Source organism: Micromonospora sp. NPDC051196 (assembly GCF_040682415.1).
In the GTDB taxonomy this organism is placed as follows: domain Bacteria; phylum Actinomycetota; class Actinomycetes; order Mycobacteriales; family Micromonosporaceae; genus Micromonospora.
In genome coordinates this window covers 4654-52475 of record NZ_JBFBAY010000002.1, presented here as the reverse complement: position 1 = coordinate 52475, position 47822 = coordinate 4654, and the positions used below count along the sequence as shown (strand labels likewise).

Here is a 47822-nt window from a genome sequence, read left to right as displayed (position 1 = left end):
CCCGCAGTCGCGAACGGAGAAGACCCTGTGAACGGTCCGTTCGACTTCGCCCTCGCCCTCGGCGACGACGCGCTGATCGCGGCGCAGCGGCTCGCCGAGTGGACCACCCGGGCGCCGGAGATGGAGGAGGACATCGCGCTGGCCAACATCGCCCTGGACCAGCTCGGTGCGGCCCGGCTGCTGCTGTCGTACGCGGGCGAGCTGGAGGGCGCGGGCCGGGACGAGGACGCGTTGGCGTACCTGCGCGACGACCGGGAGTTCCGCAACTGCCTGCTGGTCGAGCTGCCCAACGGCGACTTCGCGGTGACCATGGCGAAGTTGCTCGTGCTGGCGGCCTACCAGCTTCCGCTCTACACCGCGCTGGCCGGCTGTGCCGACGAGCGGCTGGCCGCGATCGGGGGCAAGGCGCGCAAGGAGTCCGCGTACCACCTGGACCACGCCGCGCTCTGGGTGCGGCGGGTGGGCGACGGCACCGAGGAGTCGCACCGGCGGATGCAGGCCGGTCTCGACCAGATCTGGCCGTACGTTCCGGAGTTGTTCGCCGGGCAGCCGCAGGCACCGGTCGACCCGGCCACCTTGCGGGCCGACTTCGACGCCACGGTCTCGACGGTGCTCGCCGAGGCGACGCTCACCGTGCCGCAGCCCGGTTGGGCGCCGGCCGGGGGACGCGACGGCCTGCACACCGAGCACCTGTCGTACCTGCTCGCCGAGATGCAGGTGCTGCATCGCGCCCACCCGGGTGCCCGCTGGTGAGTGGTCGGGACACGACGTGCCGGTGGCAGCGGTGAACTCCGCCCACGAGGCCGTGGCGGCGGTGGTGGACCCGGAGATCCGGGTGATCACCATCGCCGACCTCGGCATCCTGCGTGCGGTCGAGGTGGATCCGGAGACCGGCCGGGTGGTGGTGACCATCACCCCCACGTACACCGGTTGCCCGGCGATGGACGTCATCCGCGCCGACATCCGCCGGGCGCTGGCCGTGGCCGGTCACCCCGATGCCGAGGTACGCACGGTGCACAGTCCCGCCTGGAGCACCGACTGGATCACCGACGCCGGCCGGGCCAAGCTGGCCGCCGCCGGCATCGCCCCACCGGTCCCGGCCCGACGCGACGGGGTCGTCCCGTTGACCCTGGCCGTCCGCTGCCCGCGTTGCGGGTCGCCGGAGACCGAGCAGCTCAGCCAATTCGGCTCCACCGCCTGCAAGGCACTCTGGCGCTGCCGCGCCTGCTCCGAACCGTTCGACCATGTGAAGGCACTGTGACTGTCACCATCACGCGCCCGGTCCGCCGCCGGCCGGTGTTCCATCCGCTGCCCGTCGTCGCCGTGGACCGGCTCACCGCCGACGCCGTCGCGGTCACCTTCGCGGTGCCCGAGGAGCTGCGCGCGACCTTCGCGTTCCGCGCCGGCCAGCATCTGACGGTACGCCGACCGCCCGCCGATGCCGCTGCGGTGCCGGACGGCGAGGACGTGCGCCGCTCGTACTCCATCTGCTCCACGCCGGAGGAGTTGGCCCGGCACGGGCGGCTGCGCATCGGTGTGCGGGAGATTCCCGGCGGGGCCTTCTCGTCGTATGCCTGCGGGGCTCTGCGGCGAGGCGACACGATCGAGGTGCTGCCCCCGCTGGGGCACTTCACCACGGCGTTCGCGCCGGACCGGGTGCGTCGCTACGGCGCGGTGGTCGCCGGCTCCGGCATCACCCCGGTGCTGTCGCTGATCGCCACGGCGCTCGCCGTCGAGCCGGCCAGCACCTTCACCCTGGTGTACGGCAACCGTACGGCGAACAGCGTGATGTTCGCCGAGGAGTTGGCCGACCTGAAGGATCGCTACCCGACGCGGCTGCACCTGGTGCACGTGCTCTCCCGCGAGCAGGGCGAGTCGCCGCTGCTGTCCGGACGCATCGACGCCGATCGGCTGGGTCGCCTGCTGGACACCATCGTCCCCGGTGACGTGATCGAGGAGTGGTTCCTCTGCGGCCCGTACGGTCTGGTGATGGACGCCAAGGAGGTGCTGGCCGCGCGGGGTGTGCCGGAGTCGGCGGTGCACACCGAACTGTTCCACGTCGACGCTGCTCCCGAGCCGGTCCGCCGGCCCGACGAGTCCTCCGGCGGCACGGACGTGACGATCATGCTCGACGGCCGCTCGTCGAGTTTCACCATGCGCCGGGACGAGCGGGTGCTGGACGCCGCGCTGAAGGTCCGCGGCGAGCTGCCGTACGCCTGCAAGGGCGGGGTCTGCTCGACCTGTCGGGCGAAGGTGGTCTCCGGAGAGGTGGAGATGGCCCGCAACTACGCGCTGGAGCCCGACGAGGTGGCCGCCGGTTACGTGTTGACCTGCCAGTCCAGCCCGCGCACCGACACCCTCACCATCGACTACGACGCCTAGACCACGAGCCGCCCGGACCAGCCGGGCAGGACCGCGCGCCGACCAGCGCGGTGATCAACTCTGTTTCGCCGGAACGGCGGTTGCCCACCGTGGCGCACCCGCCGTTCCGGCGATATGGCGCGCAGGATCGACGAGGGGAGTGCGTCACAGGTGGGGAGCGCCCTCCGGCCGTGCCGGGCTGCTCGGCGTAGGCTCGGGAGCGTGACGGAGAGCCGGGAGATCGACGACATCCTGCAGCGTGGCGCGGACGGCGGGCGGATCACGCCCGAAGAGGCCCTGCTGCTCTACACCGATGCGCCCTTCCACGCCCTCGGCGAGGCGGCGGACGCGGTGCGTCGGCGGCGCTACCCGGACAACGTCGTGACGTACCTGATCGACCGCAACATCAACTACACCAATGTCTGCGTGACGGCGTGCAAGTTCTGCGCCTTCTACCGGGCGCCGAAGCACAAGGAAGGGTGGACCCACCCGACCGAGGAGATCCTGCGGCGCTGCGGTGAGGCGGTCGAGCTGGGCGCCACGCAGGTCATGCTTCAGGGCGGTCATCACCCGGACTACGGCGTGGAGTACTACGAGGAGCTGTTCTCCTCGGTCAAGAAGGCGTATCCGCAGCTCGCCATCCACTCGATCGGTCCGAGCGAGATCCTGCACATGGCCAAGGTGTCCGGGGTGAGCCTGGACGAGGCCATCGCCCGGATCAAGGCCGCCGGGCTGGACTCGATCGCCGGGGCCGGCGCCGAGATGCTGCCCGCGCGACCCCGCAAGGCCATCGCGCCGCTGAAGGAGTCGGGCGAGCGCTGGCTGGAGGTCATGGAGCTGGCCCATCGCCAGGGGGTCGAGTCGACCGCGACGATGATGATGGGCACCGGTGAGACCGCCGCCGAGCGGATCGAGCACCTGCGGATGATCCGCGACGTGCAGGACCGTACCCAGGGCTTCCGGGCCTTCATCCCGTGGACGTACCAGCCGGAGAACAACCACCTCAAGGGCCGCACCCAGGCGACGACCCTGGAGTACCTGCGCCTGGTGGCGGTGGCCCGGCTGTTCTTTGAGACCGTCCCGCACCTGCAGGCGTCCTGGCTGACCACCGGCAAGGACGTCGGCCAGCTCGCACTGCACATGGGGGTCGACGACCTCGGCTCGATCATGCTGGAGGAGAACGTCATCTCCTCGGCCGGCGCGCGGCACCGGTCGAACCTGCATGAGCTGATCGGCATGATCCGTTCCGCCGACCGGATTCCGGCCCAGCGGGACACCCTCTACAACCGGCTGGCCGTGCACCGTACGCCCGCCGAGGATCCGACCGACGAGCGGGTGGTGTCCCACTTCTCCTCGATCGCGTTGCCAGGTGGTGGAGCCGGTCGTTCGCTGCCCTTGGTCGAGGCGAACTGACCCTTCGCAATTGACGGCTGGTGATGGTGTCGTGGCGGTGAGTCGTGTGGTGTGCGGCCTGCCTCATCGGCCGAATGGGCCACCGGGATCAGCTGTCCGGCTGGGTGTGCGAGGCCGTAATGGATCGGCTGCTGAGACGGCCGGACGGCGGCGGTCATCGATTCGGCCGATCCTTAAATAAAGATTAGCTGACCAGTTCCTCGGTGGTGGTGTTGCGGGGTGGCGCGGTTGATCGATGACCGATAACGTCCCCGCCCGTACATTTCTCACACCCCACGGGGGAGACCAGTTAATGATCTTCCGTACCCGCCGCGCCGTGAGCCTTGTCGCTGCCGCGCTGCTCGCCTCGGCCGGTGTCACCGCCCTCGGCGCGCCGGCCCACGCCGCCGGCACCGAGACTGATCTGGCGATCACCGCTGCCGGCACCCGGATGACCGACGGCGTCGAAGGCAAGGTCGCCTGGGTCAAGATTGCGAACCAGGGCGAGGGCACCCCGCGTAAGGTGCTCGTCAAGGTCGACGTCTCCAAGATGGACGACGAAAAGATGCTGTTGGTGCCGCTCACCTTTGGTGGGTGCGAAGCCAGCGGCGAGTTGAAGCTCGAACTGTTCACCTGTGATCTGGACAAGGACGAGATTCCCGGACCGGGTGAGACCACCGAGGTGCCGATCGTCCTGTTCAAGATGGAGCCGGAGGTCGCCGGGCCGCTCACCGCGCCGGTGACGATCAGCATCGAGTCCACCGACGACACCGACGACAGCAACAACAGCATCGAGGTCGATGTCGAGCTGACCCCGGAGAGCGGCGTCGACCTCGGTGTGATCGTGCCGGACGTGAAGACCCGTCTCGACCTCGACACCGGCGAGGAGAAGGGTCCGCTGCGCCCGGGCGACAGCACCGGGGTCTACAGCGAGGTCATCAACCAGGGCGACCAGGTCGCCAAGGGCCTCAAGCTGACCTACAAGTTGCCCGAGGGCGTGACGTTCGGGCGGATCGACGGCTGCGAGGTCGACTCCGACGGACGCACCGCGACCTGTGAGGACAAGGACTTCCTGCTCGAGCCCGACACGATCCTGTGGCTCGCGCTGCCGATCACTGTGGACGAGGACCTTGAGGCACCGATCACCCTGAAGGGCGGCTCGCTGGAGGCCACCGCGTTCGGTGCCCTGCCGGTCGACGCGCCGGCCATCCACAAGGGTGCGGCCAAGCCGGCCTTCGCGAAGGCCCAGGTGCGTAAGGTCGAGGAGTCGGACTTCGCCGACCTCGACCCGTCCGACAACACCGACGACTTCGCGGTGATTCTTCCCGCCCCGGCCGGTGGCGGCGGTGGCGGCGGCCTGCCGGTCACCGGTGTGCAGGCCGGTCTGATCGGTGGCGTGGGTGCGGCCGTGGTGGTCGCCGGTGCCGTGCTGTTCCTGCTGGCCCGCCGTCGCCGGGTGGTCCTGGTGACCCCGGGTGACGAGAAGGCCAACGCCTGAGGTTCGTCCTCTATCGGCCCGCAGGGGCCGTTCACATAACGCAAGGCAGTTGGGGCGAGATGGGCGACCATCTCGCCCCAACTGTGTGCGGAGCGTGTCGCCGGGTGGCGAAGATCGCCGACGGCAGGCGACCCTGCCCGCGATCCGGTACGGGTCGGGCTGGCAGAGTGGAGGGGTGAGCATCCCGCAGGGCCGGCGCGCCAGCCTGGACAAGCAGCCGCACGAGGTCGCCGCGATGTTCGACGGGGTCGCGGCCCGCTACGACCTGACCAACACCGTCCTCTCCTTCGGCCAGGACCGGTTCTGGCGGCGGGCCACCCGCGCCGCGCTCGACCTGCGCCCAGGGGAGCGGGTGCTCGACGTGGGCGCGGGCACCGGGGTCTCCACCGAGGAGCTTTCCCACTCCGGGGCGTACGCGGTCGGCGCCGACCTGTCCCTCGGCATGCTGTACGCGGGCAAGCGCACGCGTCCGCAGGTGCCGTTGCTGGCCGGGGACGCCCTGCGGCTGCCCTTCGCCGACGCCAGCTTCGACGCGGTGACGATCTCCTTCGCGTTGCGCAACGTCAACGACACCGACGCCGCGCTGCGCGAGCTGGCCCGGGTGACCCGGCCGGGCGGCCGGCTGGTGGTGTGCGAGTTCAGCACTCCGGTGAACCCCGCCTTCCGCACCGTCTACCTGTCGTACCTGATGCGTTCGCTGCCGGCGGTGGCGCGCACGGTCTCCAGCAACCCCGACGCGTACGTCTACCTCGCCGAGTCGATCCGGGCGTGGCCGGACCAGCCGGCCCTGGCGGCGCGGGTGGGCGCGGCCGGCTGGGGTCGGGTGGCGTGGCGCAACCTGACCGGCGGGGTGGTGGCCCTGCACCGGGCGGTGCGACAGTGAGTTACACGATTTAGGTGAATGCGGCGTCTTAGTCCGCTTTGCGCCGTATGCTGACCGGCATGACGGATCCGAACGATGCCGCCATCGGTGATGCCGCCGAGCTGGTCGACCAGCTCAGGGAGCTGGCCGGCGCGGATCCCGCCGACGTGCGCCAGGTGGTGTCCGAAGTGCTCGCGGCCCTCGACCGGGCCGCCGGCGGTGCGCTGCGCGAGCACCTGCCCGAGGCGATCCGCGCCGGCCTGGACGGCGCCGATCCAGCCCGACTCTGAGTGCCGTCGCTCGGCGGCGATTGGGCTCCGACGACCGGTTGCCCGCCTCGCGGATGCGATCAATTCGCCCACCAGACCCGTGGCATTCCCTACCCGCACCTGTTTCCAGCAGGTTAGGTAGCCCTAACAAACCGAGCGTACGGCCACAGTCATAGACTCGTCCCGGCTGGCTTGTGAAGCATTTCACGAGCACGCGGGGAGGAGGCGCTAATGACCGCGGTGGAGAACGACGCCGACGTGATCGTCGTGGGCGCCGGTCCCGGTGGTTCGGCGACCGCGTACCACCTGGCTCGGCACGGCGTACGCGTGCTGCTGCTGGAGAAGACCGAGTTTCCTCGGGAGAAGGTGTGCGGTGACGGGCTGACCCCGCGCGCGGTACGCCAGCTGATCCGAATGGGCGTGGACACCTCGACCGAGGCCGGCTGGTTGCACAACCGGGGTCTGCGGGTGATCGGTGGTGGCGTCCGGCTGGAGCTGGACTGGCCGGATCTGGCCAGCTTCCCGAACTACGGCCTGGTGCGGACCCGCCTCGACTTCGACGACCTGCTCGCCCAGCGGGCGGTGTCCGCCGGCGCCGACCTGCGCACCAGCGTCAACGTCATCGGTCCGGTGCTCGACGGCAACGGCCGGGTGATCGGCGTCGAGGCCGAGACCGGCCCGGACAAGGCCCCCGCCACCTTCCACGCGCCGCTGGTGGTCGCCGCCGACGGCGTCTCGGGTCGGTTCCCCCTCGCGCTGGGACTGGCCAAGCGCGAGGACCGTCCGATCGGTGTGGCGGTGCGCCGCTACTACCGCTCCGAGGTCCGGCACGACGACGACTACCTGGAGTCGTGGCTGGAGCTGCGGGCCAAGGGCACCGGCGCGCTGCTGCCCGGGTACGGCTGGATCTTCGGCCTGGGTGACGGTCGGGTCAACGTCGGGCTCGGCATCCTGAACTCCTCGTCGGCTTTCGGTAAGACCAACTACCGGCGGCTGCTCACCGACTGGTTGGCCAACACCCCGCCGGAGTGGGGGATGACCGACGAGGCGAACGCCGAAGGGCCGACCCTCGGCGCGGCGCTGCCGATGGGCTTCAACCGGGTGCCGCACTACACCCGTGGGGTCATGCTGGTCGGCGACTCCGGCGGCATGGTCAACCCGTTCAACGGCGAGGGCATCGCCTACGCGATGGAGTCCGGCGAACTGGCCGCCGAGGTCGCGGCGCAGGCGTTGGCCCGGCCGGCCGGCATCGAGCGGGAGCGGGCGCTGATGGCCTACCCGCAGGAGCTCAGGACGCGGTTCGGCGGCTACTACCGGCTGGGCGGGATCTTCGTGAAGCTGATCGGTCGGCCCGAGATCATGCGCGTTGCGACGAAGCACGGCATGCCGCACCCGACGCTGATGCGCTTCGTGCTCAAGCTGTTGGCCAACCTCACCGACCCCCGTGGCGGTGACGCGATGGACCGGGTGATCAATGCGATGACCCGGGCCGCGCCAGCGGTCTAGGACGCAAGGCCACCCCGCCGAAGGTCGTCGGGTGGGATGTGAATAGTGTGAATTTCGCCAACGAACGAGGGCAGGGAAGGACGAGCAGGAGAAGAATATGTCGCTCTCGCCTTACGTACCCATCATCGGGCTGTTCGCCCTTGCCGCGGCCTTCGCGCTGTTCTCGATAGCCGCCACCCGGTTTACCGGTCCCCGCCGCTACAACAAGGCCAAGCTCGAAGCCTACGAGTGTGGGATTGAGCCTAGCCCTCAGCCGATCGGTGGAAGCCGGTTCCCGGTCAAGTTCTATTTGACGGCGATGCTGTTCATCGTCTTCGACGTGGAAATGATCTTCCTTTACCCGTGGGCCGTCTCGTTCGACGCCCTACCGGTGTTCGGGCTCGTGGCCATGTTCGTGTTCATCGGTGCGGTCTTCGTCGCGTACGCCTACGAGTGGCGGCGCGGCGGCCTGGACTGGGACTGAGGGAGGAACCCAGATGGGTATCGAGGAAAAACTTCCCGCCGGTGTCCTGCTCACCTCGGTGGAGAAGCTGGTCAACTGGTCGCGCAAGTCCTCGGTCTGGGGCGCCACGTTCGGCCTGGCCTGCTGCGCGATCGAGATGATGGCCGCCGGTGGGCCGCACTACGACATGGGCCGCTGGGGCATGGAGGTCTTCCGGGCCTCGCCCCGGCAGGCCGACCTGATGATCGTCGCGGGCCGGGTCAGCCAGAAGATGGCCCCGGTGCTGCGCCAGATCTACGACCAGATGGCCGAGCCCCGCTGGGTGCTCTCCATGGGCGTCTGCGCCAGCAGCGGCGGCATGTTCAACAACTACGCCATCGTGCAGGGCGTCGACCACGTCGTACCGGTCGACATGTATCTTCCCGGCTGCCCGCCCCGGCCGGAGATGCTCATCGACGCGATCCTCAAGCTGCGCGAGAAGATTGGCCACGAGCCGCTCGGGGCGAACGGTCGCAAGATGCTGGCGGCCCGCGAGGCACGCGGTGACGTGCCGGTGGTGCCGTACGGCTCGATGCCGTCGTCGTACCGCAGCGACAAGGCCCGGCGGGCCGAGTGGACGAAGGCCGTCCGCGAGGGCCGCGAGGAGCAGCTGCGGATCGAGAACTGGATGAAGGCCCAGAACCACCTCCAGCCGTACCGGGGGATCAAGTGACTGACTCCAAGCCGAGCACCGGCGGCGTACCGGTTCCGGTGACGCCGGCCGGAGCGACCAGCGGCGCACCCGCCGAGTTCCCGCCGGCCTCCCCGGCCGGCCGGGGCATGTTTGGCAACCAGGGCACCGGTGACGTCTCCGGTTTCGGTGGTCTGGTCCGGCAGCAGCACACCATCGAGGACTCGCCCCGGCCGTACGGTGGCTACTTCGACGAGGTGCGCGACGCGCTGGAGGAGGCGTACCCGGCCTTCGGCGAGGCGATCGAGCACGTGGTGGTCGACCGCGACGAGCTGACCCTGCACATCCGGCCGGAGCGGATCGCCGAGGTCTGCCAGGTGATGCGGGACGACCCGGCGCTGCGCTTCGAGCTCTGCTCCTCGGTCTCCGGCGTGGACTACCTGGGCGCCGACGCCCGTCGACTGCACGTGGTCTACCAGTTGACCTCGATGACCTACCGGCGGCGGGTCCGGCTGGAGGCCGCCGTCTCCGCCGAGCAGCCGCACCTGCCGAGCGTCACCGCCGTCTACCCGACGGCCGACTGGCAGGAGCGGGAGACGTACGACATGTTCGGCGTCATCTTCGACGGCCACCCGGCGCTGACCCGCATCCTCATGCCGGACGACTGGGAGGGCCACCCGCAGCGTAAGGACTACCCCCTCGGCGGTGTGCCCGTGGAGTACAAGGGCGCCGAGATCCCGCCGCCCGACAAGCGGAGGTCTTACCAGTGAGCGCGAGGAGTGCAGCGAAGCGGAGCCCCGCAGTCGTGAACGAAAGGCTGGCACTGTGAGTGCGTCCAACTACGCCACCGAGCGCGAGACCACCGAGGGTCGCGTCTTCAACGTCACCGGCGGGGACTGGGACGACGTGGTGTCGGGGGTCGACCCGATCAACGAGGGTCGGATCGTCGTCAACATGGGCCCGCAGCACCCGTCCACGCACGGCGTGCTCCGGCTGGTCCTGGAGTTGGAGGGCGAGACGGTCCGGGAGGCCCGCTCGGTCGTCGGCTACCTGCACACCGGTATCGAGAAGAACCTGGAGTACCGCAACTGGGTCCAGGGTTCGACCTTCGTGACCCGGATGGACTACCTCTCGCCGATCTTCAACGAGACGGCGTACTCCCTCGCGGTGGAGAAGCTGCTCGGCATCACCGACGACGTGACCGAGCGGGCCAACACCATCCGGGTGCTCATGATGGAGCTGAACCGGATCTCCTCGCACCTGGTCTGGGTGGCCACCACGGCGATGGAGCTGGGCGCGATCAACATGATGCTCTACGGCTTCCGGGACCGCGAGTACATCCTGGAGATCTTCGAGCTGATCACCGGCCTGCGGATGAACCACGCGTACGTCCGGCCGGGCGGTGTCGCCCAGGACGTGCCGGACGAGGCGATCGTCAAGATCCGCGACTTCCTGAAGCTCCTGCCGAAGCGGCTCAAGGAGTACGAGGACCTGCTCTCCGGCCAGCCGATCTGGTTGGAGCGGACGCGTAACGTCGCGGTGCTCGACGTGACCGGTTGTGTGGCGCTCGGTGTCACCGGTCCGGTGCTGCGCTCGGCGGGTCTGGCCTGGGACCTGCGCAAGACGATGCCGTACTGCGGTTACGAGACGTACGAGTTCGACGTGCCGACCCACGCTGACGGCGACGTCTGGGGCCGCTACCTGGTCCGGATGGCCGAGATGCGGGAGTCGCTCAAGATCATCGAGCAGACGCTCGACCGGCTCAAGCCCGGCCCGGTGATGGTGGCCGACAAGAAGATCGCCTGGCCGGCGCAGCTGGCAATCGGCGTCGACGGCATGGGTAACTCGCTGGAGCACGTCGCCAAGATCATGGGGCAGTCGATGGAGTCCCTGATCCACCACTTCAAGCTGGTGACGGAGGGCTTCCGGGTGCCGCCGGGCCAGGTCTACGTGGCCGTCGAGTCGCCCCGTGGCGAGTTGGGCGTGCACGCGGTCTCCGACGGTGGCACGCGGCCGTACCGGGTGCACTACCGGGAGCCGAGCTTCGTCAACCTCCAGGCCCTGCCGGCGATGGCCGAGGGCGGCCTGATCGCCGATGTGATCGCCGGCGGCGCTTCGCTGGACCCCGTCATGGGAGGTTGTGACCGGTGAGCGCGAGGAGTGAGCTTGCGAGCCCCAGTCGCCCGTGCGAGGAGAGAGCGGAGCGAGCCCCGCAGTGGCGGGCAGAAGCTGGTGCAGTCGCGAACGGAAGGCAGCGCTGATGAGCACGGTCTTTACCGACGAGACCCGGGCCCGGGCGCGGGAGATCATCGCCCGCTACCCGGCCGACCGGTCGCGTTCGGCCCTGTTGCCCCTGCTGCACCTGGTGCAGTCCGAGGAGGGTTACGTCTCCCCGGCCGGCGTGGCGTTCTGCGCCGAGGTGCTCGGCCTGAACAAGGCCCAGGTCGGCGCGGTGGCCAGCTTCTACACCATGTACAAGCGCCGGCCCACCGGTGACTGGCTGGTGAGCGTCTGCACGAACACCATGTGCAACGTGCTCGGTGGCCAGGAGGTCTACGACACCCTCGCCGAGCACCTGGGCGTCGGGCACGACGAGACCACCGAGGACGGAAAGATCACGCTGGAGCACGCCGAGTGCCTGGCGGCCTGTGACTACGGCCCGGTGATGACCGTCAACTACGACTTCTTCGACGGTGTCGACCCGCAGACCGCGGTGGGTCTGGTCGACGAGCTGCGCGCCGGCGGTCGGCCCGCGCCGAGCCGGGGCGCCCGCCTCTGCACCCTCAAGGAGATGTCGATCCAGCTCGCCGGTTTCGCCGACGAGCGGGAGGGTGCGGTCGCCGACGGTGTGCCGGGCGAGCCCTCGCTGCGCGGCCTGCGACTGGCCCAGCAGCACGGCGTCTCGGCCCCGGGCTTCGACCCGAACACCCCGATCCGCAGCGGCCAGGCCGGTGCCAAGCCGGCGCCGTCCACCCCGCCGAAGGCGGCACCGACCGGCAGCACGGCACCCGACGTGCCGGCTCCGGACCGTAAGTCGCCGCAGGTGCGTACCGCCGAAACCCGCCAGCCGGACGCGAAGACCGCCGTGCCGGACGCCCCCGGCACCAAGGTCCCGACCGACGGTGCGGCGCCCGCGCCGCGTGACGCCCAGGCGGCGCAGGCGGCCGGAGCGGCGGCCAACAAGCCGGCCGGCGACGCCAAGCCCGCCGGCGACAACGCCGAGGCGCAGGAGCGCAACCTCAGTGAAGCGGAGTCCACCGGCGGTGGCACCGCGAACGACAAGGGGGCTCAGAAGTGACCACGCCTCGGCCCGAGACCCTGGCCAAGCTGACGCCGGTGCTGACCAAGCGCTGGCTGTCGCCCGACGCCTGGCGGATCGGCACCTACGAGAAGCTCGACGGCTACGCGGCCCTGCGTAAGGCGCTCAAGGCCCACCCAGACGACCTGATCCAGCTGGTCAAGGACTCCGGACTGCGGGGCCGGGGCGGCGCCGGCTTCCCGACCGGTCTCAAGTGGGGCTTCATCCCGCAGGGTGACGGCAAGCCGCACTACCTCGTGGTCAACGCCGACGAGGGCGAGCCGGGCACCTGCAAGGACCTGCCGCTGATGACCCACGATCCGCACTCGCTGGTCGAGGGCGTGATCATCGCGTCGTACGCGATCCGGGCCAACCGCGCCTACATCTACATCCGGGGCGAGGCGGTGCACGCCGCGCGCCGACTGCGCAACGCCGTCGAGGAGGCGAAGGCCAAGGGCTACCTGGGGAAGAACATCCTGGGCAGCGGCTTCGACCTGGAACTGGTGGTGCACTCCGGCGCTGGGGCGTACATCTGCGGCGAGGAGACGGCACTGCTCGACTCGCTGGAGGGCTTCCGCGGCCAGCCCCGACTGCGCCCGCCGTTCCCGGCCACCCACGGCCTGTACGCCAGCCCCACCGTGGTCAACAACGTCGGCACCATCGCCAGCGTGCCGTACATCGTGCTCGGTGGTGCGGACTGGTGGAAGTCCATGGGCACGGAGAAGTCCGCCGGGCCGATGATCTACTCGCTCTCCGGGCGGATCGCCAACCCCGGCCAGTACGAGTGCGGCCTCGGTGTCACGCTGCGCGAGCTGATCGAGCTGGCCGGCGGGATGCAGCCGGGGCACAACCTGCGGTTCTGGACCCCGGGCGGCTCGTCGACTCCGCTGCTCACCGCCGAGCACCTGGACGTGCCGCTGGACTTCGAGGGCGTCGCCGCGGCCGGATCGATCCTCGGCACCACGGCCACCCAGATCTTCTCCGACCAGGACTGCCCCGTCTACGCGACCTACCGGTGGCTGGAGTTCTACCACCACGAGTCGTGCGGCAAGTGCACCCCGTGCCGGGAGGGCAACTACTGGATGGTGCGGGTCTACCGGCGGATCCTGGCCGGTCAGGGCACCCACGACGACCTGGACACCCTGCTCGACACCTGCGACAACATCCTCGGTCGTTCGTTCTGTGGCCTGGGTGACGGCGCCACCAGTTCGGTGACCTCGTCCCTTAAGTACTTCAAGCAGGACTACCTCGACTACATCGAGGGCCGGACTGCGCCGAAGTTGTCCGACAAGCAGTTGGTGGGAGCCCACTGATGCGAGTGCGAGGAGTGAGCGGAGCGAGCCCCGCAGCCGCGAGCGAAAGGCGAGCACGGTGACGGACGTAGCGAAGTCGACCGAGACGGTCACCCTCACCATTGACGGTGTCGAGGTCACTGCCCCCAAGGGGGCGCTGCTGATCCGGGTGGCCGAGCAGATCGGCACCGAGATCCCCCGGTTCTGCGACCACCCGTTGCTCGCCCCGGCCGGTGCCTGCCGGCAGTGCCTGGTGGAGGTGGAGGGGCAGCGCAAGCCCGTCGCCTCCTGCACCCAGACGGTGGCCGAGGGCATGGTGGTCCGTACCCAGCTCACCTCTCCGGTCGCCAAGAAGGCGCAGGAGGGGATCATGGAGCTGCTGCTGGTGAACCACCCGCTCGACTGCCCGATGTGCGACAAGGGTGGCGAGTGCCCGCTGCAGAACCAGGCCATGTCGACCGGGCGCACCGACTCCCGGTTCCACGAGCACAAGCGGGAGTACCCGAAGCCGCTGCCGATCAGCACCCAGGTGCTGCTCGACCGCGAGCGGTGCGTGCTCTGCCAGCGCTGCACCCGGTTCTCCGAGGAGATCGCCGGCGACAAGTTCATCGACCTGATGAACCGCTCCTCCGCCGAGGAGATCAACATCTACCGGGACGAGGCGTACGGTGAGGAGGGCGACGAGGGGGACGTGCCGTTCAACTCGTACTTCTCCGGCAACACCGTGCAGATCTGTCCGGTCGGTGCGCTGACCGGCACCCAGTACCGGTTCCGCGCCCGCCCGTTCGACCTGGTCTCCACGCCGAGCGTCTGCGAGCACTGCTCGGCCGGTTGCGCACAGCGCACCGACTGGCGTCGCGGCAAGGTGCTGCGTCGGCTTGCCGGCGACGACCCGCAGGTCAACGAGGAGTGGAACTGCGACAAGGGTCGCTGGGGCTTCCAGTACGCCCGAGCCGCCGACCGGCTCACCACCCCGCTGGTACGCGACCAGCACACCGGTGAGCTGCGGGAGGCGTCCTGGAGCGAGGCGCTGCACGTCGCCGCCGAGGGCCTGCGCGCCGCCCGTGACGGCGGCCAGGGCTCGGCTGTGCTCACCGGCGGCCGGCTGACCGTCGAGGACGCCTACGCGTACGCGAAGTTCGCCCGGATCGCGCTGCACACCAACGACATCGACTTCCGGGCCCGGCCGGTCTCCCGTGAGGAGGCCGACTTCCTGGCCAGCACGGTCGCCGGCAGCACCGACGTCACCTACGCCGACGTCGAGAAGGCGCCGGCCGTGGTGCTGGTCGGCCTGGAGCCGGAGGAGGAGTGCCCGATCCTCTTCCTGCGGCTGCGCAAGGCGTACCTGAAGAACAAGCTCAAGGTGTACGCGATCGCCCCGTTCGCCACCCGCGGCCTGGAGAAGCTCGGTGCCAAGCTGGCCCGGGTGGTGCCGGGCGAGGAGGCCGGGGTGCTCGCCGAGCACGCGACGGTCACCGAGGCGCTCAGCACCGAGGGCGCGATCCTGATCGTCGGCGAGCGACTGGCCACTGTGCCGGGTGGGCTCTCCGCCGCCGCCGAGGTGGCCGCGCGTACCGGCGCGAAGCTGGCCTGGGTGCCCCGGCGCGCGGGTGACCGCGGCGCCGTCGACACCGGCTGCCTGCCCAACCTGTTGCCCGGTGGGCGCCTGGTGACCGAGCCGGCCGCCCGCGCCGAACTGGGTGAGGCGTGGGACATCCCCGCCGGGGTGATCCCGAGCCAGGCCGGTCGGGACACCGACGGCATCCTCGCCGCCGCCGCCGCGGGCCAGCTCGGTGCGCTGGTGGTGGCCGGCGTCGACCCGGCGGACCTCGCCGACCCGCGCCTGGCCGAGCAGGCCCTGGACGCGGTGCCGTTCCTGGTCAGCCTGGAGTTGCGGGCCAGCGCGGTGACCCGCCGGGCGGACGTCGTCCTGCCGGTGGCGCCGGTGGTCGAGAAGGCCGGCAGCTTCCTGGACTGGGAGGGCCGGCTGCGTCCGTTCGACGCAGTGCTGAACACCGCCGCGATGACCGACGGTCGGGTGCTCGACGCGCTCGCCGCCCAGCTGGACGTGCAGTTGGGCACCGGGGACGTGCTGAGCGTCCGCCGTGAGCTGGGCGGGCTGCCGCCGACCAAGATGACGCGGCCGGCGGTCCCGTCGGTCGCACCGGGGTCGGTTCCGCAGCCGGGTGCCGGCGAGGCGGTCCTGGCGACCTGGCACCAGCTGATCGACCTGGGCAGCCTCACCGACGGTGACGAGCACCTGGGGGGCACCGCCCGTCCGCCGGTGGTCCGGCTGGGCAAGGGCACCGCCGAGACGCTCGGTGTCGCCGACGGCGATCCGGTCACGGTGGGTACCGACCGGGGGGCGTTGACCCTGCCGGCGGCGATCACCGAGATGCCGGACGGGGTGGTCTGGTTGCCCACCAACTCGCCCGGTGCGACCGTGCGGCGCAGCCTGGGCGCGACGTCCGGCGCGGTGGTGCGGATCTCCGCTGCCGGCAAGACCGAGTCGGTCGCCGCCGACGCGGCCGGCCGTCCGGGCCCGCTCCTCAACTCCTCCGGGGGTGTCGCATGAACCCGCTCGCCCAGGCCCCTTCGCTCACCGACTTCGGCCACGACCCGTGGTGGCTGATCCTCGGCAAGATCGTCTTCGCATTCGTCGTCGCTCTGCTCGGCACGCTGCTCGGTGTCTGGTTCGAGCGGCGGGTGGTGGGACGGATGGCGGTCCGGCCCGGCCCTAACCAGCTGGGCCCCTTCGGTCTGCTCCAGACGCTCGCAGACGGCCTGAAGATGGCCTTCAAGGAGGACATCCTCCCGAAGTCCGCGGACAAGGTCATCTACTTCTTCGCCCCGGCCATCTCGATGATCTGCGCGGTCACCATGCTTGCGGTGATCCCGTTCGGCCCGATGGTGAGCATCTTCGGTCACCAGACGCCGTTGCAGGTCACCGACGTGTCGGTGTCGGTGCTGGTGGTGCTGGCTCTGTCGTCGATGGCGGTGTACGGCATCGTGCTCGCCGGCTGGGCCTCCGGTTCGACCTATCCGCTGCTCGGTGGTCTGCGCTCCACCGCCCAGCTGATCTCGTACGAGGTGTCGCTGGGGTTGTCCATCGTGGCGGTGTTCATGCTCGCCGGCACGATGTCGACCAGCGAGATCGTGGCCGCCCAGGGTCAGGGTGTCACGCTGAACCTGTTCGGCGCGGAGATTCCCGGCCCGGGCTGGTACGCGCTGCTGCTCTTCCCGAGCTTCGTGGTCTTCTTCATCTCCATCGTCGGCGAGACCAACCGCCCGCCCTTCGACATGCCTGAGGCTGAGTCGGAGCTGGTGGCGGGCTTCATGACCGAGTACAGCTCGCTGAAGTTCGCGCTGATCATGCTCAGCGAGTACGTCGCGATGGTGGCCATGTCGGCGTTCACCGTGACGCTCTTCCTCGGCGGCTGGTACGCGCCGTGGCCGATCAGCCTCTGGTCGGGGGCCAACTCCGGTTGGTGGCCGATGCTCTGGTTCTTCGCCAAGGTCATCCTGCTCGTCTTCGTCTTCGTCTGGCTGCGCGGCACGCTGCCCCGGTTGCGGTACGACCAGCTCATGCGCCTCGGCTGGAAGGTACTCATCCCGGTCAGCCTGGTCTGGGTCGTCTTCCTCGCCACCTGGCTCAAGGTGCAGGACTGGGAGCGCAACGACCGGCTGGTGGTGTTCGGGATCATCGGCGGTCTCGCGCTGATCGCCGCGCTGTTCTGGCCGGGCCGCAAGCCGGAGCAGAAGCCGACCCTCGCCGAGCAGGTCGAGAACCGGCCGCAGGGCAGCTTCCCGCTGCCTCCGCTGGACCTTCAGGTACCACCGAGCCCGCGTACCCGGCGCATGGTCGCCGAGCGGGAGCCGGCCAACGTCCCCGCCGGCCAGGACTCTGAGGAGGTGTGACGTGGGCGCGATCACCGGAACGTTCAAGGGCTTCGGGGTCACCTTCTCGCACATGTTCAAGAAGGTCGTCACCACCGACTACCCGTTCTCCCCGCCGACGCCGGCCCCCCGTTACCACGGGCGGCACATTCTCAACCGGCACCCGGACGGCCTGGAGAAGTGCATCGGCTGTGAGTTGTGCGCCTGGGCCTGCCCGGCGGACGCGATCTACGTCGAGGGTGGCGACAACACCGACGAGCAGCGGTTCTCGCCGGGTGAGCGGTACGCCAGCGTCTACCAGATCAACTACGCGCGGTGCATCTTCTGCGGACTGTGCATCGAGGCCTGCCCGACCCGTTCGCTGACGATGAGCAACGAGTACGAGCTGGCCCGGGACAACCGGCAGGATCTGATCTTCACCAAGGAGCAGCTGCTCGCGCCGCTGCTGCCCGGGATGGAGCAGCCGCCGCACCCGATGCGCCTGGGCGACAGCGAGAAGGACTACTACGTCGGCAGCCTGACCAACCCGGGTACCTCGGCCGGGGCCGAGCGTTCGCCGATGGGGCCGGGCCGCTACCAGGTGGACGAGCACCCGGGCGTCACGTTCCCCGGTGCCGAGCAGGCTGCCCAGCGGGCCGCGGCGGAAAAGGGAGAGACGGCATGACCACGTCGACGGTGCTCGCCGCCGCGGGGGCGGTCTCCGGCGGGGAGGCGGTGACCTTCTGGATCCTCGCCCCGCTCGCGCTGGCCGGCGCGATCGGCATGATCGCGGCCCGTAACGCGGTGCACTCGGCGCTCTGGCTGGTGCTGACCATGCTCAGCCTGGGTGTGTTCTACGTGCTCCAGGCGGGGCCGTTCATCGGCATGGTGCAGATCATCGTCTACACCGGCGCGATCATGATGCTCTTCCTGTTCGTACTGATGCTGGTCGGCCGGGATGCCTCCGACTCGCTGATCGAAGTGCTTCGTGGTCAGCGGATCGCCGCCATCGGGCTCGGTGTGGGCTTCGCCGGCTTGCTCGGCAGCGGCGTCTACCGGGCCACTCAGGGCACCGCGGCGGTCGGCCTGGAGGAGGCCAACGCGGGCGGCAACGTGGAGGGCATCGCCCGGCTGCTCTTCACCGACTACATCTTCGCGTTCGAGCTCACTGCGGCGCTGCTGATCACCGCCACCATCGGCGGCATGATCCTGGCGCACGTCGAGCGGCGCAAGGAGGACCGGCGCGACCAGGTGGCCACCATGAAGGCCCGCTTCGTGCCCGGCAACTACCCCGGCCCGAAGCCCGGCCCGGGTGTCTTCGCCACGTCCTCGTCAGTCGCCACCCCGGCCCGCCTGCCCGACGGCCGGTTGAGTGACCGGAGTACGCCGGACATCCTCCCGGTCCGCGAACTGACCGCCGAGGAGACCACGCTGAAGGGCACTGAGAAATGAGTGACTTCTTCTCGGTCGAGCCGAACTACTACCTGGTCCTCGCCGCGGTGCTGTTCACCATCGGCGCGGCCGGGGTGCTGGTCCGGCGCAACGCGATCGTGCTGTTCATGTGTGTCGAGCTGATGCTCAACGCGGCCAACCTGGCGTTGGTCACCTTCAGCCGGATGAACGGTGACCTCAACGGCCAGATCATGGCGTTCTTCGTGATGGTGGTGGCGGCGGCCGAGGTCGTGGTCGGGTTGGCCATCATCATGGCGATCTTCCGCACCCGGCGCTCCGCCAGCGTCGACGACGCCAACCTGCTGAAGTACTAGAGGGGCCCACCGGTGGACGAAATCTTGACGTACGCCCAGGCTGCTCCGGCCGAGACGGTCTCGTACGCGACGGCCGACGGCCTGCTGAGCAGCATCTGGCTGCTGGTGGCGATCCCGCTGCTCAGCGCGGCGGTGCTGCTGCTGCTCGGGCGGCGGGCCGACCGTTGGGGACACTGGCTCGGCGTCGCCTCCGTCGGCGCGGCGTTCGTGCTCGGGTTGACCTACTTCCTCGGCCTGCGCGGCCTGGAGAACAAGTCGGTCCAACTGAGCCTCTGGGACTTCATCGCGGTCGGTGGCCTGCACGTCGACTTCGGCCTGCTGTTCGACCCGCTGGCCGGGGTCTTCGTCCTGCTGATCACCGGCGTGGGCTTCCTGATCCACCTGTACGCGGTCGAGTACATGGCGCACGACGAGGGGCGTCGGCGGTTCTTCGCCTACTTCAACCTCTTCGTCGCGGCCATGCTGCTGCTGGTCCTCGGCAACAACTACGTGATGCTGTACTTCGGCTGGGAGGGCGTCGGTCTGGCGTCGTACCTGCTGATCTCCTTCTGGTACACCAAGCCGGCCGCAGCCACCGCCGGTAAGAAGGCGTTCCTGATGAACCGGGTCGGCGACGCCGGTCTGGCCATCGCCATCTTCATCATGTTCGCCACCCTGGGCACCACCCAGTACGACGAGGTCTTCAACGGCGTCGGCGCGCTGGCCGGCGGCACCGTACTGGTGCTCGGCCTGCTCCTGCTGCTCGGTGCGGCCGGTAAGTCCGGTCAGTTCCCGCTCCAGGCATGGTTGCCGGACGCGATGGAGGGCCCGACCCCGGTGTCGGCGCTCATCCACGCGGCGACGATGGTCACCGCAGGTGTCTACCTGATCGCCCGGTCCAACATCATCTTCTCGGCCAACACCACGCTGCAACTGGTGGTGGTGAGCGTCGGTGCGCTGACCCTGGTGATGGGCGCGATCATCGGCTGCGCCAAGGACGACATCAAGCGGGTGCTGGCCTGGTCGACGGTGAGCCAGATCGGCTACATGTTCCTCGGCGTCGGTCTGGGCGGCGCGGCGTACGCGCTGGCCATCGTGCACCTGCTGGCGCACGGCTTCTTCAAGGCCAACATGTTCCTCGGCGCTGGCTCGGTCATGCACGGCATGAAGGACCAAGTGGACATCCGCCGCTTCGGTGGGCTGTCCAAGTACATGAAGATCACCTGGCTGACCTTCGGTGCGGGATGGCTGGCCATCATCGGCATGTTCCCGTTCTCCGGGTACTTCTCCAAGGAGCCGATCATCGCCGCCGCCTTCGAGCGGGAGGGCTGGACGGCCTGGCTGTTCGGTGGGGCCGCGATGCTCGGTGCCGCGCTGACCGCCTTCTACATGACCCGGCTGTTCGTGCTGACGTTCCACGGGCCGAAGCGGTGGACCACGGACATCGAGCACCCGCACGAGTCCCCGCCGCTGATGACCATCCCGCTGATCCTGCTCGGCATCGGCTCGATCGCTGCCGGTTGGCTGCTGGCCACCTCGGTGCCGGACTGGCTGACCCCCACCGCCGGTCTCGGCGTGACCGAGGCGCACCACGACGCGGTGCTGCCGCACTGGGCGATCGTCGTGCTGTCGCTCGGGGTCACCGTGCTCGGCGCAGGGCTGGCCTGGTTCCTGTTCCGTGGCGGTACGGCGATCGAGCCGCAGCCGGCCGGGGTGCTGGTCACCGCTGCTCGGAAGAACCTCTACACCGACACGGTCAACGAGGCGGTCTTCGAGAAGCCGGGCATCTTCCTCACCCGGGCGCTGGTCTACCTCGACAACCGGGGCATCGACGGGCTGGTCAACGGTCTGGCTGCCGGGGTGGGTGGCGGTTCCAGTCGGCTCCGGCGGATGCAGACCGGCTTCGTCCGGTCGTACGCCACCTCGATCCTGACCGGCGCGCTGCTGGTGGTGGCCGCCTTCCTGGCCGTACAGGCGGGGTGGTTGGCGTGATCGACCTTCCGGGGTCGGGGAACCGCGCGGCTTTCCCGACACTCTCCCAGGCGGCCGTCGCCGGCGGACCGCGCATCGACGACGGAGGTAAGGCCGCATAATGTCCGACTTCCCGTTCCTCTCGGTGCTCACCGTGGCGCCGCTGGTCGGCGCAGTGGTGGTCGCCCTCCTGCCGCGCAGCCGGCCGACGCTGGCCAAGCAGGTCGCGTTCGGCTGGTCCCTGCTGGTGCTGGCGCTGTCGGTGGTCATGTGGCTGACCTGGCAGGTGAGCGGCGACCGCTTCCAGTTCCGCGAGTCGTACCCGTGGATCCCCAACTGGGGCGTCAACTTCACCTTCGCCGCCGACGGCATCGCGCTGGTGATGCTGATGCTGATCGCGGTGCTGGTGCCGCTGGTGATCCTGGCCTCCTGGCACGACGCGGAGTCGTCGAAGCGGTCCGTGCCGGCCTACTTCGCGCTGCTGCTCGTCCTCGAATGCACGATGATCGGCGTCTTCGCCGCCGCCGACGTCTTCCTGTTCTACGTGTTCTTCGAGGTCATGCTGGTGCCGATGTACTTCCTGATCGGCAGCTACGGCGGCCACCAGCGGCAGTACGCGGCGGTCAAGTTCTTCCTCTACTCGCTGGTCGGCGGTCTGTTCATGCTGGCCGCGGTGATCGGCCTGTGGGTGGTCGGCGGCAAGACCTTCGACTGGGTGGCGCTGTCTCAGGTCGACATCTCCACTGGCGCGGAGCGTTGGCTGTTCCTCGGGTTCTTCATCGCCTTCGCGATCAAGGCGCCGTTCTTCCCGTTCCACACCTGGCTGCCGGACGCCGGTGGCGCGGCACCGGCCGGTGCCGCCGCCCTGCTCGTCGGCGTGCTGGACAAGGTGGGCACCTTCGGCATCCTGCGGTACTGCCTGCCGCTGTTCCCGGAGGCGGCCCAGTGGTTCGCGCCCTGGGCGCTGGCCATCGCGGTGATCGGCATCATCTACGCCGCGCTGCTGGCGGTCGGGCAGAACGACCTCAAGCGGCTGGTGTCGTACACGTCGATCGCCCACTTCGGCTTCATCGGCGTCGGCATCTTCGCCTTCACCACCCAGGCCGGTACCGGTGCGGTGCTCTACATGGTCAACCACGGACTCGCCACCGGGCTGCTGTTCCTGGTGGTCGGCATGCTGGTGGCACGCCGGGGTTCGGCGCTGGTCAGCGACTTCGGTGGGGCCGGCAAGCTGGTGCCGGTGCTGGCCGGGGTGCTCTTCTTCGCCGGTCTCGCCTCGCTGGCACTGCCCGGCACCGCGCCGTTCGTCTCCGAGTTCCTGGTGCTGATCGGCACGTTCACGGTGAACAAGCCGGTCGCGGTGATCGCCACGCTGGGCATCATTCTGGCCGCTGCGTACGTGCTCTGGATGGTGCAGCGCACCACGCAGGGCACGCTCAACCCGGCGCTGACCGAGATCGACGGGATGAAGCGGGACCTGAACCTTCGCGAGAAGTTCGTGGTCGCGCCGCTGATCGCGCTGATCGTGCTGCTCGGCTTCTACCCCAAGCCGGTCACGGACGTGATCAACCCCGCCATCCAGGCGACGATGGAGGACGTCGGCCGGACCGACCCGGCTCCGTCGGTAGAGACCGTGCAGGAGGCTGGCCGGTGAGCGCGAGGAGTGAGCTTGCGAGCCCCGCAGTCGCGAACGAAAAGGTTGGTCCGGTGAGCGCGAGGAACGCAGCGCAGCGGAGTACCGCAGTCGCGAACGAGAGGTTTGGTCCGGTGAGCGCGAGGAGTGAGCTTGCGAGCCCCGCAGCCGCGAACGGAAGGTGGGCTCAGTGAACGAGTTTGAACTGCCGCCGATCGACTACGCGGCACTCGCGCCGATCCTGATCATGATGGGCGCGGCGGTGCTCGGGGTGCTGGTCGAGGCGTTCGTGCCGCGTCGCCTGCGGCACCCCATCCAGTTGCCGCTGGCGCTGCTGGCGGTGCTCGCCGCGCTGACCATGGTGGTGTTCAACGCCGACAAGCGGCTGATCACCATCGGGGTGATCGCCATCGACGGGCCGACGCTGTTCCTCCAGGGCGCGATCCTGGTCCTGTCGGCGCTGGCGTTGCTGCTGATCGGCGAGCGGGCGATCGAGCGGGGCGGCGCGTTCGTCGCCCAGGCCGCCATCACCGCCGATTCTCCGGACGACCGGCGGCAGGCGGAGCGCTCCGGTGGTGCCGGCGAGGTCTACCCGCTGGTCACCTTCGCGATCGGCGGCATGCTGATCTTCGTTTCGGCGAACGACCTGCTGACCATGTTCATCGCGCTCGAGGTCTTCTCGCTGCCGCTCTACCTGCTCTGTGCGCTGGCCCGCCGTCGGCGGATCCTGAGCCAGGAAGCGGCGATGAAGTACTTCCTGCTCGGCGCGTACGCCTCGGCCTTCTTCCTGTTCGGCCTGGCGATGCTCTACGGGTTCACCGCCGGTCTGGGTGACCGCCCGGCCGGGGTCGACTTCGCCACCATCCACGCGGCGGTGGCCAACTCGACGCAGAGCCCGGTGCTGCTCTTCGCCGGCATGGCGCTGGTGGCGATCGGTCTGCTGTTCAAGGCGGCTGCGGCACCGTTCCACGTCTGGACTCCCGACGTCTACCAGGGCGCCCCGACGCCGGTGACCGGCTTCATGGCGGCCTGCACGAAGGTGGCCGCGTTCGGTGCCCTGCTGCGGGTGTTCCACGTCGCCTTCGAGGGGGCGCGCTGGGACTTCACCCCGGTACTCGGTGTGGTGGCGGTGCTCACCATGCTGGTCGGTGCGGTGTTCGCGGTGACCCAGACCGACATCAAGCGACTGCTGGCGTACTCGTCCATCGCCAACGCCGGTTACCTGCTGGTCGGCGTACTGGCCCCGGGCAAGGACGGGCTTTCCGGCACCATGTTCTACCTCGTCGCGTACGGCTTCGCGGTGCTGGCCGCGTTCGCGGTGGTGACCCTGGTGCGTGACGCCGACGGCGAGGCCACCCACCTGTCCCGGTGGGCCGGGCTGGGCCGGCGTTCGCCGCTGTACGCGTCGGTGTTCACCTTCATCCTGCTCGCCTTCGCCGGTATCCCGCTGACCAGCGGCTTCACCAGCAAGTTCGCCATCTTCGGGCCGGCCCTGGAGGGCGGACAGGTCTGGCTGGTGATCGCTGGCGTGCTGACCAGCATGGTGCTGGCCTTCCCGTACCTGCGGGTCGTGGTGATGATGTGGCTGTCCGAGCCGGGTGAGTCGACCCCGACGGTCACCGTGCCCGGTGGGCTGACCTCCGCGGCGCTGGTGATCGGTGTGATCGCCACCCTGGTGCTCGGCGTCGCGCCGGCACCACTGCTGGACCTGGCCACCAACGCTGCCGACTTCGTGCGGTAGCAGCGGCCCAGGCTTTGCGAGGGCCGACCCACGACTGTGGGTCGGCCCTCGCCGTGTATCCCCGGTCCGGTGCAGGTAGAGGCCGTGTGGCATGGTGGAGCTGTGGTGATTAGGGGTGGCGAGCGTTCAGGTGTCACCGGCTCCGGTGCACGCCGGAACCGGCTTGGCGCAGGTCAGTTCGGTGCGCTCGGCCTTCATCTCGCCGACCCTCGCACGGAGGAGTCCGTGCTGGGTCAGCTGGAGGCGGTCGAGGTCGAGCTGCGAGACACTGTCGCCAGCGCCGACCCCTTCGTGACCGAGGCGGCCCGCCACCTGGCCGAGGCCGGGGGAAAGCGCTTCCGGCCGTTGCTGGTGGCGCTGGGCGCGCAGTTCGGCGACCCGAGCCGGTCGGAGATCGTGTCGGCCGCCGTGGTGGTGGAGCTGACCCACCTCGCCACGCTGTACCACGACGACGTGATGGACGAGGCGCCGGTGCGCCGGGGCGCCCCGAGCGCCAACTCCCGCTGGACCAATTCGGTGGCCATCCTGGTCGGTGACTACCTCTTCGCGCGGGCCGCGGACGTCGCCGCCGAGCTGGGCCCCGAGGCGGTACGCCTACAGGCGCGCACCTTCGCCCGGCTGGTGCACGGTCAGATCGCCGAGACCGTCGGACCTCGTGCCGGCGACGACCCGGTGACGCACTACCTGCGGGTGATCGCGGAGAAGACCGGCTCGTTGATCGCCACCAGTGCGCACTTCGGTGGCCTGTTCAGCGGGGCAACTTCGGAGCATGTCGCGGCGCTGGCCGGCTACGGCGAAACCATCGGGGTGGCGTTCCAGCTCTCCGACGACCTGCTCGACATCGCCAGCGAGTCCGCGGAGTCGGGCAAGACGCCCGGCACCGATCTGCGGGAGGGCGTACCGACGCTGCCGGTGCTCTACGCCCGGGCGGCGGACGACACCGACGCCGCCTCGGTGCGGCTGCGGGAGATCCTGGCCACCGGGCCGCTGACCGACGATGCCCTGCACGCGGAGGCCCTTGGCCTGCTGCGCGAGTCTCCGGCGCTCAAGCGCGCCCGGGAGACCGTCCGCAGCTACGCCGAGGAGGCCCGCGCCCAACTCGCGCCGTTGCCGGAGATTCCCGCCCGGCGGGCCCTAAAGTCGCTCTGCGACCACATCGCCGACCGCACCAGCTGATCCGCGCCCTCGCGTCGTCGGCAGGCAGGCGTCATCCGCCGGGCACCCTTCACCCGCGCTGAGCGTTGAGCGGGCGGCTGGGTAGCAGGCGGGTGGCGGTGAGCATCAGGGCGGCGGCGGCCAGCATGGCGGCGGCTGCGGTGAGCCACATCGTGGGGTAGCCGGCTGCGGCGGCGAGCGAGCCGAGCGCCAGCGGGCCGAGGGCGCCGCCGGCGTACACCCCGGTCTGGGTGATCGAGGTGGCGGTGCCCGGTGCCCGGGGATGCAGTTGGACCACCGCGAAGTTCATCAGCCCCGGCCACGACCAGCCCAGACCGAAGCCGAGCAGTACGCCGACCATCAGCGGGGCCGAGCCGGTCATCGCGAGCAGGGCCAGCCCGAACGCCCCGAGGACGAGCATGCCGGCGATCACGGTCATGTGGCCGCCGGAGCGCCGGTCGGCCAGCCAGCCGAACCCGACCCGGGCCACCACGCAGGCCGCGCTGCCGAGGGTCAGGGTCAGCCCGGCCAGTGCCGGCGCGAGCCCCCGGTCGACGGAGGCGTCCACCACGAACGTGCCCAGCGTGCCCGCCCCTCCGGCGGCGAGCGCCGCGGCGATGCCGACCACCACCAGAGCAAACGTCCCGCGCCCGGCACTGTCGACCGACCGGCGGGCTCGTTGCGGACTCTGCGCGGGTACGACCGGCAGCACGGCCAACGCGGCAGCGGCGGCTGCCACGAACGCCCAGCGCCAGCCGACGGTGAGGGCGAGGGTGGGCACCGCCGCCCCGGCCAGCAGGGTGGAGACCGGAATGGCGGCCTGCTTGACGCCGAACGACAGGCCCTGCCGCCGCGCCGGCACATGCCGGGCGAGCAGCACGTTGCTGGACAGTTGGCCGAGTGCGTTTGCGGTGCCGGCCACCGCCAGCAGGCCGAGCAACACCGGGTACGACCGGGCCGCTGCCACGGCGAGCAGGCAGGCGGCGGAGATCAGGATGCCGGCGCGGGCCACCACGGCGCCGCCCCAACGTTCCACCATGGCCCCCGAGGGCACCGAGGCGAGCGCACAGACGCCGAAGTAGACGGCGACGACCAGCCCGAGGCCGGCGGGCGAGAAGTTCAGTTCCTCCCGCATCTGTACGGCGAGACCACCGACCAGGAAGACCGGCAGGACGCAGGCGATGGTCACGGCGACGGCCACCGCGCTGGCGCGGACCGGCCTGGTGCCGGCCATCGGGTCGGGGTGCGGGGCGATGTCAGTCATGGTGAGATCAACCTATTCGAGCTCCGGCGCGGCGACGCAAAGTGCAACCGAGATCACTTCACGTGTGCCGTCCGCCGGATGCATCCACCCGATCAGGGATTTCGTCTCGGGCGACTTTTTCATATGGTGTAAGTCCCTGGTGGCGGAGGTGGTTGTGCGCGACCCCCTGGCGGAGCCTTCGGATCTGATCCGGAGCGTGTCCCGCGCACTTCGAGTGCTCGAGTCGGTCGGTCGTGCCCCGCGGGGTCTGACAGTGAAACAGATCGCCCGACGGTGTGAGCTGACCGTGGCTACCACGTACCACCTGGTGCGTACCCTCGCGTACGAGGGCTATGTGATCCGCCGGGAGGACGGCACGTACATCGTGGGCCTGGAGGTGGCCGACCGCTATCGCGAGTTGGTCGCCGCGTTCCGGGGCTCGCCGGCGGTCGGGGAGACTCTCCGCCGGGTCGCGCTGGAGACCGGCTGGAGTCACTTTCTCGGCCGGTTCGTCGGCGGGCAGGTGGCCATCACCGCCGTTGCGGAGGGCAGCCGCTCGCCCTATCTGGAGGACCTTGTGCCGGGGTTCGACGAGGGCGCGCACGCGACCGCGCTCGGCAAGGCCCTGCTCGCCACGCTCACCGTCGAACAACGCCACCGCTACCTGCGCGATTACGGCATGCGGCCGTTCACCAGCGCCACCCTGAGCACTCCTGAGGCGTTCGAGGCCGATCTGGCTGCCGGGGAGCGTCGTGGCATGCAACTGGAACTGGGTCAGTTCCGGCAGGGCGTGGCGTGCGCGGCGGTGCTGATCAGCCCGGACAAGGACATGGAACGGCGGACCGTACTGGCCTGCGCGCTGCCGGCCAGCGAGATGATGACCTCCGCCCGGTTGGTCCGGACGAAGCTGCTCACCGCCGCCCGCGCGCTGGCCGACAGCCTCGCCACGGACACCTGACCGATCAGCGAGACGGCCCCTTCCTGGTGGGAAGAGGGCCGTCGTGGCGCCGGTCAGCTACCGATCGGTCCGCCGTCCAGCCGCCAGGTGACCACCACGCCCGGCTTGGCGTAGTCGCCGTCCGGCCAGGTGGAGGCCGGGTTCTCGACCGTGGCACCGGTGATCTCGCCGGGGTGCTGCACGGCGACGAAGAGGGACCGGTTGTCGCCGGTGATGAACGGGCCGCAGGTCTCCGCTCCACGCGGCACGGTGAGGAACTGCTTCAGGTGGCCGCGTTCCGGTCCCTCGGTCGCCGTGGCGAAGAGGCCGTCGTTGCTGCCCAGCGCGTTGCCGTCGGTGGAGATCCAGAGGTTGCCGGTGGCGTCGAAGGCCACGTTGTCCGGGCAGGAGATCGGGGAGACCTTCGTCTTGTCGTACCCGGCGAAGTAGGTCGACGGGTCCGCCGGGTCACCGCAGACGATCGGCAGCGACCAGGTGAACGTCTCGGCGGTGTTGTCGCCCCGGTCCTCGACCAGTTCGAGGACCTGCCCGTGCCGGTTGGCGGTACGCGGGTTGGCCTCGTCCGGCTTCGGGTTGCTACCGACACCACGGTTGGTGTTGTTGGTCAGCGCCACGTACACCTTGCCGGTGTGCAGGCTCGGCTCGACGTCCTCCGGACGGTCCATCTTGGTTGCGCCGACCTTGTCCCCGGCGATCCGGGTGAAGGTGAGCACCTCGGCGGCGGTCATCCCGTCCACGTACGACCGGTTGCCGCTGACCAGCTTGATCCAGCGGCCCCGGCCGTTGAAGGCACCGTCGCTGGGCAGCTTGCCGGAGCCGTCGATCTCGTCGGCGCTGGTCTGGCTGAGCTGGGCGACGTAGAGGGTGCCCGACTCCAGCAGGGTCAGGTTGTGCTTGCGGGCGACCCAGGAGTCACCCTTCATGAACTTCTTGTCCGAGACGAACTTGTAGAGGTAGTCGAAGCGCTCGTCGTCGCCCGAGTACGCGACCACGTGACCACTGCGGGCCACGATGACGTTGGCGCCCTCATGCTTGAACCGACCCAGCGCGGTGTGCTTACGCGGGCGGCTTTCCGGGTCGTACGGGTCGATCTCCACGATCCAGCCGTGCCGGTTGGCTTCGTTGGGATGCTTGGCCAGGTCGAAGCGGTCGGCGGCGCGGTCCCACTTGCGGCTGCCGCTGGGATAGCGGGCGGTGGTGCTGATGCCGTAGCGCGCCAGTCGGGGCTTGTCCGCCTCGGGCACGGCGTCGCCGCCGACGAAGTACTGGTTGAAGTTCTCCTCGCCGGAGAGCACGGTGCCCCACGGGGTCACCCCACCGGCGCAGTTGTTCAGTGTGCCGACGACCGTGCGGCCCTTCGGGTCGGCTGCGGTCTTCACGAACGACGAGCCGGCGACCGGGCCGGTCAGCTCGAAGGTGCTGCTCAACGCGTCGACCCGCCGGTTGTACGGGCGGCGGCCCGAGCCGACCACCCGCCACTGCCCGGTGCCGGCCACCCGCTCGATCTCCACCACGGACATGCCGTGCGCGGCCATCGCCACCTTCACCTGCTCGACGGTGAGCGCGTCCTGGCTGGTGAAGCCGGGAAACATCAGGTCCTCGTTGGTGTACTCGTGGTTGACCACGAGCAGCGCCCGCTTGCCGCCCTTGTCCAGTGGCAGCACCCCGACGTAGTCGTTGTTGTAGCCGAACTGCTTGGCCTGCGCGGCGGCGGTCTGCCGGCGCAGGTTGAAGGCGGGCGCGCCCGGCACCACCGGGTCGCCCCAGCGGATCACCACCGCGTGGTCGTAGCCGTTGGGCACCACGAAGGTGTCCAGGGTGTTCGGTGGGATGGGCTTGAAGGTCAGCGCGCCGTTGCCGACGCCCTTGCCGCCGTTGGGGAACGTGCGGGCCTCGGGCAGCACCGGCGAGTTCGGCGCCGCCGAGGCAGTGGTGCCGGTACCGGCCAGCGCACCGCCGAAGCCGAGCACCATCGCGCCGATCGCGCCCGCGCGGACCACCCCGCGCCGGGAGACCTCGGCGGCCACCAGATCGCCGAGGTACGCGTTGTCGGAGGTGTTGGGCACCGGGTGGTCGCAGGCGTTGCCGCAGCGGTAAAGGCAGGTCATGGCGTCACGGCTGCCGTGGCGGGCAGTGCCCAGCAGCGGCAGCAGCCGGGGACGGTCGCTCATCGGGAGGAGCCTCCTGGGGGTCGGTGCACACCGGTGCAGCTCACCGGCGCGTACCCGCCGGACGCTAGGGGGACGCGGTGAGCGCGGGTCGGCCGCGATGTGAACCAGCGATGAACTCCGTGCCGGGAATCCCAGGTTTGAGCTGGGACTGAACCGTTCGGGGTGACCGCACGTATCACCGGTCGTAACGCCGAGCCCGCTCGCGTCGAGAGCGAGGAGAGGACCATCAGCGACCACGACGCCCACCTGCTGCGTGCCCTGCATGACGAACATGCCGACGCGCTGTACGCCCACGCGTTGCGGCTGGTCAACGGCGATCGACAGCGCGCCGAGGACCTGGTGCAGGAGACGTTGCTACGGGCCTGGCGCCACCCGGAGTCGCTCGACCCGCGACGCGGCTCGGTACGGGCCTGGCTCTTCACCACCGCACGAAACCTGGCCATCGACGCCTGGCGGCGCCGATCCACCCGGGTCGGTGAGATCTACACCGACGAGCTGCCCGAACCGCCCGAGGTCGTCGACGAGACGGAACGTGCCGTCGAGGCGTGGACGGTCGCCGAGGCCCTGAACCGGCTCAGCCCGTCCCACCGCGACGTGCTGGTCGAGTGTTTCTACCAGGGCCGCTCGGTTTCCGAGGCGGCATCCCGGCTGGGCGTTCCGCCGGGGACGGTGAAGTCTCGAACCCACTACGCCCTGCGGTCACTACGGTTGGTCCTTGCCGAGATGGGGGTGACTGGATGAGCCGTTGCGACTTCGCGTACGACGATGGCGCGTACGTGCTGGGTGCCCTCTCTCCCGCGGACCGCGCGGCCTACGAACGCCATCTCGTCGACTGCCCGGCCTGCCAGCAGTCCGTCTCGGAGATCGCCGTGCTGCCCGGCCTGCTCGGCCGGTTGGATCCGGCGAGCCTGGAGCAGTTCCTGCCGCCGCCGGAGAACCCCCGGGTGCCCGAGCTGCTCAGCGCCGCGCGGGAACGCCGGCGCCGCGAGCGGCAGGCCAACCGGCTGCGGTACGCGGTCATCGGGCTGGCGGCTGCCGCGTTCGCCCTCGTCGTCGGGTTCGGTACGGCCACGATGCTGCCCGGGCAGACGACGAACACGCCGGTGGCCCAGGTGCGGATGGTGCAGATGCGTCCGGTGGCCGGCACCGTGCCGCTGCACGCCGAGATCGGGCTCACCGGCACCAACTGGGGCACCGAGGTCACCATGAACTGTGGGTACGACGAGCGGTCCGGCTATGGCAAGGCGAACGCGTTCCGACTGGTGGCGCATGCCGCCGACGGGTCGCAGGAACAGATCGGTTCCTGGCTGGCCGCGCCCGGAGACGACCTGCGGATCAGCGGTGCGACCCGGTTCACCAACGCCGAACTGGTCCGGTTGGAGCTGCTCCGGGCCGACGGCACCGTCGTCCTCGCGTACGACGTGCCCTAGTTGGCGCGCGTTCCTGCGCTCGCCGACCGGGTCACGTTCCTCGACTGCGACCTGGCCGAGGCGATGCGGATCGCGTTGGCGGCGGCCGACGGCAAGAACGTGGAGGCGCTGTCGGCGGACATCGGTCCTTGGCGTTCCTCGGGGCGACCCGTGTCGGCCGCCCCGAGGGGAAGGTCATTCGGGAATGAGGAACTGGCGGGTGCTGGTGGTGTTGTAGCTGACGCCGTTCTTCGTGGCGTGGTGGACGCAGTTGACCGTGATCGTGCGGAACTCCGGCGAGACGCCGGTCACCGGGATGGTGGGGGACCAGAAGTGCACGTCGACGAGGGCCCCGTTGTTCTCGGAGTCGTAGTCCGTGGTGGAGTAGCCGGACAGGGTGTTGGCGTAGCACCGGACGTTGATGTAGTCGGCGTCAACGCGGTTGTTGCTGGAGTTGGCGAAGCGGGAATATCCGCGGACCTTGACGCCGCCGGTCCGGTACGGCCAGCTGCCCTCGTGGCCGTACTTCTCCAGCTCGATAACTCCCTGCAACGTGTAGGCCGGGGCAGGCGGGGTGCCGCCGCCACCGCCGCCGCCGGGCGGAGGCAGTTCGATGCAGGTGTCAAGCTCCCAACAAGTGGGCGGCAATGCCTGTGCCGGAGTGGCTGCCATCGCGACAGCGCCCAAGCCCAACATCAGCGCGACAGCGGCTCGTACGGTGCGTAAATGCACGTTGTCTCCCGTCAATGAGCGGAAGGCTCATCCGCTTTCCGCTATCTATTGATCGCGAAACGTACTTGGCCGGGCTCAAGGGAGGCAATCACCTCTTTAGATGTTGCCTGCACCCGGTCAGGGGGTGTTCGGCGCCTACCGAACACCGCCTCAAGCGCGCCGCGACGGGAGGAGTCAGCGGGCGGCGGCTGGAACGACGGTGGCTGGGCGCCGACGGCGAGTACGCCGCGCCTGGCGGAACCCGTCGGCGGTGAAGACGATCAGGGCGAGCCAGACCAGGGCGAATCCGGCCAGGCGGGCCGGCGGCATCGGTTCGTGGAAGATCAGCACCCCGCAGCCGAGCTGGAGAATCGGGGCCACGTACTGGAGCATGCCCAGGGAGGTCAGCGGAAGCCGGTTGGCGGCCCCGGCGAAGAGCAGCAGCGGGATGGCGGTCAGCGCGCCGGCGAGTACCAGCAGCAGGGTGTGTCCCGTCGAGACCTGCCCGAACATGATCTCACCGGTGGCCGCGAGCCAGCCGAGATAGCCGAGTGCGGGCAGCGCCAGCACGGCCGACTCGACGAACAGGCCCTCTGCGGCGGGCAGCCCGAGTTGCTTCTTGACCAGGCTGTACCCGCCGAAGCTGAGCGCCAGGATCAACGCGATGTACGGCAGTTGGCCGTAGTCGACGGTGAGTACGGCCACCGCCAGCCCGCCGATGCCCAACGCCAGCCACTGCGCCGGACGCAGTCGTTCCCGCAGCACCACCACCCCGAGCAGGACCACCACCAGCGGGTTGATGAAGTACCCGAGGGCGGTCTCCACCACCCGGTCGGAGTTGACGCCGTAGATGTAGGTGAACCAGTTGACCGCGATCAGCGCGGCGGCCGTGGCGACCCCCGCCAGGGCGCGCGGCCGACGCAGCAAGGCCCGGAGGAAACCGATGTTGCGCATCGCGACGAGCAGGAGCGCGACGAACGCCACGGACCAGATCACCCGATGGGCGAGGATCTCCAGCGGGCCGGCCGGGCGCAGCAGCTTGAAGTAGAGGGGAAAGAATCCCCACAGCAGGTAGGCGGTGAGCCCGTAGAGGTATCCGAGGCGGAGCGGCGTCACGGCTCAACGGTAAGGGCCGGCCCGGTCGACTGCTCCTTGCCGGTGAGCGGGTTCACTGCCAAGTCGCGGCGGTCGAGCTCCATCCAGCGCTCGGCCTCGACCGCAGCGAAACCGAGCTTCTGGTAGAGCCCGTGCGCGTCGACGGTGGCCAGCAGGAGTCGGCGTACGCCCAGCGAGGCGAGATGGTCGCGGACGGTGCCGGCCAGCCAGGTGCCCAACCCGCGTCCTCGCTCGGTCCGGTCGACGTACACGTCGCACAGGTAGCCGAAGGTGACCCGGTCGGTGATCACCCGGGCGACGGCGACCTGCCGACCGTCGACCGGCCGGTAGACGCCGAACCCGATCGAGCCGGCGAACGCCCGGGTCACCGTCGCGTGGTCCCGCCCGATCGCCCAGTAGGCGTCGGTGCTGAGCCAGCGGTGCACCCGGTCCAGGTCCAGTCGGCCCGGGTCGGTGCTGATCGTGTAGCCGTCGTCGCGGGTGAGCGTGAGCACCCCTGCGACGTTAGTCCGTGCACCGGCCGGGTCCGGTAGCCAGATCCCGCAATCTGGCCTGCGCAGCGGACAGGTACCGCTCAAGCGAGCGGCACCTGTCCGACGGTCGCGTCTCCACGGCCGGCCGTACGGCTCTCGGCCGGTGCTCCACGGCCGGCCGTCGCCGCCGGTCAGTCGCGGTCGAGGATGGCGCCGAGGACCCAGGTGACGATGCCGACGAAGAGCGCACCCAGAACGGCGGCCGGCCAGAAGCCGTCCACCTCGAAGGGCAGCCCGACCTTATCGGCGATCCAACCGGTCAGCAGGAACAGCAGACCGTTGACCACCAGCGCGATCAGACCGAGGGTGAGCAGGTAGAAGCCGCAGCCCACGGTCTTGATGATCGGCTGGAGGACCGCGTTCACCACACCGAAGATGACCGCGACGAGGACCAGCGTCAGCACCGTCTCGCTGATCGACTCCGTGTCGAGCGAGATGCCGGGAATGACCAGGGTGGCCAGCCAGAAGGCCACCGCCGTGGCGCCGACCCGGATCAGTAGACCTTTCAGAAAACCCATGGCCGGCATGGTGTCATGGCCAGGCCATGGGCGGTACCCGCGAGATCATCGGTACGGCGTATGGGCCTGTTCGCGCGACGGACGACCGACCAGTTGCGCCTCCATCGGGGTGCCGGCGAGCAGCGCCCAGCGCAGGGCACGACGGTTCACCACGGCCACCATGTCGTGCCGGATCCGGGTCAGCCAGTCAGCGGAGTCGCCGAGGCCCAGCGCGGTGCCGGCGATCGTCGCCTCGGTGCGACTCAACGGCTGTAGTACGGCCAGGTCGGACCGGCCGAGCGCGTCCGCGTCGGCCGGAGTCAACTCGTCGCGAACCAGCAGCGTGGTCTGCCATGCGGCGCCCGGACGTGGACCGCCGGTGGGCAGCGGAGCGTCCAGGACCACCAGGATCGGTGACAGTGGCGTGCCAGGCTCGGTCTCCACCGGCCGGCCGGGCGGAATCAGCGGGATCGCCTCGCCCGGCGTGCCGACACCGCGTACGAACGACTGCCAGGCCTGTGGGCGGGTGGTCTGGACGACGACCCGGCTGCCCAGCGCCATCGCCCGCATGGTCACCAGTTGGGCGGCACGTACCCCGCCGACGATCATCACCCGGGTGCTCTCCGGCCGGAACAACCTGATGGTGACCGGGCTGCCGTGCCGGTTGGCGCCCACCATCAGGCCGGCTGAGCCGTACGGCAGCTCCAGCCCTTCCCCGTCACCGACGGCGGCCGGGACAGGCGGGGCCAGCGGCAGGGTGTCGGCGAAGCCGGACAGGTGCGCCCCGTCGAGTCGTTGCATCACGCCACCGGCCGCCGTCACCAGCCCGCGCAGCGCCCTGGCGGCGGCGGACAACTCGGCGGGCGTCGACGCACTGATCCGTACGGTCAGGCCGGCGGTCACCGCCCGGCCCGGCTCGGCGTGCAGCGACACCGTGGTCGCGGTCGCCGGCAGTTCCATCAGGCGCGGTATCAACTGACGCCCGGCGTCCGGCGCGGGCCAACGGCGTAGCCGGAAGGTGGTCTGCAGCAGCCCACCGGACCGCACGGCCTGCCAGGACTCCCGGATGGGACGCCCGTCGTGGTGCGCGAGCTCGGCGAACACGCGCAGTGCCGCCTGCTCGCCCAGCGGTCGTACCGGCAGCGGCCCCAACCGCCGGATGATCCGGCGTACGGCGCTGGCGAGGGTTCGCCGTAACGCCTCCTCCGACCAACCTTCCGCCCGCGTCACGCGTACGGCCAGCACCGCCCGTTCCCAGCTTGCCAGCCGTCCTTCGGTGAGCTGGCGGTACGAGGTGGCCGCCAGACCGCCGGCGCCGATGGCCGGCGCCGCCGCCGAGGACAGTACGAGCTGGATGCGTACCGGCGGAGCCTGACCGGGGTCGGTCGGTAGCAGCGAAGCGGGTGACGGCAGATGCTGCCCGCCGTCACCGAGCAGGTCGACCCGGTCACCGAGCTCCAGCAGCGCCACCACACCACCCGGATCGTCCAACAGCACGGCCGACGACCCGGCGAGATCGACCGGGTGGCGCACGGTGTCCGGGGCCACCAGGTCGAGCAGTGCCGCTGGTCCGCCGTCCGGCGTGACCGCCCGTCTCCTGATCAGGTAGCCCAGACCGATGCCCAGCCACTCGTACAGCCACCGCTGGCGGACCCGACACCAGGCGAGGATCAGTAACGCCCCCGCCGGCAGGGCGGCGGCCAGCACAGCGGGCGTGCCGCGGCCCAAGGCTGCGAGAAGTGCCGCCAGCGCCACCTGGGCGGCGACGATCTGTCCGGCTCGCGGCCGGTGATCGCGCCAGCGGTCGCCACGCCCGGTGGCTGAGGCCGCAGGCTGGATGCGTTGCTCGGGCGCGGACGATTCGCTGGCTGGCAGTGGCGCCAGCGCCGTCGGGACGCCCGTCATCGCCACCGCCCTCCTCGGCCGGTCACCCGCTGCGACCCGACCGCCGCCCATCGTAGTGAGCTGGGTGGATCCGCGTTGTCCACAGGGGAGCGGGGCGGGGTAGCACAACAGCGACAGTGCCGCTACGGTCAGCGACGAGACTTCATTGGTCCGATCCCACGGCACGCAGCCCGTCAGAGCCCGTGGGTGTGCGTCACGTTCGCAGGGCCAGCCACGACCGAGCAGACAAGGAGACGTCGGGGTGTCCCAGACCCAGGCACAGGCCGCGGTGATGCAGCAGACCGCGGCGAAGTTCGAGCAGGCGGACCAATCGTTGCAGTCGATGCTCAGCGGACTGCTGACTCAGCTGGAGGTTCTCCAGCAGGCCTGGCGCGGGGCCGGTGGCCGGTCGTTCGAGCAGGTGAAACAGCAGTGGGCGCAGGACCAGGCGAGCCTGCAGCGGGCGCTGCGCGAGACCGCAGGAGCGATCCGCACCGCTGGTGTGCACTACGACGCGTCGGACGCCGAGGCGGCCAGCCGGGTGTCCGCCACCAACCGCGGCGGCATCCAACTGCCGCTCTAGACCACGATTCAGGGGGATTCGATGGAGCACGGTGTGCTGGTCGTCAATTTCGCCGCGCTGCAACAGGCCAGCGCGGACATCCAGCGGGCGTTGAACACGCTCGACTCGCAGCTGGGGCAACTGGAACGGGATGCCGCCCCGCTGGTGGCCAGTTGGTCCGGTGAGGCCCAGCAGGCGTACGAGCAGCGGCAGGCCCGGTGGCGCAACGCCTCCCAGGATCTCCAGGCGATGCTGCGGGACATCAAGCTGGCGGTGGACGAGTCCGCGACCGACTACCTCGACACCGAGAAGAAGAACGTCGGCCTGTTCCGGTGACCGGCGGGGCGACGCCGCCGCACTTGAGGTGGCGTCGCCCTCGCCGTTGCGTCGCCCGTCAGCCCGGGTCGGCGGGACGCCAGCGCCGCCGGGCGCCCCGGGGCACGATCAGCGCTGCCAGCACGACGCCGACCACCACCAGCCCACCGGCGGTGGCCAGCAGGAGGGCCCGATCCCGCGCGTCGGCCCGCCGGTTCTGCTGGGCGACCAGCGCTGGATCAGGTCGGTCGTCGGCCAGGGTGACGACCGGGGCAGGGCGTACGACCGGGCCACCGGCGGTTTCGGTGACGGCCCGATACGGGTTCAGCACCCCGGCGCCGTACCCGTTGCCGGGTGCCGGGTCGGCGGTGGCCAGAAGCCGCCCGACCACCTCCTCGGCGCTCAGTTCGGGGCGGTATTCGCGCAGCAGGGCCGCCGTGGCGGCCACGAACGGCGCGGCGTAGCTGGTCCCTTCGGCCCGATGGTGGCCCTGCCCGGGAGCGGCCATCAGCACGTCCGCTCCGGGCGCCACCAGATCCACATAGGATCCGACCTGGGAGAAATCGGCCCGGAGACCGTCCGCGCCGATCGCGCCGACCCCGAGCACCCCCTCGTACGCCGCCGGGTACGGGCGCGGATCACCGCTGCCGTGCAGGTTGCCGACGGCGGCGACCACGATCACGTCCCGGGCGAGTGCATAGCCCACGGCACCGCGTACCGCCGCATGGTCGGCGTACAGGACGACGGAAAGGTTCACCACGTCGGCGTGATTGTCCACCGCCCAGCGGATCGCTCGGGCAAAGTCGTCCGGGGCGACCGTGCGACCCGTGCCGCGACCGTCCACGACCTGCTGTTCGCTGACCCGTACCGGCAGGATCCTGGCCTTCGGCGCCAGTCCGCGCAGGGCGATCCCGTCCCGGGGTGCGGCGGCGATGATGCTCGCCACCCCGGTCCCGTGACCGACGCAGTCCCGCGTCCCGTCGCCACCGGGATCGAGCAGGTCGGTGCCGGTGAGCACGCGACCGGCGAGCTGAGGGTGCAGCCGGTCCACCCCTGAGTCGACCACCGCCACGGTCACCCCGGATCCGGTCGCCAACGCGTGCAGCCGCTCGGGCGCGTACCGCTGCTGAGGCCAGGGAACCGCGGACACCGGCCGGGCCGGCGCCGGCGGCGTCGCGCAACCCGGCGCCTTGGCGGCCGCGAGCGGTCCGGCCGACGCGAGCGCCACCGTGGCCGCCGGAACAGCCGGCACCGTGCGGGGTGCGGCGCTCACGGGAACGGCCAGCAAGACGGCGGCCAGAGTCGCGAGAAAGGGACGCGGAGCGTACCGGGACATCGACCGCCTCCGTATCGTGTCGACACCGGAACGGGATGTTAGCGCCTTGGGCGAAACAGGGCCGGATCCCTCCAGCCTTGTAATTGTGATCTTGGAGTGACCTTGTAGGTTGTAACCGACACCTATGGCCTGTGCCCGGGAGGAGGGGGTGGCCGTGACCGACTGGGAGCCGGCCACCGAGGCGGAAGCAGCGTTGCGAGACGCGCTGCGTAGCAGTGACCAGCAGCTCTACTTCCGCATCCTGTCCAACATCGAGCTGCTTCTGCCGATCTCCATGCCGACGGTCGCCGGGGCGGGGCCGGCGGGTTGGGGCACCTGGACCACCGGTGGCCGTACCCATGTGCTGGCGTTCACCTCCGTCGAGGCGATGCGGGCCTGTCTGGGTGAGCACGGCGGCTCCGCCCGCCGTACCGGCTACGCCGAGTTGGCCACCGGCTGGCCGAACCACGAGTGGTGGCTGGCCGTGAATCCCGGGTTGCCCATCGAGGGCTACCTGCCCGCCTGGTACGTCGCGCAACTGTCCCGGGGGGATGTCCGGCTACCTGGCCGAACGGTGGGTGCCCGAGCCAGACTGGAGCGGGTCGAGGCGCTCAGCCGTCTTCGTGATCTCGGCCCGGCTGCGGCCACGCCGCCCGCAGCCAGGATGCCCGCGCCGCCCCCCACGGCCCAGCCCCGCCCGGAGCGGCCCTCGTCGGTCCCCGCGGCTTTCCACCTTCCTGAGGTCCCCGTGGCCGCATCGGGCACGGGAACCGGGGTCCCCGGCCAACCGCCCGGCGGCCGGGCAGCGGGCCATCCGGAAACAAGTCAATTCACTCCGACGGCCGCAGAACAGCGACCCGGCCTGGGCGGCGTCCGGCCGCGCTCGCGCAGCGGCGAGCGATCCGGTTTCTTCGGGGGTGAGCGGTCGGGTCTGGGCGGTGGCGCGCCGTCAGGTTCAGTCGGGAGTGAGCGGTCGGACGCCCAGGGCGACCTGGCGCCACGCCAGCCCATGCCGGCGCGCGGGGAGGCATCCGCCCGTTCGGGCCACAGTTGGCCGGTCACTGCTGCCGGGGCGCCGACCAACGGCCAGCCCGCCGACCCGGGCGCCGACCAGACGACCCGGCGGTCCTTCTTCGAACCGGCGTCCGGCCGGGCGGCACACCGAGGCGAGCGACTGGGCGAGCGGGCCACCCCGCCGTCCCGATTGGCCCGGGGCGGGCAGCCGTTTCCACGCCGTGGGGCGGCCGCCGAGTCGGCCGCCGACGGCAACTCCCGAGCCTTCGACTTCACCCACGACTCCCAGACCGGCGCGAACCGGCCGGAGGTGAGCGGCGAGGCGACCCAGCCGCTGCGTCCGCCCGTCGGGTCGTCGCAGGATCCGACCCAGCCCTTGCGGGCCACCACGCCGACCGGGCTGACCGGTTCGGCGCAGAGTGATCCGGCAGGCGCGGATGTCACCCAGGCGTTGCCGCGCCGCCAGTCGACGGAGCCTGGCGAGGACGTGCCCACGTCGGCGGCGGAGCCGGTCTCCAGCCCGCCCGCGCCGCGGCGCGGGTTCACGCCGATCGTCATCGAGGGCACCATCATCGAGGCACGGGATCTGACTGCGGCGTCGCCCGCCCAGCAGCACCCGGAGCCCGAGACGCGACAGCACCCTGCGCCCGAAGCCGGGCCACCAACGCCGGAGCCGACCCTCTCGGCAACCGGATCCACGGCGGAAGCTCCCCCCACCGAGGCGGAGCCGACGGCGCCGATTTCGTTGTCGGATGCGGAGCCGACGGCGCCGATTTCTCCGTCGGGTGCGGAGCCGACGGCGCCGATTTCTCCGTCGGGTGCGGAGCCGACGGTGGCGATTTCTCCGTCGGGTGCGGAGCCGACGGCGGCGATTTCTCCGTCGGGTGCGGAGCCGACGGCGCCGATTTCCTTGCCGGATGTGGAGCCGACGGTGGCGATCTCCCCGGCGGAGGCGGAGCCGACGACGACGATCTTCCCGGTCGAGGCGGAGCCGACCGTGTCGGTTCCGGCGGTGGCGGATGAGGTGACGGCTCCGGTGCGCATGCCGGCGCCGGAGTCGGCGACCCACTCCGAGGCGGTGAGCCACGAACCGGTGGACCCGCCGACAACCGAGCCCTCGCTGTCCGCACCGGCGCCAGCCGGGTTCGAGCCGGCCAACGAGGTGGAGGAGGACCTGCTCGCCGCTGCCGGCGCCGCGAACACCGATACGTTCCTGTCCACGCTGCTGCTGGCGTGGGTGCTCATGCCGGTAGCCGCCGACTCCGTCCCGGGCAGCCGACCCGGCGACCCGGGGTACGTCTGGCCCACGGTGCAACTGGACGGACAGACGTTCGTGGTGGTCTACACGTCGCCGCAGCGGCTCGCCGACCATGCCGACCCGGCGGCCGAGACGATGAAGGTCCGCTTCGTCCAGTTGATTCGCTCCTGGCCTGACCTGTCGTGGTCGTTCGCGGTCAACCCGGGCACCCCGGTCGGCGCAAAGTTGCCCGGCGAACAGATCGTCGGGCTGGCCAACTGGGCGGCCGAACTTGGGCTCGGTGACGAGCGCGAGCCGGAGCCGAGTGTCGACAAGCCGGCGTCGACCCGCAGCCCGCAGAAGCCGACCTCTGCGGCCGACCCGACCCGACCGATCGTGATGCAGAAGGCGATCGCTCCCAGTCAACTGGGCTACTACCTGGAACGCGGCTACGACCGCGTCTCCGGCTTCGTGCACCGGGCCACCGAGCTGGCCCACCTCACCACGCCCGCCCAGCTGTACCGCGCGCTGGGCCTCAACCATCCGGAGTCGTCGTTCGCCCCGGACGCCGAGGAGATTTACGTGCTGCGGTGGCCGGCGTACCGGCCGAGCCTCTACCGCATCCCCTACGGCGGGCAGAACGAAACGGCGATGCGGGCCATGGAGGGCTGGGTCATCGAACGCCCACCGTTCCGTGGCAACGGTTTCGCACCCGGAGAGAGCAGCGAGGTGCTCGCCGAGTTCAAGGTGGACAGCGTCAGGCTGCCGCACGGCGCGCAACTGCTACGCCTCGGTGCAGATGGCACACAGCGGCTGATCGCCGTCCTCGACGCCGACACGCTCGCCTGGCGTGAGGTCGGTGAGCAGTGATCCGCGACGGTTATGTGGCCCGTTGGCGGGGTCGGGAGTACCAGGCCAGCCCGGACGGTGGCGACGTCCGGCTGTACCAGGCGGAGCCGGGCGACGGCTTCGTCGAGGTACGGCCCGGTCGGCACGTCCGGGTGGTGCCCGCCACCGAGGTCGAAGAACTGGCTTACGTGCGTACGACGTGCACCTGGAAGGGGCAACCGTTCATCGTGCTCGGCGAGCACGAGGGTTGGCTGCGGGTCGAGTACACGGGTGGGCGCTGGCCGGTGGCCCAGTCGATGCGGCTGGAAGCCTTCGACTTCGGTGTCTACCAGGGATGGGCACCCGTCGGAGAGGTCACCGACCTGCGTGAGCAGCGGGTCTGATCACGACTTGGCCCAGCGCAGGATCTCGCCCAGCACCAACTCCGAGGCCTCCAGGTGCGGGAAGTGACCGACCTGATCCAGCAGCCGCCACTCGTACGGCCCGCTGACGTAACGGCCTGAACCTTGGGCGGTACGCGGTAGCGAGGCCACGTCCAGCGCGCCGTGTAGTTGCAGGGTCGGTGCGACCAGCGGTCGTTGCATCAACTTGACGAACCGGTAGCCGTGCAGCCGCAGCACCGACCGGAACGCCCAGCGGTAGCCCTCAAGCGCGCAGAATGCCGCCTGCGGGATCCGCATGGCCTCCCGGTAGTGCCGCGCGTACTCGGCGAAGTCCGGGCCGGCGACCCAGCGTGGGCCGCCCCAGCGGCGCAGGATCTCCTCCACCGCCCGCCCTTCGTCCCGGGTGAGGACGTGTTCGTAGCGAGGCAGTTGGAACTTCAGCGTGGGCGTGGACGCGGCGAACTGCCCCCGCGGATCGGCGAAGATGGCCGCCCGGAGCCGCAACGGGTGCGGTGCACCGAGCACCACCAGCCGGCGTACCAGCGCAGGATGGAACGACGCCACGGTCCAGGCCACCATGCCGCCGGCCCCGGTGCCGACCACGGTCGCCGAGCGTTCACCCAGCGCCCTGATCATCCCGGCGACGTCGGCGGCGAGGGTGTAGCCGTCGTACCCCCGGGGTGGTTTGTCGCTGGCGCCGTAGCCGCGCAGGTCGACGGCGACCGCGCGGAAGCCGGCGTCGGCGATCATGGGGAGCATCTGGTGCCAGGCCCACCAGTGCTCGGGGAAGCCGTGCAGGAAGAGCACCATCGGCCCGGTGCCCGCCTCGACGACGTGGAACCGGCTGCCGTTCGCGCCGACGAACCGGTGCGTCCACGGCCCTTCGGTGAGGACGCAGGACTCGTCGATGGCGCCGCCACGCTGCTCGGTCATGACGACAGCCTATGACCCCGGCGCCGGTCGGCCGGCCGCACGGCGGGGTGGTGTGGTGGGACGGGGTACAGGCGATGCCCCGGGCAGGTCAGCCTGCCCGGGGCATCTTTGCTGGCGCGTCAGCGACTCAGGAGAAACGGACCTTGGTGTTGAGGCCCTTCTGCTCCAGAACCTTGATCTTCGTGCCGGTGGCCGGGAGCTTCACGCCGTGGTTCGGCAGCTCAGGGAACCAGTACTGCTTGGTGTCGTCGAACAGCGGCTGCGCCGCCTGACCGCGGATGTAATGCGGCTGGCTGTTGAGGTGCAGCGTGAACGAGTCGGCCTTCTTCAGGCTGAACGGCGCGTCGTAGACCTGGATCCGGGCCCGCCACGGCTGGCCGGTCAGGTTGTAGATCGGCCGTGGCCGGGAGTCGATGATCAGGTTCCGGCCCTCGCCCGGGTGCGCGAACGTGTCGTTGTCCGCCCACCGGGTGTTCCAGTACGAGATCAGCAGACCCTCCTGGTACGCGTAGTGGTCCACGTAGTCCGGCTTGGTGTTGGCGTACCCGAAGAAGTACGGACCGGTCTTGAGGTACTTGTCGTACGAGATGTACTGCCGCGTGCCCGCGATGTAGTAGTTCGCGAACTTGCGGGTGTAGCTCTCCTCGACCACCTCGAAGCCACCGGCCAGCGTCCAACCGGCCCCGCCGTCCTCGGCCCCGTCGGTGAAGACGGTCGCACCGTCGGCGGTCAGCGTGACCGCGTCGCCGAAGAAACCACCCTCGGAGACCGCGCCGTCGGTCTGGTACCGCAGCCGGAAGCCGACCTGGTTGCCGGCGACCGCGTCCAGCGGGATCGTGACGTCCACCCACTCGTCGTCGGAGCTGCCGTCCAGCGCGAAGCGGCCGGGGGAGATCTCCTTGAGCGGCTGGCCGTCGGCCGTGCCGGGCTGCGGCGTCCACGTCTGTCCGCCGTCGACCGAGGTCTCGAAGAACAGGTAGTCGTACTCCGCCTCGATGCTGTAGCGGCCCTTCATGGACAGCGTCGCCGACGACTTCCCGGTCAGGTCGAACGTCCGGGTCATGGTGCTGTTCAGGTCGTCCGCGTTGCCCGAGAAGAACTGCTTGCTGCCCTCGAACGGCGCACCGTTGTCGAAGGTGTACTCCCGCTCGGGCAGCACAACCACGGCGGCCTGGGCCTCCTTGGTGTTGTACTCCTGCGGACCGAGCACCAGGGTGCGCTTCTGGCCGGCGACGATCACCTCGTAGTCGAGCCAGCCGAGCTGGAGCTTGTTCCAGGCACCCAGGTCACCGCCGCGCTCACCGATGCCACCGTCGTTCTTGGCACCCAGGCGGCTCTGGGCCATCAGCGTCCAGTGCTCGTTGTTGTTGTCGCCACCGCTGAGGACGTTGTAGTCGTCCGGCAGACCCAGGTCGTGGGCGTACTCGTGGTAGAAGACGCTGCGACCGCCGTTCTCCGGCTGGATGGTGTAGTCACCGATCCAGATGCCGGTGTCACCGATCTGGGTGCCGCCGGCCGGGAAGTTCGGCGGACCGGTGCGCCCCTGGTCAGAGGCGTACGCGTACCAGCGGTGGCTCCAGATCGCGTCCTCGCCGTAGATCGGGTCACCGTCGGCCATGTCGCCGCCGGCGTGCACGATCTGGAAGTGGTCGATGTAGCCGTCGGGCTCGTTGAAGTCGCCGTCACCGTCGTGGTCGTAGCGGTCCCACTGGTCCATCGCCCGAACGTCGGCGGCGATCTGCGCGTCGGTGCGGCCGGCGGCCTTCTGATCGACCACCCACTGGTTGGCGGCGTCGCGCACCAAAGCCCAGACGTTGGAGCAGACGATCGAGTCACACGGGTAGCCGTTGGAGCGGCCGTACCGGGCCTGGTTGTAATTGACCTTGACCCAGTTGCTGACCACGCCGTCGACGCTGTAGCGACCCGAGGACTGCGCCTCGTAGTACTGCTTCACGGACTCGTCGCCCGGCGCGGTGCCGAAGTAGAGCTTCCTGAAGTGATCGGCGTCGTAGTCCGGCTGCCACACGGTGGAGTTGTCGACCCGCCGGTCCGGCTGCGGGATCTCGTTGTGCAGCGGCCCGTCGAACCGGATGGGGCCCGGAACGGCGGGGTCGGTGTCCTGGTCGGGGTAGTTCGGGTGCCGCTCGTTGCCGAACTCGGCCAGGATGACGAAGATCTGGTCGGTCTTCTCCCGGGAGAGCTCGACGTACTGCTTCTCGGTCGGGCCCTTGCCGCCCTTGGGGGTCTTGGCGTTACGGCCCGCCTTGCCACCACGGACGGCCCGGTCGCCGACCTTGGCCACCGTGCTGCCGTTGATCCGCTCCGTTTTGACACGGCCCGAGAGCACCTCGCTCAGGCCTTCCTGACGCAGTGCGCGGCGCTTCTCTTCCAGCGGGTTCGGCAGGTCATGTTCGGCGTGGGCGGGCTCGGCGATCGACGGCGCGGCCGTCGGCGGCTCCGCGATCGGCGCGGCGGCGGCCGATGCTCCGACCGTCAGCCCTGTCGCCGTCATCGAAAGCCCGAGCAGACCCACTGCGACTTTCCGCACGTGGTACCTCCGGATTGAGGGAACCGGCCCATAGGGGGTTGCAAGCCGGTGAGGTCGGCCCCTACAGATGGGGCCACTGGTGAACTTAGGCACTAGTGGGGCCACAGGGAAGGGGTAACCGTCGATTTTATGGCAGTGAATTGCCGACAGGTCTTTTCACTGTCACAACCCGTGCCGGCGGCCACCCGCATCCCCGCAGGTCCGGAGAAACGACGACGGGTGGCGGTCCGCACCGGACCGCCACCCGTCGAGAGGTACGCCTGTCTGTCAGTCCTCGTCGGACTTGCCGCCGCCCATGCCGGAGGCGATCAACTCCATCACCGAGGAGTCCTGCAACGTCGTCACGTCACCCAGCGACCGGTTCTCCGCGACGTCCCGCAGCAGCCGCCGCATGATCTTGCCCGATCGGGTCTTCGGTAGCTCGGGCACGAGCATGATCTGCCGGGGCTTGGCGATCGGGCCCAGGGTCTTCGCCACGTGGTTACGCAGGTCGGCGATGAGCTGCTCACCCGCCTCGCCGGAGACGTCGGCGGTGCCGCGCGGAATGGCGAAGGCGACGATCGCCTGGCCGGTGGTCGGATCGGTGGCACCCACCACCGCCGCCTCGGCCACCGAGGGGTGCGAGACCAGCGCCGACTCCACCTCCGTGGTGGAGATGTTGTGGCCCGACACCAGCATCACGTCGTCGACCCGGCCGAGCAGCCAGATGTGCCCGTCGTCGTCCTTCTTCGCCCCGTCACCGGCAAAGTAGATCCACTCGTCGCCGCCGGTGCCGCTCGCGCCCGCACCGAACCGGGACCAGTACGTCTCGATGAACCGGTTGTCGTCACCCCAGATGGTGCGCAGCATCGACGGCCACGGCTCACGCAGCACCAGGTAACCGCCACCACCGTTGGGCACCGACTGGCCCTGGTCGTCGACCACGTCCGCGCTGATGCCGGGCAGCGGGGTCATCGCCGAACCCGGCTTGGCGGCGGTCACCCCCGGCAGTGGCGAGATCATGATGCTGCCGGTCTCGGTCTGCCACCAGGTGTCCACGATGGGCAGCTCGCCCCGCCCGACGTGCTGCCTGTACCACATCCACGCCTCGGGGTTGATCGGCTCACCGACGCTGCCGAGCAGCCGGAGCGTGGAGAGGCTGTACTCGGCGGGGATGTCGTCACCCCACTTCATCATCGTGCGGATCAGCGTCGGCGCGGTGTAGAGGATGGTCACCCCGTACCGGTCGACGATCTCCCAGAACCGACCCTTGTGCGGGGTGTCCGGGGTGCCCTCGTACATCACCTGGGTCGCGCCGTTGGAGAGCGGGCCGTACACGATGTAGGAGTGGCCGGTCACCCAACCGATGTCCGCGGTGCACCAGTAGACGTCGGTCTCCGGCTTCAGGTCGAAAACCGCATGCGAGGTGTACGACGTCTGGGTCAGGTAGCCGCCGGTGGTGTGCAGGATGCCCTTCGGGCGGGCCGTGGTGCCGCTGGTGTAGAGGATGAACAGCGGATGCTCGGCGTCGAACGCCTCGGCGGTGTGCTCGGTCGACGCCTGCTCGACCGTCTCGTGCCACCAGTGGTCCCGCTGCGACCAACCGACCGACTCGCCGGTACGCCGGACGACCAGCACGTGTTCCACCGACGGGCAGTTCGCCACCGCCTCGTCGACGGTCGGCTTGAGCGCGGACGGCTTGCCCCGCCGGTAGCCGCCGTCGGCGGTGATCACGACCTTGGCGGAGGCGTCCTGGATCCGGTTGGTCAGCGACTCGGCGGAGAATCCGCCGAACACCACGCTGTGCGTGGCGCCGATCCGGGCGCAGGCGAGCATCGCGACCGCCGCCTCCGGGATCATCGGCAGATAGATAGCCACCCGGTCACCGGCGACCACCCCGAGGTCGGTCAGCGCGTTGGCCGCCTGGCAGGTCATCCGGTGCAGATCGGCGTAGGTGATGGTGCGGGTGTCGCCCGGCTCGCCCTCCCAGTGGATGGCCACCTTGTCGCCCCGGCCAGCCTCGACATGCCGGTCGAGGCAGTTGTAAGCCACGTTCAGCTGCCCGCCGACGAACCACTTGGCGAACGGCGGATTCGACCAGTCCACCACCTGATCCCACTGCCTCGCCCAGCTCAGCCGCCCGGCCTGGCGCTCCCAGAAGGCCAGCCGGTCGGCCTCGGCCTCGGCGTACGCGTCGGCGGTGACGTTGGCGTCAGCGGCGAGTTCAGCCGGCGGCGGGAACTGGCGCGTCTCGTTCAGCAGATTGGCCAACGCCTCACTCATGCCAGCACTCCGCTTCGCTCCGCGCCGTCATGAGGCACAAGCGCGCCGTATCGATGATTCGCTCGCTGCCGCCCGCTCATGCCAGCACTCCGCTTCGCTCCGCGCCGTCATGAGGCACAAGCGCGCCGTATCGATGATTCGCTCGCTGCCGCCCGCTCATGCCAGCACTCC

General features: G+C 70.0%; 41 protein-coding genes. 30 read left to right on the top strand and 11 right to left on the bottom strand.

Annotated elements, in window-relative coordinates:
- Nucleotides 1-27: 27 nt before the first annotated feature.
- The 23 genes from paaC (at nt 28) to AB0M35_RS05875 (ending at nt 25732) form a co-directional block, all read left to right on the top strand.
- Nucleotides 28-753 (top strand): 1,2-phenylacetyl-CoA epoxidase subunit PaaC, encoded by a 726-nt coding sequence (gene paaC, locus AB0M35_RS05985; protein ID WP_363742101.1) that lies wholly within the window; start codon nt 28-30, stop codon nt 751-753.
- A gap of 31 nt (nt 754-784) precedes the next feature.
- Entirely contained in the window at nt 785-1261 is a 477-nt protein-coding gene (gene paaD, locus AB0M35_RS05980) for a 1,2-phenylacetyl-CoA epoxidase subunit PaaD (protein WP_363742995.1), read from the top strand.
- Entirely contained in the window at nt 1258-2382 is a 1125-nt protein-coding gene (paaE, locus tag AB0M35_RS05975; RefSeq protein ID WP_363742100.1) for a 1,2-phenylacetyl-CoA epoxidase subunit PaaE, read from the top strand. Before paaD ends, paaE begins: the two co-directional genes overlap by 4 nt.
- A 201-nt stretch (nt 2383-2583) precedes the next feature.
- Nucleotides 2584-3774: a cyclic dehypoxanthinyl futalosine synthase gene (gene mqnC, locus AB0M35_RS05970; RefSeq protein WP_363742098.1), complete on the top strand. Its 1191-nt coding sequence runs from the start codon at nt 2584-2586 to the stop codon at nt 3772-3774.
- Nucleotides 3775-4090: 316 nt separating this feature from the next.
- Entirely contained in the window at nt 4091-5251 is a 1161-nt protein-coding gene (locus tag AB0M35_RS05965; RefSeq protein WP_363742095.1) for a hypothetical protein, read from the top strand.
- Nucleotides 5252-5426: 175 nt separating this feature from the next.
- A complete protein-coding gene (locus tag AB0M35_RS05960; RefSeq protein ID WP_363742092.1) occupies nt 5427-6134 on the top strand; it encodes a demethylmenaquinone methyltransferase in 708 nt (235 codons plus the stop codon).
- Between the two features lie 59 nt (nt 6135-6193).
- Nucleotides 6194-6403 (top strand): hypothetical protein, encoded by a 210-nt coding sequence (locus AB0M35_RS05955; RefSeq protein ID WP_363742090.1) that lies wholly within the window; start codon nt 6194-6196, stop codon nt 6401-6403.
- 210 nt (nt 6404-6613) lie between these two features.
- Nucleotides 6614-7888 (top strand): geranylgeranyl reductase family protein, encoded by a 1275-nt coding sequence (locus tag AB0M35_RS05950; RefSeq protein ID WP_363742088.1) that lies wholly within the window; start codon nt 6614-6616, stop codon nt 7886-7888.
- A 97-nt stretch (nt 7889-7985) separates the two neighbouring features.
- A complete protein-coding gene (locus tag AB0M35_RS05945) occupies nt 7986-8351 on the top strand; it encodes an NADH-quinone oxidoreductase subunit A (RefSeq protein WP_363742085.1) in 366 nt (121 codons plus the stop codon).
- Between the two features lie 13 nt (nt 8352-8364).
- Nucleotides 8365-9042 carry an NADH-quinone oxidoreductase subunit B gene (locus AB0M35_RS05940; protein WP_013731019.1) on the top strand — a complete coding sequence of 226 codons (678 nt, stop codon included), beginning with the start codon at nt 8365-8367 and terminating at the stop codon, nt 9040-9042.
- Complete coding sequence (locus AB0M35_RS05935) at nt 9039-9770, top strand: NADH-quinone oxidoreductase subunit C (RefSeq protein WP_363742081.1); 732 nt, start codon at nt 9039-9041, stop codon at nt 9768-9770. The genes AB0M35_RS05940 and AB0M35_RS05935 overlap by 4 nt, the downstream gene beginning before the upstream one ends.
- Nucleotides 9771-9825: 55 nt before the next feature.
- The gene (locus tag AB0M35_RS05930) at nt 9826-11151 is read left to right on the top strand and encodes an NADH-quinone oxidoreductase subunit D (RefSeq protein WP_363742079.1); all 1326 of its coding nucleotides are present in this window, start codon (nt 9826-9828) and stop codon (nt 11149-11151) included.
- A gap of 109 nt (nt 11152-11260) precedes the next feature.
- Nucleotides 11261-12298 (top strand): NADH-quinone oxidoreductase subunit NuoE, encoded by a 1038-nt coding sequence (nuoE, locus tag AB0M35_RS05925; protein ID WP_363742077.1) that lies wholly within the window; start codon nt 11261-11263, stop codon nt 12296-12298.
- On the top strand, nt 12295-13611 hold the full coding sequence (gene nuoF, locus AB0M35_RS05920; protein ID WP_363742075.1) for an NADH-quinone oxidoreductase subunit NuoF: 1317 nt from the start codon (nt 12295-12297) through the stop codon (nt 13609-13611). Before nuoE ends, nuoF begins: the two co-directional genes overlap by 4 nt.
- Before the next feature lie 58 nt (nt 13612-13669).
- Nucleotides 13670-16165: an NADH-quinone oxidoreductase subunit G gene (locus tag AB0M35_RS05915; RefSeq protein ID WP_363742073.1), complete on the top strand. Its 2496-nt coding sequence runs from the start codon at nt 13670-13672 to the stop codon at nt 16163-16165.
- Entirely contained in the window at nt 16162-17508 is a 1347-nt protein-coding gene (nuoH, locus tag AB0M35_RS05910) for an NADH-quinone oxidoreductase subunit NuoH (protein ID WP_363742070.1), read from the top strand. Before AB0M35_RS05915 ends, nuoH begins: the two co-directional genes overlap by 4 nt.
- Before the next feature lies 1 nt (nt 17509).
- Nucleotides 17510-18151 (top strand): NADH-quinone oxidoreductase subunit NuoI, encoded by a 642-nt coding sequence (gene nuoI, locus AB0M35_RS05905; RefSeq protein ID WP_363742067.1) that lies wholly within the window; start codon nt 17510-17512, stop codon nt 18149-18151.
- Nucleotides 18148-18918, top strand: coding sequence for an NADH-quinone oxidoreductase subunit J (locus tag AB0M35_RS05900; RefSeq protein WP_363742064.1), 771 nt, complete (start codon nt 18148-18150; stop codon nt 18916-18918). Before nuoI ends, AB0M35_RS05900 begins: the two co-directional genes overlap by 4 nt.
- The gene (gene nuoK, locus AB0M35_RS05895) at nt 18915-19232 is read left to right on the top strand and encodes an NADH-quinone oxidoreductase subunit NuoK (RefSeq protein WP_013731028.1); all 318 of its coding nucleotides are present in this window, start codon (nt 18915-18917) and stop codon (nt 19230-19232) included. The genes AB0M35_RS05900 and nuoK overlap by 4 nt, the downstream gene beginning before the upstream one ends.
- A gap of 12 nt (nt 19233-19244) precedes the next feature.
- The gene (nuoL, locus tag AB0M35_RS05890) at nt 19245-21203 is read left to right on the top strand and encodes an NADH-quinone oxidoreductase subunit L (protein ID WP_363742062.1); all 1959 of its coding nucleotides are present in this window, start codon (nt 19245-19247) and stop codon (nt 21201-21203) included.
- Between the two features lie 100 nt (nt 21204-21303).
- A complete protein-coding gene (locus AB0M35_RS05885; protein WP_363742059.1) occupies nt 21304-22836 on the top strand; it encodes an NADH-quinone oxidoreductase subunit M in 1533 nt (510 codons plus the stop codon).
- Between the two features lie 169 nt (nt 22837-23005).
- Nucleotides 23006-24556, top strand: coding sequence for an NADH-quinone oxidoreductase subunit NuoN (gene nuoN, locus AB0M35_RS05880; protein WP_363742056.1), 1551 nt, complete (start codon nt 23006-23008; stop codon nt 24554-24556).
- Nucleotides 24557-24664: 108 nt separating this feature from the next.
- On the top strand, nt 24665-25732 hold the full coding sequence (locus AB0M35_RS05875) for a polyprenyl synthetase family protein (RefSeq protein ID WP_363742993.1): 1068 nt from the start codon (nt 24665-24667) through the stop codon (nt 25730-25732).
- Nucleotides 25733-25781: 49 nt separating this feature from the next.
- On the opposite strand, the gene AB0M35_RS05870 is transcribed toward AB0M35_RS05875, so the two are convergent.
- Complete coding sequence (locus tag AB0M35_RS05870; protein WP_363742053.1) at nt 25782-26975, bottom strand: MFS transporter; 1194 nt, start codon at nt 26973-26975, stop codon at nt 25782-25784.
- A gap of 154 nt (nt 26976-27129) precedes the next feature.
- On the opposite strand from AB0M35_RS05870, the gene AB0M35_RS05865 reads away from it, so the two are divergent.
- Nucleotides 27130-27912 carry a helix-turn-helix domain-containing protein gene (locus AB0M35_RS05865; RefSeq protein WP_363742051.1) on the top strand — a complete coding sequence of 261 codons (783 nt, stop codon included), beginning with the start codon at nt 27130-27132 and terminating at the stop codon, nt 27910-27912.
- A gap of 53 nt (nt 27913-27965) precedes the next feature.
- Here AB0M35_RS05865 and AB0M35_RS05860 read toward each other — a convergent pair whose 3' ends face one another.
- Nucleotides 27966-30083, bottom strand: a complete 2118-nt coding sequence (locus tag AB0M35_RS05860; protein WP_363742049.1) for a PhoX family phosphatase — start codon at nt 30081-30083, stop codon at nt 27966-27968.
- 225 nt (nt 30084-30308) lie between these two features.
- Here AB0M35_RS05860 and AB0M35_RS05855 point away from each other — a divergent pair, with 225 nt between their 5' ends.
- Together AB0M35_RS05855 and AB0M35_RS05850 are read left to right on the top strand one after the other, a co-directional pair.
- Nucleotides 30309-30824, top strand: a complete 516-nt coding sequence (locus AB0M35_RS05855; RefSeq protein WP_131307384.1) for a sigma-70 family RNA polymerase sigma factor — start codon at nt 30309-30311, stop codon at nt 30822-30824.
- Complete coding sequence (locus AB0M35_RS05850; RefSeq protein ID WP_363742047.1) at nt 30821-31513, top strand: zf-HC2 domain-containing protein; 693 nt, start codon at nt 30821-30823, stop codon at nt 31511-31513. The genes AB0M35_RS05855 and AB0M35_RS05850 overlap by 4 nt, the downstream gene beginning before the upstream one ends.
- A gap of 174 nt (nt 31514-31687) precedes the next feature.
- Here AB0M35_RS05850 and AB0M35_RS05845 read toward each other — a convergent pair whose 3' ends face one another.
- The 5 genes from AB0M35_RS05845 to eccE all read right to left on the bottom strand — a co-directional run bounded on the left by AB0M35_RS05845 (nt 31688) and on the right by eccE (nt 36254).
- Nucleotides 31688-32224 carry a hypothetical protein gene (locus tag AB0M35_RS05845; protein WP_363742045.1) on the bottom strand — a complete coding sequence of 179 codons (537 nt, stop codon included), beginning with the start codon at nt 32222-32224 and terminating at the stop codon, nt 31688-31690.
- A 174-nt stretch (nt 32225-32398) separates the two neighbouring features.
- Nucleotides 32399-33319: an EamA family transporter RarD gene (rarD, locus tag AB0M35_RS05840; protein WP_363742043.1), complete on the bottom strand. Its 921-nt coding sequence runs from the start codon at nt 33317-33319 to the stop codon at nt 32399-32401.
- Nucleotides 33316-33813, bottom strand: a complete 498-nt coding sequence (locus tag AB0M35_RS05835; RefSeq protein ID WP_363742041.1) for a GNAT family N-acetyltransferase — start codon at nt 33811-33813, stop codon at nt 33316-33318. Before AB0M35_RS05835 ends, rarD begins: the two co-directional genes overlap by 4 nt.
- A gap of 170 nt (nt 33814-33983) precedes the next feature.
- Nucleotides 33984-34370: a phage holin family protein gene (locus tag AB0M35_RS05830; RefSeq protein ID WP_363742038.1), complete on the bottom strand. Its 387-nt coding sequence runs from the start codon at nt 34368-34370 to the stop codon at nt 33984-33986.
- 45 nt (nt 34371-34415) lie between these two features.
- On the bottom strand, nt 34416-36254 hold the full coding sequence (eccE, locus tag AB0M35_RS05825; protein ID WP_363742036.1) for a type VII secretion protein EccE: 1839 nt from the start codon (nt 36252-36254) through the stop codon (nt 34416-34418).
- 241 nt (nt 36255-36495) lie between these two features.
- On the opposite strand from eccE, the gene AB0M35_RS05820 reads away from it, so the two are divergent.
- Together AB0M35_RS05820 and AB0M35_RS05815 are read left to right on the top strand one after the other, a co-directional pair.
- Nucleotides 36496-36816, top strand: coding sequence for a WXG100 family type VII secretion target (locus tag AB0M35_RS05820; RefSeq protein WP_363742034.1), 321 nt, complete (start codon nt 36496-36498; stop codon nt 36814-36816).
- A gap of 21 nt (nt 36817-36837) precedes the next feature.
- Nucleotides 36838-37131, top strand: a complete 294-nt coding sequence (locus AB0M35_RS05815) for a WXG100 family type VII secretion target (protein ID WP_013731043.1) — start codon at nt 36838-36840, stop codon at nt 37129-37131.
- Between the two features lie 58 nt (nt 37132-37189).
- On the opposite strand, the gene mycP is transcribed toward AB0M35_RS05815, so the two are convergent.
- The gene (mycP, locus tag AB0M35_RS05810) at nt 37190-38446 is read right to left on the bottom strand and encodes a type VII secretion-associated serine protease mycosin (protein WP_363742032.1); all 1257 of its coding nucleotides are present in this window, start codon (nt 38444-38446) and stop codon (nt 37190-37192) included.
- Between the two features lie 154 nt (nt 38447-38600).
- On the opposite strand from mycP, the gene AB0M35_RS05805 reads away from it, so the two are divergent.
- Entirely contained in the window at nt 38601-41546 is a 2946-nt protein-coding gene (locus tag AB0M35_RS05805; RefSeq protein ID WP_363742030.1) for an SseB family protein, read from the top strand.
- Nucleotides 41543-41908: a hypothetical protein gene (locus tag AB0M35_RS05800; RefSeq protein ID WP_363742028.1), complete on the top strand. Its 366-nt coding sequence runs from the start codon at nt 41543-41545 to the stop codon at nt 41906-41908. The genes AB0M35_RS05805 and AB0M35_RS05800 overlap by 4 nt, the downstream gene beginning before the upstream one ends.
- Here the strand turns inward: AB0M35_RS05800 and AB0M35_RS05795 are convergent, their stop codons facing one another.
- The 3 genes from AB0M35_RS05795 to acs all read right to left on the bottom strand — a co-directional run bounded on the left by AB0M35_RS05795 (nt 41909) and on the right by acs (nt 47651).
- Nucleotides 41909-42841 carry an alpha/beta hydrolase gene (locus AB0M35_RS05795; RefSeq protein WP_363742026.1) on the bottom strand — a complete coding sequence of 311 codons (933 nt, stop codon included), beginning with the start codon at nt 42839-42841 and terminating at the stop codon, nt 41909-41911. It lies immediately after the preceding gene.
- Nucleotides 42842-42968: 127 nt separating this feature from the next.
- On the bottom strand, nt 42969-45374 hold the full coding sequence (locus AB0M35_RS05790) for an immune inhibitor A domain-containing protein (RefSeq protein WP_363742991.1): 2406 nt from the start codon (nt 45372-45374) through the stop codon (nt 42969-42971).
- A gap of 282 nt (nt 45375-45656) precedes the next feature.
- The gene (acs, locus tag AB0M35_RS05785) at nt 45657-47651 is read right to left on the bottom strand and encodes an acetate--CoA ligase (protein ID WP_363742024.1); all 1995 of its coding nucleotides are present in this window, start codon (nt 47649-47651) and stop codon (nt 45657-45659) included.
- Nucleotides 47652-47822: the final 171 nt, after the last annotated feature.

What these genes read in the sequence shown, in the direction of transcription:
- AB0M35_RS05955 (WP_363742090.1), top strand. Translation starts at nt 6,194, where the DNA reads ATGACGGATCCGAACGATGCCGCCATCGGTGATGCCGCCGAGCTGGTC.
- AB0M35_RS05950 (WP_363742088.1), top strand. Translation starts at nt 6,614, where the DNA reads ATGACCGCGGTGGAGAACGACGCCGACGTGATCGTCGTGGGCGCCGGT.
- AB0M35_RS05945 (WP_363742085.1), top strand. Translation starts at nt 7,986, where the DNA reads ATGTCGCTCTCGCCTTACGTACCCATCATCGGGCTGTTCGCCCTTGCC.
- AB0M35_RS05940 (WP_013731019.1), top strand. Translation starts at nt 8,365, where the DNA reads ATGGGTATCGAGGAAAAACTTCCCGCCGGTGTCCTGCTCACCTCGGTG.
- nuoE (WP_363742077.1), top strand. Translation starts at nt 11,261, where the DNA reads ATGAGCACGGTCTTTACCGACGAGACCCGGGCCCGGGCGCGGGAGATC.
- nuoH (WP_363742070.1), top strand. Translation starts at nt 16,162, where the DNA reads ATGAACCCGCTCGCCCAGGCCCCTTCGCTCACCGACTTCGGCCACGAC.
- AB0M35_RS05900 (WP_363742064.1), top strand. Translation starts at nt 18,148, where the DNA reads ATGACCACGTCGACGGTGCTCGCCGCCGCGGGGGCGGTCTCCGGCGGG.
- nuoK (WP_013731028.1), top strand. Translation starts at nt 18,915, where the DNA reads ATGAGTGACTTCTTCTCGGTCGAGCCGAACTACTACCTGGTCCTCGCC.
- AB0M35_RS05885 (WP_363742059.1), top strand. Translation starts at nt 21,304, where the DNA reads ATGTCCGACTTCCCGTTCCTCTCGGTGCTCACCGTGGCGCCGCTGGTC.
- AB0M35_RS05870 (WP_363742053.1), bottom strand. Translation starts at nt 26,975, where the DNA reads ATGACTGACATCGCCCCGCACCCCGACCCGATGGCCGGCACCAGGCCG.
- AB0M35_RS05860 (WP_363742049.1), bottom strand. Translation starts at nt 30,083, where the DNA reads ATGAGCGACCGTCCCCGGCTGCTGCCGCTGCTGGGCACTGCCCGCCAC.
- AB0M35_RS05850 (WP_363742047.1), top strand. Translation starts at nt 30,821, where the DNA reads ATGAGCCGTTGCGACTTCGCGTACGACGATGGCGCGTACGTGCTGGGT.
- AB0M35_RS05830 (WP_363742038.1), bottom strand. Translation starts at nt 34,370, where the DNA reads ATGGGTTTTCTGAAAGGTCTACTGATCCGGGTCGGCGCCACGGCGGTG.
- eccE (WP_363742036.1), bottom strand. Translation starts at nt 36,254, where the DNA reads ATGACGGGCGTCCCGACGGCGCTGGCGCCACTGCCAGCCAGCGAATCG.
- AB0M35_RS05815 (WP_013731043.1), top strand. Translation starts at nt 36,838, where the DNA reads ATGGAGCACGGTGTGCTGGTCGTCAATTTCGCCGCGCTGCAACAGGCC.
- mycP (WP_363742032.1), bottom strand. Translation starts at nt 38,446, where the DNA reads ATGTCCCGGTACGCTCCGCGTCCCTTTCTCGCGACTCTGGCCGCCGTC.
- AB0M35_RS05795 (WP_363742026.1), bottom strand. Translation starts at nt 42,841, where the DNA reads ATGACCGAGCAGCGTGGCGGCGCCATCGACGAGTCCTGCGTCCTCACC.
- acs (WP_363742024.1), bottom strand. Translation starts at nt 47,651, where the DNA reads ATGAGTGAGGCGTTGGCCAATCTGCTGAACGAGACGCGCCAGTTCCCG.